Raw genomic sequence first — 54,909 nt, forward strand, 5'->3', positions numbered from 1 at the left:
GCTCATCGAGATGAACGACGCGCGACAGGGCATTGTGCACGTGATCGGACCGGAGCAAGGCTTCACGCTGCCGGGCACCACGGTCGTTTGCGGCGACAGCCACACGGCGACGCACGGCGCTTTTGGTGCGCTCGCTTTCGGGATTGGCACGTCGGAGATCGAGCATGTGTTCGCGACGCAGACGCTGCTGCTGCGCCGCGCGAAGACGATGGAGGTCCGCGTCGAGGGCAGTCTCGGCCACGGCGTGACGCCGAAGGACGTGACGCTCGCTGTCATCGGCCACACCGGCACGGGTGGCGGCACCGGGCATGTCATCGAATATCGGGGGCCGGTGATCGAGGCGATGTCCATCGAAGGCCGCATGACCGTGTGCAACATGGCGATCGAAGGCGGTGCGCGGGCGGGGCTCATTGCGCCCGATGAGAAAACGTTTGCGTACTTCAAGGACCGGCCGCGCAGCCCTAAGGGCGCTGACTGGGAAAAGGCCGTGGCGTATTGGCGCACGCTCGCCACCGATCGCGACGCGCGCTTCGACAAGAGCATCGTGATCGACGGCACCAAGATCGCGCCGCTCGTTACGTGGGGCACGAGCCCGGAGGATGTGGTACCGATCACCGGCGTGGTGCCGGAGCCGGCAAGCTTCGCCGACCCAACCAAGCAGGATGCCGCCCGCAAGAGCCTCGACTACATGGGCCTGATGCCGGGCACGCGGCTTGAGGACGTCGAGGTGCAGAATATCTTCATCGGGAGCTGCACCAACAGTCGCATCGAAGACCTGCGCGCGGCGGCAGCCGTCGCGAAGGGGCGCCATGTCGCGGGCCACATCAAGCAGGCGCTCGTCGTGCCGGGCTCGGGGCTCGTCAAGCGGCAGGCGGAGGCCGAGGGGCTCGACCGTATCTTCATCGAGGCTGGCTTCGACTGGCGCGAGCCGGGCTGCTCCATGTGCCTCGGCATGAACCCGGACAAGGTGCCTGCGGGCGAGCGCTGCGCCTCCACCTCCAATCGCAACTTCGTCGGACGGCAGGGGCCGGGCGCACGCACGCACCTGATGTCGCCTGCGATGGCGGCTGCCGCTGCCGTCACCGGCCGTCTCACCGACGTGCGCCAGCTGATGGGAGCCGCCTGATGGATGCCTTCAAGACCCTGACCGGCATCGCCGTGCCGTTCGGCGCGAAGAACGTCGACACAGACGTCATCATCCCGGCGCGCTTCCTGAAGACGATCCAGCGTGCTGGGCTCGGCAAGGGCGCCTTCGCGGTGATCCGCGAGAACCCCGACAACATCTTCGACCAGCCGCGCCACAAGGGCGCTCCCGTGCTGATCGCGGGCGACAATTTCGGCTGCGGTTCCAGCCGTGAGCACGCGCCGTGGGCGCTCACCGACATGGGCTTCCGCGCGGTGATCGCGCCGTCGTTCGCGGATATCTTCTCGGGCAATGCCTTCAAGAACGGGATGCTGCTCGTCGCCCTGCCGCAGGAACAGATCGACCGGTTGATGGAGGTTGCGCAGACCGACGAGATCACCGTCGACCTCGAAAACCAGGTGGTGACGACGCCCTATCAGGACAGGTTCGCCTTCGAGATCGATCCGTTCCGCAAGCACTGCCTGATGAACGGCCTCGACGAGATCGGACTGACAGAGGCGATGGACAAGGACATCGCCGCGTTCGAGGCGAAGCTTGCCGCCGATCAGCCGTGGATCGCAGGCGCCGCGCAGGCTGCCTGAAACCGCGTAACACCAAAAAAGGATCAAGCCCGATGACGAAATCCCTGCTCCTGCTTCCCGGCGACGGTATCGGCCCGGAGGTGATCGGGGAGGTGAAGCGGCTGCTTGCAGCGCTTGCGCTCGACATCGCCGTGGAAGAGGCGCTGTTCGGCGGCGCGGCGATCGACGCGACGGGACTTCCGATTACCGACGAGACGGTGGCGCGTGCGCTTGCTTCCGACGCGGCGCTGATGGGCGCGGTCGGCGGCCCGAAATGGGCGGGGGATGCGTTTAACAAGCGGCCCGAGGCTGGACTGCTGCGCCTGCGGTCTGAAATGGGCGTTTACGCAAACCTGCGCCCGGCGCGCTGCTTTTCGGCGCTTGCCGACGCGTCCAGCCTGAAGCGCGAGTTCGTCGAGGGGCTTGATATCCTGTTCGTGCGCGAACTGGTCGGCGGCGTTTATTTCGGCACCCCGCGCGGCATCGAAGACATTGGCGGCGGCGAGCGGCGCGGTATCAACACGCAGGTTTACACCTCCTCCGAAATCCGCCGCGTGGCGCGCACGGCCTTCGAGCTTGCGCGGAAGCGGTCGAACCGCGTGTGCTCGGCCGAAAAGTCGAATGTGATGGAATCGGGCCTGCTCTGGAAGGAAGAGGTGACGGCGCTGCACAAGGCCGAGTACGCAGACGTGGAGCTTTCACACATGCTCGCCGACAACATGGCGATGCAGCTCGTGAAGAACCCCAAGCAGTTCGACGTGATCCTCACCGACAATCTTTTCGGCGATATCCTTTCGGATGAAGCGGCGATGCTGACCGGTTCGCTCGGTATGCTGCCGTCCGCCGCGATCGGCGAAGCCGGGAAGCCGGGCCTTTACGAGCCGATCCACGGATCGGCACCGGATATCGCGGGCCAGGGTCTTGCGAACCCCTGCGCGGCGATCCTCAGCTTCGCCATGGCGCTGCGCTTCAGCCTCGGCGACGCCGCGTCGGCGGATCGCGTGGAGGCGGCGGTCGACAAGGCGCTGGCAGCGGGCGCGCGCACGCGCGACATCGGCGGCACGCTCTCGACTGCAGAGATGGGCGCAGCGATCATCGCGGCGCTTCCAAAATAGGAGCGGTTACGCCAAGCTGGCCCATATGGGGTTCGGTCCGTCGAACACGGAAAGTCACACTGTAATTTTTTGCGCTTTTGCACAAACTTTGTGACTTTTCGCCTCAGGCGCATTCGAATCGCGACGCTGCAATGCCCCGTGCGCGGGGATGGACCGGAGCCGTATGAGCCGTATCGAGGATCTTCCCGAACCGCCGCGCCCGCCGTGGCGCATCACGTTCGACAGGGCGGCGGGGCAGTTCCTCACCGGGCTCCTGTTCCTGCTGCCGTTCATCCTGACGCTGATGATCCTCGATTGGCTGGTGCGGCAGGTCGCGGGGCTGTTCGGAGAGGAAACGCTGCTCGGCTCCGCGCTCACGAGCGGCGGCGCGTTCATCTTCGGCGACGGCACGGTCGGCTTCTGGCTTCTGCTCATCTTTGTGGTGGTCGGCATCTGGGGCGTGGGGTTCGCTTTTCATGAACGCGCGCGCCGCAGCATAGAGCGCCGCCTCGATGCGATTATCGATCGGATACCGGTGCTGCGCGATGTCTATCGCCCGGTCTCCAAGCTCGTTCGGATGCTTGGCACGAAGAACGAGAGCGATCTTGCCGCGATGCGCGTGATCGCCTGCCGCTTCGGGGACCGCGGCGCGGATGTGCTGGCGCTGCTCGCCTCGTCCGACGTGATGATGGTGGGTGGCGAGGAACGGATGCTCGTCTATCTGCCTTCAGCTCCGCTGCCGATGACGGGCGGGCTGGTGCTGGTGCCGCCGGCCTCGATCGTGGAGGTCTCCGGCGTCACGGTCGACGATCTGCTGAAATGCTATATTTCGCTCGGGATGCTTTCGCCCGAAGCGCTGCGGAACGCGCCGGTCTCGCTCCCCGACAAATAGCAAACGCTTGCAAGCCCGGACGCGGGGGCGCAGAAGGCCGCGTCATTTTCAGGCAGGATAAGCAAGATGGGTTACAGGGTTGCCGTTGTGGGCGCGACCGGGAACGTCGGCCGCGAAATGCTGAACATCCTCGCCGAGCGCGAATTCCCGATCGACGAGATCGCTGCGCTCGCCAGTTCGCGCTCCACGGGCGACATGATCCCTTTCGGAGAGGATGGCCGGGAGCTCAAGGTTCGCAACGTCGAACATTTCGACTTTGCAGGCTGGGATATCGCGCTGTTCGCGGCAGGCTCCGGGCCGACGAAGATATACGCTCCGAAGGCTGCTGCTGCAGGCTGCGTCGTCATCGACAATTCGTCGCTCTACCGCATGGAGCCGGACGTGCCGCTCATCGTGCCGGAGGTGAACCCGGACGCGATCGACGGCTATAAGAAGCGCAATATCATCGCGAACCCGAACTGCTCGACCGCACAGATGGTCGTCGCGCTGAAGCCGCTGCACGACCTTGCGACGATCAAGCGTGTTGTCGTTTCCACCTACCAGTCCGTGTCGGGCGCGGGCAAGGAAGGCATGGACGAGCTTTTCGAGCAGACCCGTGCGATCTTCGTGGGCGACCCCAAGGAAACCCGCAAGTTCACCAAGCAGATCGCCTTCAACGTCATTCCGCACATCGACGTGTTCCTTGAGGACGGCTCCACCAAGGAAGAGTGGAAGATGGTCGCGGAGACGCACAAGATCCTCGATCCCGCCATCGGCGTGACGGCGACCTGCGTGCGCGTGCCGGTATTCGTCGGCCATTCGGAAGCGATCAACATCGAGTTCGAGAACCCGATTTCGGTGGAAGATGCGCAGGAAGCGCTGCGTACGGCGCCGGGCATCATGCTCATCGACAAGCGCGAGGACGGCGGCTACGTGACGCCGATCGAATGCGTCGGCGAATATGCGACCTACGTGAGCCGCGTCCGCAAGGATCCGACCGTCGCGAATGGCCTCAGCCTCTGGTGCGTCAGCGACAATCTCCGCAAGGGCGCGGCGCTGAATGCCGTTCAGATCGCCGAACTGCTCGGCCGGCGGCATCTCAAGAAGGCGTAAAGTTTCAGCGCCCCGTGCCGGGTGTGGGGGCAGGCCGTTTCAGCAGCAGCACCAGCGGGATCGAGAGCAGCGTCACGATCATCAGCAGGTAGAAATCGTTGATGTAGCCGATCATCGTCGCCTGCCGGGTGATCTCGTTGTCGATCATCGCGAACAGGCTGGCGCCGGTGCCGCCCGCGCCCTCGAGCAGGTGCGGGTTGATTGGCGAAAGCGTCGTTTCGGTGATGTTGCCTACCATCAGTTCATGGCTCGTCTGCACGGTGCGTGCGAGCTGTGCGGTGACGATGGAAATGCCTACTGACGCGCCGAGGTTGCGCATCAGATACAAGAGGCTCGCGGCATCGGTGCGGTACCGCGGCGGCAGCGTCGCGAACGCCGCGAGGTTGATCGACGAGAAGATGAAGCCGAGGCCAAGGCCCTGCACCACGCCGCTCCAGACCACGGGATGCCAATCCATATCGAGCGACCAGTGCGTCATCCACCACAGCGAGATCGCTGCGAGCGCCATGCCGCCGCCGATAAGTACGCGGGGATCGATGCGCCCCGCGAGCTGCCCGGCGATCGCCATACTGATGAGAATGCCGATACCGCGCGGGGCGAGCATCAGCCCGGTATCGAGTACGGGATAGCCGTAGACCGCCTGCAGCATCGGTGGCAGCAGCGCCATCGTCGCCATCAGGATCGCGCCGATGTTGAGCATGAAAATGAGGCCGATGAAGAGGTTCCGGTTCGCCAGCATTTCGCGTTCGAACATCGGCCGCCGTCCGGTCGCCATGTGGACGAGGAACAGCCAGATGCCGATGATCGCGATGCCGAGCTCGATACGGATTTCCCAGGACTGCAGCCAGTCTTCCTGCTGGCCGCGGTCGAGCATCAGCTGGAGCGCGGTGAGGCCGATGGCGAGCATCGAGAAGCCGAAAAGGTCGAAGGCGCGCCGCCGCACCGGGCGCGAGGGGAGCAGCGCAATCAGGATCGCCAGCGTGGCGACACCAATCGGCACGTTGATGTAGAAGATCCAACGCCAGTTGTAGTTCTCGGTGAGCCAGCCGCCGATGATCGGTCCAAGGATCGGCCCGACCATGATGCCCATGCCCCACACCGCCATCGCCTTGGGATGCTGCTCGCGCGGCGTGATATCGAGCATCACGGTTTGCGACAGCGGCCCCACGAAAGCGGCCGACGCGCCCTGCAGCGCACGGAACAGCACCATTTCGGGGAGATTCACTGCGATGCCGCAGAGCATCGAGGTGATGATGAACCCCGCCACGGAGACGATGAACAGTTTGCGCGATCCGAACCGGTCGGAGAGCCAGCCGGTGAGCGGCATCGCGATGGCGGTGGCGAGGATGTAGCTCGTCAGCACCCACGACACGCTGTCGAAGGTGGCGCCGAGCGAGGCCTGCATGTGCGGAAGTGCGACGTTGGCGATCGTCGAATCGAGCACTTGCATGATCATCGCCATCATGATGCCGATGATGAGCAGCGGCCGGTTGCTGACCTCAACGACCGGCTGGCCGTGCGCTCCTGCGGCGCTGGCGGACATCAGTTTGCGGCGGTGTCGCGCACGTCGACGCTCGCCTCGGCGCTGAGGCCGGCGATCAGCGGGCGATCGCTTTTCGAATCGATCGCGATGCGCACGGGTACGCGCTGCGTCACCTTCACCCAGTTGCCGTTGGCGTTCTGCGCCGGGAGCAGTGCGAATTCGCTGCCTGTGCCCGCGCCGATGCTTTCGACATGGCCGCTGAGCGCCCTGCCGTAGGCGTCGATCGTGACCGTCGCCTTCTGGCCGGGGTGCATCTTGCGGAGCTGAGTTTCCTTGAAGTTCGCCTCGACCCACGAATGGCCGTCGGCAACGAGACTCAGCGTGGGGAGCCCGGCCGGAAGCATCGCGCCGACCTGCAGCCGCTCGGTCTGGCTGATGATGCCGCTTGCGGGCGCGCGGATTTCCGTGCGCGAGAGGTTGAGCATCGCTTCCTCGCGGGCGGCGAGCGCGGCCTCAACCGCCGCGGGCCGGCTGGAGGCCGCAGCGCCGCTGCCGAGCGCAACGCGCGCCTTGCGGGCCTCGGAGGTGGCGGTGTTCATCTGCTCGCGCGCCTTGGCGAGCGCGAGCTGCGCTGCCTGATAGCGGGCGCGGGTGGTGAAGCCGCGGTCGAGGAGCTCGGCCTGCCGATCGAACTCGGCCTTCGCAAAGGCGATCTCGTCGCGTGCGGCGGCGATGTCGACGTCGGCGACCGTCACTTCGGCGTCGAGCTCATCGATCTCGACGTTCGCCTTGGCGAGTGCGGCTTCCGCCTGCCTCAGCGCGATGCGGAAGGGCTCGGGATCGATGCGGAACAGGAGTTGGCCTTCCTGCACGCGCATGTTTTCGCGCACCGCGACTTCGACGACGCGGCCGCTCACCTCCGGGGCGATCGAAACCTTGTCCTGCCGGACATAGGCGTTGTCCGTCGATTCATGCGCCTGCCCAGCGATGTAGAGCCACGTGCCGCCCACGATCAGCAGCAGCGGCACGGAGAGCATCAGCAGTGGGCGCAGCCACGCGGGGAAACGGCGGCGCGACAGGGCGGTGTCGTCGTTCACTTCGAAGCCGAGGTCAGCCATTGACGGCCTCCTGCCCTGTCTGGCGCAGCAGGTTGGCGCGCACGCGTTCAAGGTAGTTCACGAAAGTCTCTCGTTCGGTCGGGGTAAAGCCTTCGAGCGTGTCTTCGATCATGCGCTCGGAAACGGGACGCAATTCCTCAATGAGCGTGCGGGAGCGCTGACTCAGGAAAAGCCGCCATGCGCGCCGGTCGTTCGGATCGGCACGGCGCTCAACAAGACCGGCATCCTGCAGGCGATCGACCATGCGCCCGACTGTGATGGCCTCAACCTCCAGCGTATCCGCGAGTTCGCCCTGATTGATGCCTTCGCCGCGTTTCAACACGAGAAGCACGCGCCATTGTGGACGCGTGATACCGAGCGTTCGTACGCGCGCGTCGAATTCCCGCCGCAGCAGGCGCGCGCTGTCGGACAGTAGAAAACCGAGTGATTCGCTCATAAGTGTGAATATAATAGCTATGCTTACTATGTGCAATGACAGGATGGTGCGAGGCGCCGCGTGGTGTAATTTGTCGCACATGCCGACACTTTCCGCCGACGTCTTCTGGTCGTTCCGCTCGCCCTATTCGTATCTCGCGGCGCGGCGCTACCGTGCGCTGACGCAGGAATACGACCTTCGGATCAACCTCCGGCCCGTTTATCCGCTCGCGATCCGCCAGCCGGATTTCTTCGAGACGAACCACCCCAACTGGCTCGGCTACACGATGCGCGATTTCGTGCGCGTGGCGCAGTATCTGGAGATACCCGTGGCACCGCCGCGGCCGGACCCCATCGTCCAGAACATGTTCACGCGCGAGATTTCCGCCGAGCAGCCCTATATCTTCCGCCTGACGCGGCTCGGGCAGGCTGCCGCCCGGCGCGGGGCGAGCCTCGCGTTTGCCGATGAAGCCTCGCGGCTCATCTGGGGCGGCACGGAGAACTGGCACGAGGGCGATCATCTTGCCGGGGCGGCGGCGCGCGCCGGGCTCGATTTCGGGGAGATCGAGGCCGAAGCCGTAGCCGATGCGGAGGCGCTCGACGCCGAGATCGCCGCCAATCAGCAGGCACTCGAAAAGGGAGGACACTGGGGCGTGCCGACGCTGGTGTTCGACGGCGAGCCGTTTTTCGGGCAGGATCGCATCGACATTGCCGTCTGGCGCATGAAGCAGGCGGGATTGGAGGCGCGATGACGAAGGTGGCCGGCGGCTGCCAGTGCGGCCGTATCCGCTACGAGGCGGAAATCGAGAACTACGAGGCCTATCTCTGCCATTGCCGCTACTGCCAGCGCGCGACGGGCGGCGTTTCGATCGCGTTCAAGAACCTGCCCAAAGCGGCGGTGCATTGGAATCGGGAGCCGGACTGGTACGCCTCCTCGCCGATCGCGAAGCGGCCGTTCTGCTCAGCCTGCGGCACCCCGCTCGGCTTCGCATTCCCGGACAGCGACCACATGGACCTCACCGTCGGCACGTTCGACGACCCCGCGCCGTTTTTCCCGACCTCCAATTTCGGCATCGAGAGCCGCCACGATGCATGGAGCGATACGTCCGCTCTTCCCGGCCAGCGCTGCGATGAGTACGAGGCGCTGAACAAACGTTGGAAGGAAGCGGGTGTCTCTCCAGACGCGTGACAGGGATTTCGAATCGTTCGACGGCGTCTGCATCGCGTGGACGGAGGCAGGGCCGGAAGACGGACGTCCGCTCGTGCTGCTCCACGGCCTATTTTCGAATGCGCACGTCAACTGGCTGAAGTTCGGAACGGCGGCCCGCATCGCCGAAACCGGCCTGCGCCTGATCATGCCGGATTTCCGTGCACACGGGAAAAGCGCGGCGCCCACGGACGCTGCCGCCTATCCGCCGGACGTGCTCGCAAGCGACGTGCTCGCGCTCATCGATCATCTTGGGCTCACCGACTATGATCTCGGCGGCTATTCGCTCGGCGGGCGGCAGACGCTCCGCGCAGTGGTCCGCGGGGCGACGCCGCGTCGTATCGCCATTATCGGCATGGGGCTCGGCGCGGTCGTGAATGTTGCGCCCAGCACGAACTGGTTCATCGATACGGTGCGCAATGCTGATACGCACGCCCGCGGCAGCGAGGCCTATTTCGCGATCCAGTTCATGCGCACCAACAAGGTCGATCCGGAAGCCGCGATCCACCTTCTGAACGCACAGGTCGACTCGGCGCTTGCCGATGTCGAGGCGATCACGCTGCCTGCGCTCGTCCTGTGCGGCGCGGAGGATCACTATAATGCCGAGGCGCATGCGCTGTCTAAAGCGCTGCCGAACGCGACGTGGCGCGAAATTCCCGGCACGCACATGTCGAGTGTCACGCGCGCTGAACTCGGCTCGTCGCTCGCGGACTTCTTCGCTGCTTGACCCCCGGATGGGCTGTTCTACCCTGATGCCATAACGGTTCAGGGGAGATTTCGACCATGAAAAGCCTGACTTCCGCGCTTGCACTTGCCGCCATGCTGCTCGCGACCGGCGCGTCGCCCGCGCCGACCGCAGCCGAGGCGGACGCCTTCGTCGCAAAGGCGGAAAAGGATCTGGAGGAACTGGGCATCTTCGCGGCGCGCGCCGCGTGGGTGAACGCGACCTACATCACCGACGACACGGACATCCTCGCTGCGCGAACGGGCGCCGCTTACACGGAGGCCGCCGTGCGCTACGCGTCGGAAGCCGCGAAATATGCGCCGCTGCCGGGCCTCTCTTACGACACGAAGCGCAAGCTCGACATGTTGCGGCAGGGCCTCGTCGCGCCCGCGCCGAATACGCCGGGCGCGGCGGACACGCTATCCACGCTGCTTACCGGGCTGCAATCCTCGTACGGCAAGGGCAAGGGCACCTACAAAGGCGAGGCGAAGAGCGGCAACGACCTTGAAGAACTGATGGGCACCGAGCGCGATCCCGAGGTGCTGAAGGAGATGTGGGTTTCCTGGCACAAGGTCGGCGTGCCGATGCGGAATGATTACACGCAGTTCGTCTCCATCTCGAACGCGGGCTCGAAGGAACTCGGCTACGTCGATACCGGCGCGCAGTGGCGCGCGGGCTACGACATGGACCCGGACGCGTTCGCGAAGCTCACCGACGACACCTGGAATCAGGTGAAACCGCTTTACAACCAGCTGCACTGCTACACGCGCACAAAGCTCAACGAGAAATACGGTGACGCCGTGCAGCCGAAGACGGGACCGATCCGCGCTGACCTTCTCGGCAACATGTGGGCACAGGAGTGGGGCAACATCTACGACGTCGTCGCGCCGAAGGGTGCGGGCGACGTCGGCTACGATCTCACCGAATTGCTTGCCGCCAAGGGCTATACGCCGGAGCAGATCGTGAAGACGGGCGAGGCGTTCTTCTCGTCTGTCGGCTTCGCGCCGCTGCCGCAGAGCTTCTGGCAGCGCTCGATGATCACCGCGCCGCGCGACCGCGAGGTTGTGTGCCATGCGAGTGCGTGGGACGTCGACAACAAGGACGATATCCGCATCAAGATGTGCACCAAGGTGAACGGCGACGACTTTGTCACCGTCCATCACGAGCTTGGTCACAACTATTACCAGCGCGCCTACAATCAGCAGTCGTTTCTCTACATGAACAGCGCCAACGACGGCTTCCACGAAGCGGTCGGCGATTTCATCGCGCTTTCCGTGACGCCGGATTACCTCGTGAAGATCGGGCTGCTCGATCCCAAGGCGGTGCCGAGCGCGGACAAGGATATCGGGCTGCTTCTGAAGCAGGCGATGGACAAGGTGGCGTTCCTGCCCTTCGGTCTTCTCATCGACAAATGGCGCTGGGGCGTGTTCTCGGGCCAGATTACGCCGAACACCTACAACGCGGCGTGGAACGACCTTCGCCTCCAGTATCAGGGCATCGTGCCGCCGGTGCCGCGCAGCGAGGCGGATTTCGATCCCGGGGCGAAGTATCACATCCCCGGCAACACGCCCTACACGCGCTATTTCCTCGCGCGGCTGCTGCAATTCCAGTTTCATCAGGCGGCGTGCAAGCAGGCGGGCTGGAAGGGGCCGCTGCATCGCTGCTCGATCTACGGCGACAAGAAGGTCGGCGAGAAGCTGAACGCGATGCTGGCGATGGGCGCCTCGAAGCCGTGGCCGGATGCGCTGCAGGCGTTCACGGGTTCGCGGCAGATGGATGGCAAGGCGATGATCGCCTATTTCCAGCCGCTGATGACATGGCTCGAAAAGCAGAACAAGGGCAAGACCTGCGGCTGGTGACCGGACCGGCGGGGCTACCTGAACGCGGGTTCGTCGAAGGCGCGGAGCTTGCGGCTGTGGAGGCGTGAGCCAGCGGCGCGGAGCAGGTCGCAGGTGGCGATGCCGATGCGGATATGTTCGCGGATGGCGCGCTCGTAGAAGCGGTTCGCCTGCCCCGGCAGCTTGAGTTCGCCGTGCAGCGGCTTGTCTGAAACGCAGAGCAGCGTGCCGTAGGGGACGCGGAAGCGATATCCCTGCGCGGCGATCGTCGCCGATTCCATGTCGATCGCGACCGCGCGCGACTGCGAGAAGCGCAGCGCGGAGAGCGAATAGCGCAGCTCCCAGTTGCGGTCGTCGGTGGTGACGACGGTGCCGGTTCTGAGCCGTCGCTTCAGCGCGTCGGCGCTTTCGCCAGTCACATTGAGCGCGGCCTGCTGCAGTGCCTGCTGCACCTCGGCGATGGCGGGGATCGGGATCTCCGGCGGCAGCACGTCGTCGAGCACGTGGTCGTCGCGGAGGTAGGCGTGCGCGAGCACGTAGTCGCCGATCGTCTGCGTGGGGCGGAGGCCGCCGCAGTGGCCGATCATCAGCCACGCTTCGGGCCTGAGCACGGCGAGGTGATCGGTGATCGTCTTGGCGTTCGAGGGGCCGACGCCGATGTTGACGAGGCTGATGCCGGTGCCGTCTTCGGTCATCAGATGCCACGCGGGCATCTGATGCCGCCGCCATGCCGCGTCCGAAGCCATGCGCTCGGGATCGGCGTCGCCTGCAGTCATCACCACGCCGCCCGCACCCGAAAGCGCGATGTAGCGCCCGCCGGGCGTCAGCTGCTCGCAGGCCCAGCGCACGAACTCGTCAACGTAGCGGTGGTAATTGGTGAACAGCACGTAGCGCTGCACATGCTCGGGGGGTGTGCCCGTGTAATGGCGCAGGCGCGCGAGGCTGAAATCGGTACGCAGCGCATCGAACAGTGCGAGCGGCCGCGCCGGGCTGAGCGCCGGGTTCCAGAGGCCGTCCGCAACCTCGTCGCCGATAAAGGCAAGTTCGGTTGCGGGGAACCAGCGCGCCAGCTCTTCCGCCGTCACCTCGCCGAGATCGACGCCGCCGGCATCGAGCACGTAGGGGAAGGGAATTTCCTGGCGGCCGGGCGCGGCCTCGAACGTCACGCCGTAGTCGCGGATGAGAATATTGATCTGCTCGGCGAGATAGTCGCGGAACAGCGCGGGCCGCGTGATGCTGGTCGCGTAGGTGCCCGGTGCGGTGAGGCGGCCCCACGCGTGAGAGGCGGGCCGTGCGGCGCGTTCGCCGCCGTAAGTCAGACGGAGTTCGGGATAGGCAAAGGCACCCGCCTCGCGCGCTGCGGCGTCGGGGCGGGTGCCGTCTGCAATGTAGGCTTGCAGCGCAGTCCGCAGCCGTTCGCGGGACGCCTCGTAGAGGCGATCGAGTTCCGCGACGACGGCTGCGGCGTCCTGCATATGGGCTTAGGCCAGCTGGCCCAGCAGATGCTCGGCGCTGGAGACGCGGAAGGCGCCCGGCTCTTCGATGTTGAGTTCGCTGACGACGCCGTCCTTCACGAGCACCGAGAAACGCTGGCCGCGCTTGCCCATGCCGAACTTGGATGCGTCCATGGTGAGGCCGAGCGCTTCCGAGAAGCTGCCGTTGCCGTCGGCGAGCATCGTCACCTTGCCGTCAGCGCTGGCGCTCTTGCCCCACGCGCCCATCACAAAGGCGTCGTTCACGGCGATGCAGGCGATCTCGTCGACGCCCTTCGCCTTCAGCTCTTCGGCATGGTCGATGAAGCCCGGCAGGTGCTTCGCCGAGCAGGTCGGCGTGAAGGCGCCGGGCACGGAGAACAGCGCCACGGTACGGCCTGCGAAGAACTCGTCGGTGTGGACGGGCGCGGGGCCGCTGTCCGTCATCGTCATCAGCGTTGCGCTCGGGACCTTGTCGCCTACCGAAATCGTCATGACACTTGCTCCTTGGACGGGGGAATCTGGACGCGCTTCGTAGCCGGTCCCCCGCCGATCGCCAAGCGTCCGTTGGCATAAGCCAGTAGGATTGCCTATAGTTCCGCCATGGACGTCGCGCCCTATCTTTCGGGACAGCTACTGCTGTCGATGCCCGGCATGGCCGATCCGCGATTCGAGCGCGTGGTGATCGCGATGTGCGTTCACGATGCCGAATCGGCGCTGGGGCTGATCGTCAACAAGGTCCGCGACGATATCGACGTGCGCAGCCTGCTCGAACAGCTCGATGTCGACCCCGGCATTGCGCCCGCCGTGCCGGTGTTCGCGGGCGGTCCGGTGGAGCCGGGCCGGGGCTTCGTGCTGCACAGCCCGGAATACGAGGGCCAGTCGACGCTCTCCGTGGGCGGTCGCTGGGCGCTGACCGCGACGCTCGATATCCTGCGCGACATTGCCGCCGGAAAGGGGCCGAAACGCTGGCTCATCGCGCTCGGCTACGCGGGTTGGGGGCCAGGCCAGCTCGACGAGGAAATGACGCGCCACGGCTGGTTCGCGGTGCCGGGGACCCCCGAACTGCTGTTCGATGCGCCGATGGAAAGCCGCTGGCCTTCCGCTTTCGCAGGCGCGGGCATCGACGTTGGCCTCCTCAGCGCGAGCGCCGGGCACGCATAGACATTCACGCTTAATCGTTTGCCAACCGTTCCGTTTAAGGCCTGATTTACACCCGAGTCGCACTCTTCGCCTGCCGCCGGGAGACGAGGGTCCCTCCCAGCGTGTCAGCTGGGGGTCACGTCATGAAAAGAGTTTCGAAAATGCTGGTCAGCAGCGCCACCGCGCTGCTGACCCTGTCGCTTGCCACGCCGGCGGCCGCGCAGAACTGCTGGAACGGCGCAGCGGTGAAAGCCGCCAAGGTGCGCGACCTGCAGACGCTGCTGATGGTCGGCGCGCTGCAATGCCGCTCCACGCAGTACGATGTGCTCGGCCACTACAACCGCTTCGTGAAGGCGCACCGCACGACGATTTCCGCGCACAACGACGTGCTGAAAACGCACTTCGTCCGCGCCGGCAAAGCGCGCGATTACGATCGCTTCACGACCGCGATGGCGAACGGCCATTCGGCGGGCGCCGCCAATCCGGAATTCTGCAGGGAAACCGCTGCGCTCGCTGAACAGGTCGCCGGACTCGGCCGCGCAGAGGTTGAGGCGATCGCCGACCGGATGTTCGTTTCGCCCAAGGGCGTCGGCCGCACCTGCTCCTGAGCCGGAGCGCCTGAAGCCTTTCAGTTTCGTCGCGTCGCTTACCGTTTTCCCAGTCCCCCTGACCCGTCGCCGCTGTTTTTCCTCCCCTTTTGCGGCGGTGGCGGGCGGTTTCTTGCGGCTGCGCGGGTTCATGCCCGCGTGGCCGCCTTTCTTTATGGACATAAAGAGTTCTTTATATTCTCTCTTGCCTTGAGCCGAGCCCTCTCGTAATCCCGCCTCTGATATCCGCGCGGCCGCACGCGCGCACAGAGACAGGAAAAGATTCATGGCGCAGGATTATATCGTCCGGGACATCACGCTCGCCGATTGGGGCCGCAAGGAACTGGCCATCGCGGAAACCGAAATGCCGGGCCTGATGTCGCTCCGCGCCGAATATGGTGCGTCGAAGCCCCTCGCAGGCGCGCGCATCACCGGCTCGCTGCACATGACGATCCAGACCGCGGCGCTGATCGAGACGCTGACCGCGCTCGGCGCCGAGGTGCGCTGGGCCTCGTGCAACATCTATTCGACGCAGGATCACGCCGCCGCCGCCATCGCCGCGCAGGGCATCCCCGTGTTCGCCGTGAAGGGCGAAACGCTCGCCGAATACTGGGACTACATCGACCTCACCTTCCAGTGGCCGGGCGAGCCCGCCAACATGATCCTCGACGACGGCGGCGACGCCACGATGTTCATCCTCTGGGGCGCGCGGCTGGAGGCAGGGGAGAGCTTCCCCGCGCCGACCAACGAGGAGGAAGAGGAATTCCAGCGCGTCGTGAAGGCGCGCGCGGCCGCCTCGCCGGGCTTCTTCACGAAGACGCTGAACAGCATTCGCGGCGTCTCGGAAGAGACGACCACCGGCGTGCACCGCCTCTATGAACTGGCGAAGGCGGGCAAGCTGCCCTTCCCGGCGATCAACGTAAACGACAGCGTCACCAAGTCGAAGTTCGACAACAAGTACGGCTGCAAGGAAAGCCTCGTCGACGGCATCCGCCGCGGCACCGACGTGATGATGGCCGGCAAGGTCGCGGTCGTCGCCGGCTACGGCGACGTCGGCAAGGGCTCGGCCGCCTCGCTGCGCGGCGCGGGCGCGCGCGTGATGGTCACCGAGATCGACCCGATCTGCGCATTGCAGGCGGCAATGGACGGCTTCCAGGTCGTGACGATGGAGACGGCGGCACCGCTCGCCGACATTTTCGTCACCGCGACGGGCAACAAGGACGTCATCACGCTCGATCACATGCGCGCGATGAAGGACATGGCGATCGTCGGCAACATCGGCCACTTCGACAACGAGATCCAGGTCGGCGCGCTCAAGAACTACAAGTGGACCGAGGTGAAGCCGCAGGTCGACATGATCGAATTCGCGGACGGCAAGCGCATCCTGCTGCTCTCGCAGGGGCGCCTGCTCAACCTCGGCAATGCTACCGGTCACCCGAGCTTCGTGATGTCGGCGAGCTTTTCCAACCAGGTGCTCGCGCAGATCGAACTGTTCACGCGCGGCGGCGATTACAAGAACGAGGTCTACGTGCTGCCGAAGCACCTCGACGAGAAGGTGGCGGCGCTGCACCTCGAAAAGCTCGGCGTGGAACTCACGAAGCTTTCCGGCGAGCAGTCCGCTTACCTCGGCATCGATGCCGCCGGTCCCTTCAAGACCGACCAATACCGCTACTGACGCGTTCAACAGGGATTCAAACCGGCGGCGACTGCGTCTAAGGTCGCTGCCGTGATCCTTCGTCTCGCTCCTCTTGCTGCGCTTCTGATGCTGCCCGCGGCGCCGGCATCGGCTGCCGTGTCGCTGATGCAGCGCGGCTGGCCGGTGACGGCGACGGCAATTATCGGCGCGGCGTGGCTGGCGTTCGCCGTGTGGGCGGTGATCCGCTCGGCGCGTGCACGCGTGCAGGCGGAAACGGCGAAGGAATGGGGCCTACGGCTGCGCGGGCTCCTGACCACCACGCCCGGCGCCTATCTCGTCGTTGGCGAAGACGGTGCGGCCTCGTGTTCGGACACCCTCCGCTCGTGGCTGGGGCTCGACCGCAAGGTGGCACGGCTCGACGACCTGCTCGGCACCGGCGAAAGCGGCCTTTCCCCGGATGACTATTCGGCGCTCGGCGCGGCGATCCAGGCGCTCGCCATTTCAGGCGCGCCGTTCCGCATTTCCGTTTCAGCGGCCGGAGATCGCGTGCTGACAGCGGAGGGCAAGACCGCTCCGCCGCAGCTTGCGGGCGATCGCGGCACTGTCGTGTGGTTCTCGGATTCGAGCGGCGCACACCGCAGGACGGAGGCGCTGGAGGCGGACCGCGACGGTCTTCGCGCCACACTCGGCGCATCGACGGCGGTGATCGATGCCGCGCCGATTCCGATCTGGCGGCGCGGTGCCGATCAGCGCCTCGTTCAGGTGAACCGCGCCTATGCCGATGCGGTGGAGGCGGAAAGCCCCGCCGCCGCCGTCCGCCTCGGCATCGAGCTCGTCTCCAATCCGCTTTCGGCAACGCCGCAATCGGCGGCGCGCATGGCGCTTGCGACCGGCGTGCCGCAGGTGCGCGAGGAGCCGGCGATCGTCGGCGGCGAGCGCCGCATGATGCGGATCATCGACAAGTCGCTCGAAAACGGCGAGGTGGCAGGCTACGCGATCGACATCAGCGAGCGCGACGAGGCTGTTGGGGGGCTGGAACGCTTCGTCGCCGCGCAGACCGCGACATTCGATCGCCTCTCCGCCGGGGTCGCCCGCTTCGGCGCGGACCGGGCGCTCGTGTTCTGGAACACCGCGTTCGCGGCGCTGTTCCGTCTCGACGCCTCGTTCCTCGATGAAGGCCCGGAGTTCGACCGGCTGTTCGAGCGGATGCAGGAACAGCACCGCCTTCCCGAGCAACGCGATTTCCCAAGTTGGCGACGCGCCCGCCGCGCGTGGTTCACCAGCCAGATGGACAATGCCGAGGAGACGTGGGTTCTCCCCGACACGACCGTGCTCCGTGTCATCGCGCAGCCGAGCCCCGACGGCGGGCTGCTGCTGATCTTCGAGGATCGTTCCGAGCAGCTTCGCCTCGCGAGTTCGCGGGACACGCTGCTGCGCGTGCAGGAAGCGACGCTCAACAACCTCCACGAAGCCGTTGCCGTGTTCGCCGCCGACGGGCGCGTGCAGCTCTACAACAGCGTGTTCGCCGATCTCTGGAACATTGACGAGGCGCACCTCGCGATGAAACCGCACGTCGACGAGCTCGCCGACCCCGCCGCGCCGCCGCGCGAGGAGCACGCCTATCTTGGCCTGCTGCGCGATCTCATCCAGGCCTCCACGGTAGGGCGGCAGGCGAAGGCGGGCCGCGTGGACTTCACAGGTGCGCGCGTGCTCCAGTATTCAGCGGTGCCGCTGCCGGACGGCAACGCGCTCATCACCTTCCTCGACATCACCGATTCGACGCGCATCGAGAATGCGCTGCGCGAACGCAATGAGGCGCTGGAGGCGGCGGACCGGCAGAAATCGGCGTTCGTCGAGAACATGTCCTATGAACTGCGCACGCCACTCACCGCGATCAGCGGTTTCGCCGAGATGCTGGCGCAGGGCTATGTCGGCGGGCTCTCGCCGAAGCAGGAAGACTATATCCGATCGATCCTGATCTCGTCGGACCGGCTGCAGCTTCTCATCAACGACATCCTCGACCTCGCCGTCACCGAAGCGGGCGCGCTCGCGCTCGATATCCGTGCGGTGGCGGTGGGCGAACTCGTTGAAAGCGTGGCAACGATGACGCGCGGGTTCGCCGAGGATCGCGGCCTTGCGTTCGAGACGAACGTTCCGGCCGATATCGGCGCTATCGACGGCGATCCGGTGCGTCTGAAGCAGGCGCTGTTCAACCTCGTCAACAATGCGATCCGCTTCACGCCCTCCGGAGGCCGCGTCGTCATCTATGTCGAAAGCCTCTCCGACAGCGTCGTGATCCGCGTGAGCGACAATGGCATCGGGATCCCGGACGACGAGCAGGAACTGGTGTTCGATCGCTTCCGCAAGGGCTCCAACGCCACCGCGAGCCAAGGCGTCGGGCTCGGTCTCTCGCTGGTGCGCGATGTCATCGATCTGCACGGCGGCCGCGTGGTGCTCGACTCGCGGCTCGGCGAGGGCACGACGGTCAGCCTCCACATTCCGCGCCGCCATGGGGACAAGGCGTGACGGTGCTTGCCGACGAAGCTGCGACGGACACGTTCGGACGCCGCCTTGCGGCGCGCCTCGCGCCGGGCGACATCGTGCTGCTGTCGGGCGATCTCGGGGCGGGGAAAACGGCGCTCGCGCGTGGTATTCTCGCCGGGTTGGGGCACGCAGGCGAGGTGCCGAGTCCGACCTTCACGCTGGTGCAGAGCTACGAGGTGCCGGGTGTGCGCCTCCCCGTGTGGCATGTCGATCTCTATCGGCTCGAAGATCCGGACGAGGTGGAAGAACTCGGGCTGGATGAAATTCTGGCGGACGGCGCGCTCATCATCGAATGGCCGGAGCGTGCGGGCGGACGCTGGCCGGAAGCGCTGCATCTCACGCTTGCCGACACAGGTGAAGGCAGCCGCCGCTTGACAGCGCGCGTGCCGCCCGCTTGGGAAGCGCGATGGCCGATCTGAACCTGCCCGAAGGGGCGAGTGCTCTCCTCGAAGCAAACGGATGGGGCGGTGCGGAGATCGCGCCGCTCGCCGGGGATGCTTCGTTCCGCCGCTACTTCCGTGTACGCGATGGCGACCGCCGCGCGGTGCTGATGGATGCGCCGGCACCCAATGAGAACTGCGCGGCGTTCGTCGCGATCGATACGTATCTCGCCGCGCGTGGTATCAGTGTGCCATGCGTGTTCGCTTCGGCGCCCGAACAGGGCCTCGCGCTTCTTGAAGACCTCGGCGATTCGATGTTCGTGCGCGCCATCGAAAGCGGCGCCGACGAGGCCGCGCTGTACCGCGCGGCGACGGACGTGCTCGCGCATCTTCATGCCGAGCCGATGGCGGAAGCGGTCGACGGCCATGCGGTCGGCCCGTATGCCGAGGACCGCATGGCACGCGAGGTCGGGCTGGTGCTTGACTGGCACTGGCCGGAGTTGATGGGCGCAGCAGCGGATGATGCCCTGCGCGTATCTTACGCTGCGGCGTGGGCAGAGGTTTGGCCGCTCGCTCGTGCGCACGACGACCGCCTCGTCCAGCTCGATTACCACTCGCCGAACCTGATGTGGCTGCCGGAGCGCGAGGGCCTCGCCCGCGTTGGCGTGCTCGATTTCCAGGACGCGATGCGCGGTCCCGCCGCCTACGATCTCGTGTCGCTGATCCAGGATCCGCGCCGCGACGTGCCGCCCGCGCTGGAGCCGGAACTCGTCGCGCGCTATCTCGGCGCGCGGCCGGAATTCGACCGCGAGGCGTTCGCGGCGAGCTACGCCGTGCTCGGCGCGCAGCGCGCAGCGCGCATCCTCGGCGTGTTCGTGCGGTTGTGGCGGCGCGACGGTAAACCCGGCTATCTGAAGCACGTCCCGCGCGTGTGGTCGCTGCTCGACCGCAATCTCGCGCACCCGGCGCTCGCGCCCGTCGCGCGCTGGTTCGAGGCAAACCTGCCGCTGTCGGCGCGGCGCGATTTCACGGGGGCGGCATGAAAAAGCACCGCGCGCCGCTGTCGCTCCGCCCCAATCCCGAAGGGCCGCTGCCCGCCGCCGCGATGGTGCTCGCCGCCGGGCTTGGCAAGCGGATGCGGCCGCTCACCGCGACGCGCCCGAAGCCGCTCGTGCGCGTGCATGGCAAGACGCTGCTCGACCACGCGCTCGATAACCTGCGCGGTTCGGACGTGCGGCGGGTGGTCGTCAACGTCCACTATCTCGCCGGGCAGGTGGAGGCGCACCTCGCGCGCAATGCCGCCGATCTCGACATCGCAATTTCCGACGAACGCGAGGCGCTGCTCGAAACCGGCGGCGGTGTCGCGAAGGCGCTGCCGTTGATCGGCGCCGACCCGTTCTTCGTCGTGAACAGCGACAACATGTGGGTGGACGGGCCGATCGATACGCTGCGGCAGATGGCGCGGCGCTGGTATCCTGAAATCATGGATGCGCTGCTGCTCGTCGTGCCGCTCGCCCGCGCGTACGGCTATGAAGGGCGCGGCGATTTCCATATGACGCCCGAAGGCCTGCTCGCGCGCAGGCGCGGGGCGCGCGTGGCGCCGTTCGTGTTTTCGGGCGTGCAGCTTCTTAAGGCTTCGCTGTTCGAGGATGTGCCTGAGGGCGCGTTCTCGCTCAATCTGATCTACGACCGGCTGATCGAAAGCGGGCGCCTGTATGGTATCGCGCATACGGGCCAATGGTTCCACGTCGGCACGCCCGAGGCCGTGAAGGAGACGGAGGCGCTGCTCGGCAATGGCTGAGCGGAAGGCCGTCTTCACGATTCCGGCGCACCGCGCCTTCGCCGATGCGCTCGCGGCAGGGATGCTGAGCCGCATCGGCAGCGATAATCTGCCGCGCGCGCTGCTGCTGCTTCCCAACCGCCGCGCCGTGCGCGCCGTGTCGGAGGCGTTCGTGCGCGCCTCGGGTGGCGCGCTGCTGTTGCCCCGGATGCTCCCCATCGGCGACGTCGGCGAGAACGAGGCGCTTGGCCTTTTCGACGAGGCGATGACGCTCGAAGCCGAGGTGCAGCCGGCGATTGCGGCGTTCGAGCGGCGGATGCTGCTGATGCCGCTCGTCCACCGCTGGCAGACCTTGAATGGCCGCGCGCGCAGCAGTGTCGAGACACTGCGCCTTGCCGATGCGCTCGCGCGCACGCTCGATCAGCTCCAGCTCGAAGGCATCGAACCCGAGCGACTGCACGAGACGATGGCGGAGCTTGGCGCGCATTGGGAAGCGACGCTGAAGTTCGTGGAAGTGGTCGTCGAGGCATGGCCGCCGCAGCTTGCCGCGCGCGGCCTCATGGATCGCGTGGCGCGGCGCCAGATTCTGCTCGCCGCCATCGCCTGCCGCTGGCGCGCAGCGCCACCCGCGCGGCCGATCGTGGCGGCGGGCATGGCGAGCGCCGATCCGGCGGTGGCCGAGGTACTCGCGGTCATCGCGGACCTGCCGCAGGGGGCGGTCGTGTTGCCTGGCCTCGACCTCGAAACCGCCGACTGGGACGAGATCGGCGGCTTCCCGGCGCATCCGCAGTGCGGACTCAAACACCTGCTCGACCGGATGAACGTTGCGCGCGAGGAAGTGCGCGGGTGGGAAGCTGAAAGCAGCCTCGATGGCCCGGCGTCGCGTGCCGATGCGATCGGCGCGGCGCTGTCGCTCGCAGGCAGCACGGCGCACTGGCCGCCTGCGGGTCCGCTCTCTGACCTTCGCTTTGCAGAGGCGGCAAACCCGGCCGAGGAGGCGGGTGTCATCGCGCTCGCGATGCGCCGCCAACTGGATACGCCGGGTGCGACCGCCGCGCTTGTCACGCCCGACCGGGGCCTCGCCCGCCGCGTCGCCGCGCAGCTTCGGCGCTGGGAGATCGAGGTCGACGATTCGGCGGGCACGCCGCTGGCGCGCGCACCTTCGGGCACGCTGCTGCTCGCCGCGCTGGAGGCCGGGGCGCAGCGCTTTTCGCCCGGCGCATTGCTCGCGCTGCTCAAGCACCCGCTGGCGGGGCCGGGCGAGGGCAGGGCGCGCCTCAACTGGCTCGATGACGTCCGCCGTCTCGATCTTGCCTTGCGCGGCGTGCGCCCCGCCGCGGGCCTGAAAGGCATTGCCGCGCGCGTCAAGGTTCCGCCGCAAGGCGCGCTCCCCGATAGCGAGCGCGCACAGCTTGCTGCGTGGTGGAAGGCGCTCCGTCCGCGGCTCGATGCGCTCGAAGCGCTGATGGCGAAGCCGCGCGCGCCTGGCGATTTCGCTGATGGCCTCCGCACCTTTGCGGAAGACATCTCCGAAGCCCGCGTTTGGGAAGGCGCCGCCGGGCGCGCCGCTGCCGAGACGATCGCGGAGATGGTGCAGCACGGCGATATCGGGCTGCTGATTCCGCCCGCCGACCTTCCCGCGCTGTTCGGTGCGATGCTGGAGGACGTCGCCGTGCGCCCACCGTTCGGCAAGCACCCCCGCCTTGCCATCTACGGCCTTCTCGAAGCGCGGTTGCAGCGCGCTGACCTTATGATTCTCGGCGGCCTCAACGAGGGTGTCTGGCCCGGCGGCGATCCGTTCGATCCGTGGATTCCGCCCGCGATCCGCCGCCGCCTTGGGCTTCCGGAAACCGAGCGGGCGATCGGCCTCGCCGCGCACGATTTCGTACTCGCCGCCGCAGCACCCCAGGTGCTGCTCACGCGTGCGCGTCGCGATGCGTCCGCGCCCACTGTCACCTCGCGCTTCTGGCTGCGGCTGCTCGCCTTCGCGGGCGATCATGTCGCGTGGGAAACGGACCTGCCCGCGCTTGCCGCCGCGCTCGATGCACGCGAGACGGTGCCCCCCGCCGAGCGCCCGCGTCCCTCGCCGCCCACGGCGGAGCGGCCGAAGCAGATCAGCGTCACGCAGGTCGATCGCCTGCTCATCGACCCCTACAGCTTCTATGCCGAGAAGATGCTGCGGCTGCGGCCGCTTGATCCGCTCGACGCCGATCTCTCGGCGGCGGAGCGCGGCACCATCGTCCACGCTGTCATCGAAGCGTTGCTCGGCGCGGGCACGCTCCATGACACCGCCGCGCGCGAAGCCGCGATCGATGCGGCCATCGCGGTGCACGCCGACCAGCCGCTGGTCGCGGCGCTGTGGAAACCGCGCATCGTGCGGATGCTCGATTGGGTTTTAGAGCTTATGGCCGCGCGTGCCGCCGGGGGTTGGGGCGAGGTCCGCTCGGAAGTCGAAGGGGACTTCGAGGTCTCCGGTGTCAAACTCAAAGGCAAGGCGGACATCGTGCAAGTCGGGCCGGGGGGCCTGCTGATCGCCGACTTCAAGACCGGCGCCGTTCCCCGGCAGGCGCGGCTTTCGGATGGGCTCGCATCGCAGCTTGGCCTCCTGGCGTGGCTCGCAGAGGAGGGCGCGCTGGACGGCCCGGCCTCGCGCGTCGTCGAGGTCGCCTACTGGAAACTCTCGGGCGGCAAGGAGGCGGGCAAGGAGACGACGAGCGCGCGCCACTACAAGGACGCATGGGCTGATCTCCCCGCCTTCATCGAAACCTGCCGCGCAGCGTTCCGTGAGGCGGTGGGCGAATATCTCGCGGGCAGCCGGCCGTTCGAGGCGAAGGTGAAGCCGGAATACGCCGTCCACTTGCAGGACTACGACCACCTCGCGCGGCTCGCCGAATGGTGGGGGCGCAAATGAGCATCCGGCCCCTGCTCCCCGAACAGAAGCGCGCTGCCGATCCCGAGCTCAGCGCGTGGGTCTCCGCCTCGGCGGGGACGGGCAAGACGCAGGTGCTGACCGCGCGCGTGCTGCGGCTGCTGCTCGCGGGCGCGCGGCCGGACGGGCTGCTCGCGCTCACCTTCACGAAGGCGGCGGCGGCGGAGATGCAGACGCGCATCTTCGAGACGCTGTCGCGCTGGGTGCGCGCGGATGATGAAACGCTTGCCGCCGAGCTTGCCGCCATCGGTGCGCCGTCCGATGAAGGCACCTGCCGCCGCGCCCGTGCGCTGTTCGCTGAAGCGCTGGAGACGCGCGGCGGTCTCAAGGTGCAGACGCTGCACAGTTTCGCGAGCGCGCTGCTCGCCGCCTTCCCGCTCGAAGCCGGGATCGCGCCCGGCTACGAAACGCTCGACGACAGGAGCGCGCTGCGCATCCACGCCGAAACGCTCGCCGAACGGATCGGCAGCGGCGACGCGGCGCTGCTCGCCGATCTCGCGGACCTTTCCGTGCGGGGCGGCGAAGCGCGCGTGCAGGAGGTGATCGCGAAGCTGCTCGCAGGGCGGGCCGTGTTCGAGGATGTCTACGGCAAGGCGGTCGACTGGCGCGGCCTCGTAAGGCGCGGGCTTGGCCTTCCGGGCGCTGGCAGCCGCGACGAGGTGCTCGCCGCCGCGCTCGCCGACGATGCCTTCGACTGGGAAACCGTGCGCGAATATGCGGCGGCGATGGCGGCATGGGGCACGAAGACAGGTCTTGAGGCTGCCGATGCGCTGGCGCGCGTATTGGGTGCGGCGCCGGAGGTGCGGCCTGATTTCCTCGAAGATCTCGTCGGCGCCGGTTTCCGCAAGGATGGCGAGCGCCGCGCCGCGCCCAAGGGGCTCGGCGATCTGCATGAACGTTTCTGCACGGTCGTCGGCGCTGTGCGCGATCTCGCCGCCGGGCTCGACCTTGCCGAGACGGCGGCGCTGCACCTGCGCGTCGGGCATGCGCTCGCCGCCGCTTACGAGACGCGCAAGGAAGCGGCGGGCGCGCTCGACTACGCCGATCTCATCGTCAAGGCCGCGCGGCTGCTCTCGACGCTCGCCGCGCCGTTCGTGCTCTACAAGCTCGACCAGCGTATCGATCACATCCTCGTCGACGAGGGGCAGGATACGAACGCCGCGCAGTGGGCGATCGTGGAGGCGATCGCGGACGAGTTCTTCGCAGGGACGGGCACGCGCGACGAGGCGGAGACAGGTGCGCGTACCCAGTTCGCGGTCGGCGACTACAAGCAGGCGATCTTCGGCTTTCAGGGCACTGACCCCCGCGCGTTCGAGGCGGCGCGCGCCGCTGCCGAGCGCCGGGCGCTAGGTGCGGACAAGCCCTTCGAAACGATCGACCTCGCGCTCAGCTTCCGCTCCGCGCCCGCCGTGCTCGATGTCGTCGATACGGTGGTGGAGACGGTTGGTCCGGCCGCGTTCGGGATCGATGGCGAGATTCCGCGCCACATCGCGCACCGCGCTGGTGCGGCCGGAGAAGTGGTGTTGTGGGCGCCCGTGACTGGTGTGCTCGAAGAGGATGAGGCGGAGGATGCCGTCCCTGAGGACGCCGAGCGCACGCTTGCTGCCAGCATCGCGCGGCAAGTCTCCGGCTGGCTTGAGCGCGGCGAGATGCTGGCCTCGAAGGGCCGGCCGATCGCGGCGGGCGACATCATGCTGCTCGTGCGCTCGCGCGGCAGCCTCGTGCCCACGCTCGTCTCGGCACTGATGGCGGCGCGCGTGCCGGTGGCGGGCGCGGACCGGCTGCGCCTCACGCAGCCGCTCGCGGTGCAGGATCTGCTCGCACTTGTCCGCTTCGCGCTCCAGCCGGGCGACGATCTTTCGCTTGCCGCGCTGCTCGTCTCGCCGTTCCTCGGCTGGTCGCAGGACGATCTCTATGGCCTCGCTCACAAGCGGCGTGGCACGCTCTGGCGCACGCTCCGCGATCGTATGGATAACAAGGCCCGCGCCGCCGAGGACTGGCTAGGCAAGGTGCTGGCCCGCGCCGACTACATGGCGCCTTACGAGTTTCTCGAATACGTGCTCTCGGGCGAACCGCAGGGCCGCCTGCGCCTCATTGCGCGGCTTGGCGAGGAGGCGCGCGATCCGATCGAGGAACTGCTCAATCAGGCGCTCGCCTATGAGGGCGCGAACACGCCGTCCCTGCAAGGCTTCCTTTCGTGGATCGAGGCGGATGACGTGGAGGTGAAGCGCGACGCGGAGGCCGCGCACGATGCCGTCCGCATCATGACGGTGCACGGCTCGAAGGGACTGCAGGCACCGATCGTCATCCTCGCCGACGCGGCTTCCGCGGTGCCGAAGGGCGCGAAACCGCCGCTGCCGCTCGATCTGCCCGGCCTTGGCCCCGCGCCGCTGTTCTTCGGCTCGTCCAAGGCGCTCGTCGGCCCCGCGCGCGATGCCTACGAGGCCGCGACCCGCGCCGAGGGTGAGGAGCACATGCGCCTGCTCTATGTCGCGCTCACCCGTGCCGAAGACCGGCTCTATGTCGGCGGCGCGCTCGGCAAGCGGCCGTCGAAGGCGAAGAGCTGGCACGGTCACGTCGCCGATGCGCTCGCCGCGCTGGGGGCGGAGAGTGTCGAGGATCCCGTTTGGGGCGGCGTTCTGCGCCATGCGAGCGGTACGCCCGTGCCCGCTCTGGCGCCCGCCAAAGCGGAGCCGCGCGCCGCGATCTCGATACCCGCATGGGCGCTCGCCATGCCGCCGGAGGAGGAGCGCCCTCCGCGCCCGCTTGCGCCCTCCGCGCCGCAGGATGACGATCCGGCAGAGCCGCCGCCGGGCCCGGCGCTGCGCGCCGCCGCGCGGCGGGGGCAGGTGCTGCATCAGCTCTTCGAGCGGGTTGGCGGTGTTTCGCCTGAGAACCGTGATGCGGCGATGCGCGCGTGGCTTCGCCGCAATGCGCCCGATCTGGATACGGACGCGATCACGCTCGAAGTTGCGGGGGCGCTTGCCGATCCGGCGCTCGGCCCATGGTTCGCGGCGGATGCCTATGCGGAGGCGCCGCTATCGGCCGTTGTGGAGGACGTCGTGATCACCGGCACGATCGACCGTCTGATCGTGGGCGAAGACGTTGTGCGTGCGCTCGATTTCAAGACCGGCCGCAATCCGCCTTCCGATCTTGCGGGCGTACCCGCCCAGCATCTGCGCCAGATGCGCGCCTACCGCGATGCGCTCGCGCGCATTTTCCCCGGCCGGCGCATCGAAACCGCTCTCTTCTACACCGCGGCGCTCCGCCTGATCCGCGTCGATTGATCTGAAAGCCCGGCTTTCCGCCCTGTCAGAAAAGCCTCGGGATATTTGGCCTTGAAGCGCTGCGGTTCAGTCTCCAGATTGCGGCGGAATAAGTCGTTCATGGAGACGTATCATGGGTTCCACCGCCATCACCCCGGAAAATTTCGAGGCCGAGGTCGCAAACGCCGGAAAGCCGGTTCTCGTTGATTTCTGGGCGCCGTGGTGCGGGCCGTGCCGTCAGATCGCCCCGGCACTCGAGGAGCTTTCGGAGGAACTCGGCGACCAGGTGACGATCGCCAAGCTCAACACCGACGATCACCCCGAGCTTGCCTCGCAGTTCGGCATCCGCGGCATCCCGACGATGATCCTGTTCAAGGACGGCAAGCCCGCCGCCACCAAAGTGGGCGCGCAGCCGAAATCGATGATCAAGGACTGGCTGGTCGGCGAACTCGCTGGAGATGTGCGGCAGCAGGGCTAAGCAGGGGTCTGCGTTTTCGCTCCCGTTGCGGTTTCCGCTAGTGCTGCGCGGCGGCTGACGAACGCCGCCAGCACTGCGCCTGCCGCGAGGATGCCCGCCGCGATCAGGAAGCTGACGCCCGGCGCATCGCCCACGGTCATTTCGTACATCCAGCCGAAGAACAGCGGCGAGGCGATGCCTGCGATGCTGCCGACGCTCATGTTTGCACCCTGAAGCTGGCCTTGCTCGCTTTCGGAAACGCGGCGTGTCATCAGCGATTGCAGCGTCGGCATGGCGAGCGCCCAGAGTGCGTTCGGGAACAGCGCCAGCGTGAAGAGGAAGCCGGTGGGCGCAAGGCCCATGCTCGCAAGGCCGAGGCTTCCCATCACCAGCCCCGTCACCATCGTCCGCCGGTCACCCCAGCGCTTCACCGCCGGGCCCACCAGCCCCGCCTGCACGATCATTTCGAGGATGCCCGCGAGCGCGAGCGCAAAGCCGAGGTACATCGGGGTCCAGCCGTGCTTGTGGGCGGCGTAGAGCACGAACACCACGGAGAACACGTGGTGCGCGAAGTAGAGCAGGAAGTTCACCACCGCGAGGCCGGAGAGTTCCGGGTGCGAGCGCAGTAGCTTCAGCGCTCCGAAGGGATTCGCGCGCGTCCACGAAAACGCCATGCGCCGCTCCTGCGGCAGCGATTCCGGCAGGATGAACAGGCCATAGAGGAAGGTGATGCCGGAGAGCACCGCCGCTGCCCAGAAGGGCGCGCGGGGGCTGATCTCGCCGAGCACGCCGCCGACGAGCGGCCCGGCGATGAACCCCGCGCTGAATGCCGCGCCGACGAGCCCGTAGCCTCGCGCGCGCTGATCGGGCTCGGTGATGTCGGCCATGTAGGCGAAGACGGCGGTGAAGCTCGATGAGGTGATGCCGCCGATCATGCGGCCGACGGCGAGCCACCAGAGATCCGGCGCCAGCGCCATCAGGATCCAGTCGAGCGTCAGTCCAGCAGTGGAGATCAGGATCGTCGGCCGCCGCCCGAAGCGGTCGGAGATCGAGCCGATGATCGGTGAGCAGAGGAACTGCATCCCCGCCCAGATCGCGACCATGATGCCGTTCCAGTAGCCGGCCGCAGCCTCCGACCCCACGAAGCCTTCGATGAGGGCGGGCAGAACGGGAATCACGATCCCCATCGCCATCACGTCGAGCACGGCGACGGCGAGGATGAAAGCGATTGCGGGACGTGATGACGCGGACGACATGGCCGGGCGCTCATAGCCGCGCGCGGGCGCGGCGTCACGCGGGAGATTAGGGACGAGGTCTAGACGTCGTCGCTGCCGTAGGCGCCGCCTTCATTCTCCATGCGGTCTATGGCGCGCACGTCCTTCGTCGTGAACTTCAGGCGGACGCCTATGCCGCCATCACGGTTCTCCGGCAGGAACACGGCGCCGCCCGCTTCCAGCGCCAACCGCAGGCGGTGCCGCGCATCGGGATCAAGGTCGGTGCCGCCCGTCTCGAACGCGAGCAGGACTTCTTCGTCCAACCCGGCGGCCCTGGCGACATGATCGCGAGGCCAGCGCACCAGCGCCCTTGCTGCCCGTGCCTGCGGTCCGCTGATCGTCACGGCGGGCCTCCTCAGCTCCGATAGTCGGCGTTGATCGAGATGTAGCCGTGCGTCAGGTCGCAGGTCCACACTGTGGCCCGGCCTTCTCCGAGGCCGAGGTCCACGCCGATCTCGATCTCCTGGCCCTTGAGGTGCGCGGCGACCGGCGCTTCGTCGTAGCCGTCGACGACCATGCCCTCCTTCGCGACGACCGTGTTGCCGAAGCGCACCGAGAGCTTGTCGCGGTCGGCGGGTTCGCCGGCCTTGCCGACCGCCATCACGACGCGGCCCCAGTTGGCGTCCTCGCCCGCAACCGCCGTCTTCACCAGCGGCGAGTTGGCGATCGCGAGTGCGATGCGTTTGGCGGAGGCGTCGTCCACCGCGCCTTCGACCTCCACGGCGATCAGCTTCTGCGCGCCTTCGCCGTCGCGCACGACCTGCTGCGCGAGGTCGCGGCAGACTTGCGTGAGCGCGGCCTGGAAGGCGTCGGCGCCGGGGGAGTCGGGTCCGGTGATCTCGGCGTTCTTTGCGGCGCCGGTTGCGAAAGCGAGCAGGGTGTCGCTGGTCGAGGTGTCGCTATCGACGGTGATCGCGTGGAAGCTGAGGTCGGTTGCGGCTGCGAGCATCGTCTTGAGGTAGGCGGGGGAGACGGCAGCGTCGGTAAAGACGAACGCGAGCATCGTTGCCATGTCGGGCGCGATCATGCCCGATCCCTTGGCAATGCCGACGACCGCGACGGTGCGGTCGCCGATAACGGCGGTGGCGCCGGCACCCTTCGCAAACGTATCGGTCGTCATGATCGTGGAGGCGGCGTGCAGCCAGCTTGCGTCGGAGCCCACGGAGAGCTTGCTGAACGCCTGCCGGAGGCCGTCCTTCGCCTTGTCTTCGGGGAGGGGCACGCCGATCACGCCTGTCGAGGCGAGAAAGATCGTTTCGCGCGCGACGCCGAGCTCCCCGGCGACGGTTTCGAGTATCGTGTCGCACGCGGCCTGGCCGCGGCGCCCGGTGAAGGCGTTCGAGTTGCCTGCGTTCACGACGAGCGCCCGGGCCTTTCCGCCGGAAAGCGCGCCGCGGCACCATTCGACCTCGGGCGAGGGGCACTTCGATGTCGTGGTCAGCCCCGCCACCACAGTGCCTTCGGCGAATTCGCCAAGCAGCAGGTCGGCCCGGTCCCAGCTCTTGTATCCCGCGCGCGCGGTTGCAAGGCGTACGCCCTCGATGTCGGGCAGCTTGGGGAATTTCTCGGGGGCCAGCGGCGAACGGTCGTGCATCATCGTCCTCGTGAATGGAACTGATCCTGCGTTTAGGCCACTGCGGCGTTTTGGTCGAGCCGCAAGAGGGGACTCGCCAACCCGATTCGGGCGCGTTAGGCTCATGTCCAACGATAAGGATCAAACGGCGAGCAGAGACGAAGGAGCGCAGGTTTTAAGGGGGAAACGCATTTCGACGTTCAACGAAATGTACGACGGGGAAACGGTTCGCGGACCCTATCTCGACCTTTCGGGTTGGGTGACGGACATGCCGCCCGACCTCCTCGATCTGAAGCGTGCCGAGGCTGACGCCCTGTTCCGTCGCATCGGTATCACCTTCGCGGTTTACGGCGAGGGCGGCGATCCCGAACGGCTCATCCCTTTCGACATCTTCCCGCGCGTGTTCACCGCGCACGAATGGCGGCGGCTGGAGCGCGGCGTGAAGCAGCGCGCGCAGGCGCTGAATGCCTTCCTCCGCGACGTTTACGACCGCGCCGAGATCGTCCGTGCCGGGCGCATCCCGGCCGAGCGCATTTTCCAGAACGCCGCCTATGAACCGGCGGTCGTGGGCATCCAGCCGCCGCGCGGCATCTACAGCCACATCGTGGGCGTCGATCTCGTGCGTACCGGCCCGAGCGATTTCTTCGTGCTTGAAGACAATTGCCGCACGCCGTCGGGCGTTTCGTACATGCTAGAAAACCGGGAAATCATGATGCGCATGTTCCCGGACCTCTTCCAGCGGAACCGCGTCGAGCCGGTGGAGGACTATCCGAACCAGCTCCGGCGCACGCTGATGAGCGTCGCGCCGGGAAGCTGCAAAGGGGAGCCGACCGTGGTGCTGCTGACGCCCGGCTCGCTCAACAGCGCCTATTACGAGCACTCGTTCCTCGCCGATCAGATGGGCGTCGAGCTTGTCGAGGGGCAGGATCTCTTCGTGGACGGCGACCATGTCTACATGCGCACCACGATGGGGCCGAAGCGCGTGGACGTGATCTACCGCCGCATCGACGACGATTTCCTTGATCCGCTCTGCTTCCGCCCCGATTCGATGCTCGGCGTGCCGGGGCTGATGAACGTGTACCGCGCGGGCAATGTCGCCATCGCCTCGGCGCCCGGCGCGGGTGTCGCGGACGACAAGGCGATCTACACCTACGTGCCCGAGATGATCCGCTTCTATCTCGGCGAGGAGCCGGTGCTTTCCAACGTGCCGACGTGGCAGTGCGGAAAGCCGGATGAACTCACCTATGTGCTCGAACATCTGCCCGAGCTGGTGGTGAAAGAGGTGCACGGCTCGGGCGGTTACGGGATGCTCGTCGGCCCCGCCTCGACGAAGGACGAGATCGAGGCCTACGCCCGTCGCATCAAGGCCAATCCCGGCGAGTTCATCGCGCAGCCGACGCTCGCGCTGTCGACGAGCCCGACCTTCGTCGACAGCGGCCTTGCGCCGCGCCACGTCGATCTTCGGCCTTACTGCCTCGTTGGCGAACGCATCCACCTGTGCGCGGGCGGCCTCACGCGCGTCGCGCTTCGCGAGGGCTCGCTCGTCGTCAACTCTTCGCAGGGCGGCGGCGTGAAAGATACGTGGGTGCTGGCGGACTGACATGACCATGCTGAGCCGCACCGCCGAGAACCTCTTCTGGATGACGCGCTACATGGAGCGGGCCGAAACGATGGCGCGGCTGCTGGAGGTCGGCTACCGGATCGCGCTAATGCCCTCCGTGGGCGCAGGCCACCAGAACGACTGGGCCTCGATCCTTTCCGCCTCGGGCGGGGCGGCGGATTTTGCCTCGCGCTACGACGGCGAGACGACGCCTGCCACGGTCGAATCGTTCCTGTTCTTCGACCGCGAGAATAGCTCGTCGGTGGCGAATTGCATCGCCCGCGCGCGCGACAACGCGCGGGTCGTTCGCACTGCCGTCACCAGCGAGGTGTGGGACGCGTTGAACGGCGCCTTCCAGGACCTGAAGAGCTTCGAGCGTCGCGGGCCGGGCCGCACCGACCTGATGACGCTGTGTGACTGGACCAAGCGGCAGACGGCGCTGCTGCGCGGCGCGATCGAAAGCACGCAGCTGCAGCAGGACGGCTACGACTTCATGAACCTCGGCTATTATATCGAGCGCGCCGACAACACCGCGCGGATGCTCGATGTGAAATACTACGTGCTGCTGCCGGTGACGGACCGTGTGGGCGGCGGCGTCGACAACTACCAGTGGACGACGCTGCTGCGCGCCATGTCGGTGTTCCGCGCGTTCCACTGGGCTTACGGTGGGGACTATACGCCGGGGAAGATCGCGCACTTCCTGATCCTCAACAAATCCTGCCCGCGCTCGCTCATCCACTGCGCCGAGCAGACCAACTACCACCTCGCGCGCCTCTCCCGCGCCTATGGCCAGCGCACGAAGCCGCACCAGACGGCGCGCACGATCCTTTCCGAGCTTGCCGACACGGACATAGACGACATCGTCTTTTCCGGCCTCCACGAGTTCCTCACGGGGCACATCCGCCGCACCGCCGCGCTCGGCAGCGAGATCGCGGATACCTATCTGTTCGGGGGACGATGATGCGTCTCTCCGTCTCGCACGTCACGCGCTACCGCTACGCCGCGCCGATCCGGCAGGTGGTGCAGAGCCACCGGCTCACCCCGTCGCGCTTTGCCGGCCAGCGCACGCTCGACTGGAAGGTTGAGGTGGAGGGCGGCCGCTTCTCGCAGCCGTTCACCGACGGGGCGGGGGACAGCATCCGCACCATGTCGCTGCACGGTCCGGTCGAGGCGATCGACATCCACGTGACGGGCACGGTGGAAACCATCGATCTCGCGGGCGTGCTCAAGAACCACCGCGAGCGCATCTCGCCGCTCGTCTACCTGCGCACCACGCGCGCGACGCGGCCCGACGCGGCACTCAGGAAACTCGCCGCGAAGGCGGTTTCGGGCATCCCTGAAACCGCGCGTCTAGATCGCGCGCACGCCATGTCCGCCGCCGTTTCGGATGGCATCGTGTATGCGCCGGGTGAAACGCACGCGAATACGACCGCCGCCGAAGCGCTCGAACTCGCGCTCGGCGTCTGCCAGGATCACGCGCACGCGCTCATTGCCTGCGCGGTGTCGGTGGGCATCCCGGCGCGCTACGTTTCGGGCTATCTCTTCGCCAGCGCCGATGGTGTGCCGCACGAGGCGAGCCATGCCTGGGCGGAGCTTCATATCGAAGGGCTCGGCTGGGTCGGTTTCGATCCCGCCAACCGCTGCTCGCCGGACGAACGCTATATCCGCCTCGGCTCGGGCGTCGATTCCGTGGCGGCGGCGCCGATAAGGGGCGTTTCGTTCGGCCTTGCAAACGAAGATCTCGACGTGACCGTTGCGGTTACCGCGGTGCAGCAATAAAGGTTGCAGCACCATGACATACTGCGTCGGCGTTCTCCTCAATGATGGCATCGTGCTCCTTTCGGACACGCGCACCAATGCCGGTTTCGACAACATCGCCAGCTACAAGAAGATGTTCGTGTTCGAGGCGCCCGGCGAGCGCGTGATCGCGCTGATGACGGCGGGCAGCCTTTCGGTGACGCAAACGGTGATCGCGCGCCTGCGCGACGCCATCGACGACCCGGACCAGACCGAAACGCCGTCGATCATGAAGGCCGCGACGATGCTGGAGGTCGCGCAGATCGTGGGCGACACGCTTTCGCGTGTTACGGCGGAGGTTTCGGAAAAGCTCGAACGCATGAAGCAGGGCGCGACCGCTTCGATGATCCTTGCCGGGCAGCGCAAGGGCGGCGGCCCGCGCATGTTCCTGATCTACCCCGAGGGCAATTTCATCGAGGCCACCGAAGACACGCCGTTCCTGCAGATCGGCGAGCACAAATACGGCAAGCCGATCCTCGACCGCGTGGTGCGGAAGGACATGCCGATCGACGACGCGCGCAAGGCGCTGCTGCTCTCGATGGATTCGACGCTGCGTTCGAACCTGTCGGTCGGGATGCCGCTCGATCTCACCGTGCTGCGCAAGGACGAGCTGAAGGTTTCCGAAACGCACCGCTTCGAGCCCGGCGATCCCGGATTTTCGGCCATGTCCGATGCATGGAGCCGCACACTCCGTGAAGGCTTCTCGCGGATCGAAATCTGACCAGTCAGGGTTTTCCGAAGAAGCGGTCGATCACGTTTTGCGCGAGGCGCGCGGGGCGCAGCGTTTCGGCGTCCACGCAGCACCAGCTCGATTTCACCTCGGCGAGCACTTCCTCGCCGCGCTTGATGATCGTTTCGTAGAACGCCCGCGCGCCGTGCACCTTTTCGAGGAGCACGGTGGCGATCACCTCGTCGTCGAGGAAGGTCGGCCGCCGGTAGGTGATCTCGTGCTTGAGCGCCACCCACAGGTGCGCGGCGACGGCCTCGGCGGGCGCGAAGCGCTGCCAGTGGCTGAGCACGGCGTCCTGCACCCATTTCAGGTAGCTCGCGTTGTTCACATGCCCCATGAAATCGATATCGGCGGGGCTGATCTCGATCGCGTAGCTGAAGGGGGCGGGGCTGCTCATACTGCGGAGGATAGCAGGCGCGCGGCGGTTTTGCGAGCGGCGCGCGGGTTCGGACAGAATGCCGCAGGCGCAAACGAAAAGTGCCGCCGGAGAGGACTCCGGCGGCACTCTTGCGTGACGAAGCGGTCGGTTACGCGGCCTTGCGGCGGCGCGCGGCGCCAAGGCCGATGAGACCAAGACCAAAGAGCGCAAGCGTAGCCGGCTCCGGCACCTCGACGGGCGCCACGACCTTCACGGCCTTGACCGTTGCCTTCACGCCGATCGGCGCGAAGAAATCGATGCCGGCGAGGTCGTGGAAATCGACGGTGAACTCGGAACCGTCCGCAGTGACGATCGTGGGAATGTCGTCCCAGACCAGCCAGCCGCCGGTGATGATGCCGCCGGCGGTTACGTAATAGGCTTCACCGCCCGAAGAGGCCGAACCGGCGATCGGCTCGAAGAAGGCGAGCGTCGCGGTGAACGTGGCGTGACCCGCGCCGATGCCGCTCGGCGTGATCTGGCCGAAGGTGAACGTGTAGCCTTCGCCTTCCTCAAGCGAGAACGAGAAGTCGTTGGCAAACGCGAGACCGCCGGAAACACCGCACCAGCCGAGGCAGCCGCTCGTATCGACGGTGAGGCTGGAGCCGCCGTGATCGACGTCGAAAACGAGACCAGCGTTGGCGGGAGCGGCGAAAGCGGAAATGCCCAGCAGGGCGGTCGCAGTGGCGACTTTCAGAATGTTCAAATTTTTTCTCCAAGCAAAGCAACAGTTTGATGGAATTAACCATGCAATGCATATGCCATGCTCGGAAACTTACGCTGTTCCGGGCGATACGGAGTCGCGCTTCGTAACGCCTCCGTAAAAAGTGTTAAGAATTTCGACGTTCTGGGATTCAGAACCAGGTGCGCACGCCAACGAGCCAGCGCACCGCGTCCACGTCTTCGCCCGCCGCGCGCGCGAAATCAGCCGTGTCGCCGATCTTGCGGTGCCATTCGACGCCCGCATAGGGCCGGAACTGCGGCACGAATTCATAGCCGAGCCGCGCGCCCGCTTCGATCGCGGAGAGGCCTGCGCCGATGCGGTATTCGGGGATGTCCTGCGCGGAGAGCTCCACCTCGATGCGCGGCTGCAGGATCAGCTTCTGCGTCAGGCGCTGGTCGTATTCGGCTTCGATGCGCGCGGTCACGTCGCCCTTCGTGGAGACGAATGCGGCCGCATCGACCTCGAACTTGTAGGGGGCGAGGCCCTGGATGCCGATCACCGCGTGCGCGCGGTCCGGCTCCGGGCGGATGTCGTAACGGACGCCCGCCTGCACATCGAAGAACGGGGCGATCGCGTGGCTCCACAGCGCCTGCACCTCGGCGGATTCGAGCGGGCCACCGAACGCGCCTTCGCCTTCGGTCTTCCACCAGAACTTGTCGATGTCGCGGCCGATCCAGCCCTGCACATCCCACAGGTATGTCTCGTGGCCTTGCCCAAAGCCGGCCTCCAGCCGATCGACGATGGTCTTCGCCACCGTCATGCCGCCCGTTTCCGTGTAGAGCGCGGCGCGCGCGGCGGCCATGGTGTCGTCGCCGAACACGGCATCGGCGGCGTGGGTCGCGCCGCTGGTTGCGGCGGCGGGTGGTGGGTTTTTCGGAATGGCCGGGCCGGAGGGCGCAGCGCCGTGTCCCGCATGGGGGTCGTCGGCCTGCGGCATCATGTGTCCGGCGTGCGGGTCCGCGGCGGGGGCGGCGGGCATGACGTGACCCGCGTGCGGATCGGCCGCTTCCGGCATCACGTGCCCCGCATGGGGGTCGGGGTCGGTCGCTGCCGGGGCTGCCTGATGCGCGGCATGATCCTGCTGCGCCTGCGCGAGCGCCGGGTTTGCGGCACCGATCAGCAGGAGCGTGAGAAGCCGCTTCATGCCGCGCCTCCTTCGCCATCAAGGGGCCGCACCGTCACCACGTTGAACATGCCGAGGTGCATGTGCATCAGCAGGTGGCAGTGGAACGCCCAGTCGCCGGGCGCGTCGGCGGTGAGGACGAAGGAGACCTTGCCGCCGGGCAGCACGTTCACCGTGTGCTTACGCGGATGGTGGCCGTCGTGGCCGTTCACCACCTCGAAGAAGTGGCCGTGCAGGTGGATGGGATGCGCCATCATCGTGTCGTTGACCAGCGTCACGCGAACCCGCTCGTTGCGTTCGAAGCGGAATGGCTCGGTCACCGGGCTGAACTGCTCGCCGTTGAACGACCACATGTAGCGTTCCATGTTGCTCGTCAGGTGGATTTCGAGCGTGCGCGAGGGTGGCCGTGTGTCCGGGTTCGGCGCCAGCGCGACGAGATCGGTGTAGACGAGCACGCGGTGCGTTTCGTCCTCAAGGCCAAGGCCCCGATCGCCGACGCGATCGACCGCCATCGGCGCGATCATGTCGACCCCGGGGCTGAGCTTCACGCCCGCGCGCGCGGCGTTTTCGGGATCGCGCATCTTCATCGAATGGCCCATCGCGGCATGGTCGCCGCCGCCGTGGCCCATGTCCTTCATCGAAAGCGTGGGGCGCTCGCGCAGCTTCGGTACCCGCGCGCTCATGCCCATGCGGGGCGCGAGCGTCGCGTGGGCCATGCCGGAGCGGTCGACGCTTTCGGCGGCGAGCGTGTAGGGGGCGTCACCAGGCGTCACGATCACGTCGTAGGTCTCGGCGACGCTGATCTGGAGTTCGTCCGTCTCCACCGGCCGCACGTTCTCCCCGTCCGCGTTCACAACGGTCATGGGCAGGCCGGGAATGCGCACGTTGAAGATGGTCATGGCCGACGCGTTGATGATGCGCAGCCGCACGCGCTCGCCCGGATTGAAGAGCCCGGTCCAGTTCTCGGCCGGGCCGTGCCCGTTCACGAGATAGGTGTAGGTCGCGCCCGTTACGTCCGAGATGTCGGCGGGGCTCATGCGCATGGCACCCCACTCCAGCCGCTCTTTCAGGGTCTGGCCCTTGCCCGCGGCAAGCTCGGCGAAGTTGGGGTTGTCGCGGCGGAAGAACTCGGCGTCCTGCTTCAGTTTCTTCATGATCGCGTGCGGATGCATGAAGCTCCAGTCCGAGAGCACGATGACATGCTCGCGGTCGTAGGCGACCGGATCGGCGTCCGCCGGGTCGATGACGATGGGGCCGTAGTGGCCCATCGCCTCCTGAAGGTTCGAATGGCTGTGATACCAGTAGGTGCCCGCCTGGATGACCGGGAATTCGTAGGTGAAGCTCGAATGCGGCGCGATGCCGGGGAAGCTGATGCCGGGCACGCCGTCCATCTGGAAGGGCAGCAGCAGCCCATGCCAGTGGATCGAGGTGTCTTCATCGAGATGATTGGTGACGATCAGCCGCGCTCGCTCGCCCTCTTTCAGACGGATGAGCGGCGCGGGGAGCGTGCCGTTCACGGTCACGGCATGGCCGGTGCGGCCACCGACGGTGAACGGCGTATGGCCGACATTCAGCCGAATCTCCGGCCCTGAAAGTGCCGCGCCAATGCCGGGGGTGCCGCTGCGCGCCCATGCGGGGAAAAGTGCGGAAGCGCCGATGCCGCCGATCAGTGCGCGGCGCGAGAGGGGAAGTCCGGTCATGGCGAGGCTTCTGCACCTTGACACTGTGATAAGGTCAAGGGGTCTTGACCCTTACATGGTGTAAGGGTTCAATCTGTGCAGCAATAGGAGAAACACCGTGTCCGATTGCTGCAAGCACGATCACCATCACGGCCACCACGCCGCCCCGCCGGTCGATCCCGCGAACGTCGCGGCCGGCACCATGTGGACCTGCCCCATGCACCCGCAGATCCGGCAGGTGGGGCCGGGTACGTGCCCGATCTGCGGTATGGCGCTGGAGCCGGAGGCGCCGTCGCTGGACGATGCGCCGAACCCGGAGCTGATCGACTTCACGCGGCGCCTGTGGGTCGCTGCCGCGCTTGCGCTGCCGCTGTTCGTGCTGGCGATGGGCACCGACATGCTCGGTTGGCACCTGATGCCGATGCGAACGCTGGTGTTCGTGCAGCTTGCGCTGGCGACTCCGGTGGTGCTGTGGGCTGGCCTGCCGTTCTTCGAGCGGGCCATCGCTTCGGTCCGCACGCGCAACCTCAACATGTTCACGCTCATCGGCCTCGGCGTCGGTGTCGCTTACGCCTACAGCGTCGTCGCGACGCTCGCGCCGGGCCTGTTCCCCGAAAGCCTCCACACGATGCACGGGCAGGTGCCCGTGTATTTCGAAGCGGCGGCGGTGATCGTCGCGCTCGTGCTGCTCGGGCAGGTGTTGGAGCTGCGCGCCCGCGCCGCGACCGGCAAGGCGATCAAGGCGCTGCTCGGCCTCGCGCCGAAGCACGCGCGGCGGATCGCGGCGGACGGCAGCGAGGCGGATGTGGACATCGGCCACATTACCGTCGGCGACCGGCTGCGCGTGCGCCCCGGCGAGAAGATCCCGGTGGACGGCATCGTGGAGGACGGCCGCTCGTCGGTCGACGAATCAATGCTGACGGGCGAACCGGTGCCGGCCGAAAAGGCGCCCGGCGACGCGGTGACGGGTGCGACGGTGAACGGCACCGGGATGCTCGTCGTCCGCGCCGCGCGCGTCGGCAGCGACACGATGCTCGCGCAGATCGTTCGCATGGTGGCGGAGGCGCAGCGTTCGCGCGCGCCGATCCAGAGCCTCGCCGACACGGTTTCCGGCTGGTTCGTGCCCGCCGTGGTGCTGGTCGCGGTGCTCGCCTTCGCCGTGTGGCTGTTCGTGGGGCCGGAGCCGCGCCTCGCCCATGCGCTGGTCGCGGGCGTTTCGGTCCTCATCATCGCCTGCCCCTGTGCGCTCGGTCTTGCGACGCCGATGTCGATCATGGTCGGCACCGGGCGCGGCGCGGCGGCGGGCGTCCTCGTCCGCAATGCCGAGGCGCTAGAGCGCATGGAAAAGGTCGACACGCTCGTCGTCGACAAGACCGGCACGCTGACGCTCGGCAAACCGCGCCTTGTCGGCATCGAGGGCGACGACCCGGATACGATGCTGCGCCTGGCTGCTGCCGTTGAGCGCGGCAGCGAGCACCCGCTCGCCGCAGCCATTGTCGACGGCGCGGAGGAACGCGGCCTCGCGTCCGCGACTGTTAGTGATTTCGCGTCCGAAACCGGCAAGGGCGTCTCGGGTGTCGTCGACGGTCGCCGCGTCCTTCTCGGCAACCGCGCGATGATGGCGGGGCTCGACACCTCGGCGTTCGACGCGAAGGCGGATGCCCGGCGCGCAGCGGGCGAGGGCGTCATGTACCTTGCCGTGGACGGCGTGTTCGCCGGCTTCCTTGCCGTTGCCGACCCGGTGAAGGAGAGCGCGGTGGAGGCCATCGCAGACCTCAAGCGTGAGGGGTTGCACGTCGTCATGCTCACCGGTGACAGCCGCGCCACGGCAGAAGCCGTCGCAAAGAAGATCGGCGGCATCGATGCGGTGATTGCGGAGGTGCTGCCTGCCGACAAGCAGAAGGCCGTCGAGCGCCTGCGCGCCGAGGGCCGTGTCGTCGCCATGGCGGGGGATGGCATCAACGATGCGCCCGCGCTCGCCGCCGCGAACGTCGGCATCGCGATGGGCACGGGGACGGACGTTGCCATGGAAAGCGCCGCCGTCACGCTCGTGAAGGGCGATCTTCGCGGGATCGTTCGTGCCCGCCGCCTCAGCCGCGCGGTGATGCGCAACATCCGCCAGAACCTGTTCTTCTCGTTCGTGTTCAACGCGGCGGGCGTGCCGATCGCAGCGGGTGTGCTCTATCCGGTGTTCGGGCTGCTTTTGAGCCCGATGATCGCGGGTGCGGCCATGTCCCTCAGTTCCGTCACGGTGATCGGCAATGCGCTGCGGCTGAGGGGGGCGAAGCTGTGAACATCGGGGGTGCATCGAAGAAAAGCGGCGTCAGCCAGCGCATGATCCGCCACTACGAGGGGATCGGCCTCATCCCCGTGCCGCCCCGGCGCGAGTCCGGCTACCGCGACTACAGCGAGGACGATGTGCATCGGCTGCGCTTCATCGCCAATGCGCGCGATCTCGGCTTCGGCATCGAGGAAATCCGCACGCTCCTTGCGCTCTGGTCCGATCGCGAGCGCAGCAGCGCCGACGTGAAGCGCCTCGCGCTTCAGCAGGCCGAGGCGCTCGGCGAGAAGATGAAGGCGATCGAGGCGATGCGCAGCACGCTCGTCCACCTCGCGAAGGGCTGCCACGGCGACTCCCGTCCCGATTGCCCGATCATCGATGCGCTGGCGGCGAAGGTTAACTGAACGGCGACGTGCCGTGACGTATCGGTGACATTTCGGACCGGAGCGACCTTCGATGCGCTATCTCATCCTGCTTGGCGTGTTCTTTCTGCCTCAAGGGGCGGTGGCGGCCGACGGCGTGGTGGACGTCAGCCTGCGGATCAACACCTATGGCCGGGTCTCGGAATGCCGGGTGCTTCGCTCCAGCGGTTACGCGAAGCTGGATGCCAGAACATGCTCCTTGCTGCGCCGGACGAAGCGCTACGAGGTGAGGCATTACGGCGGCAAGGCCGTTTCCTACGAGCGGGTAGAGACGTATCGCTGGCAGGTGCCGCCGGTGCGGGAAGTGGCCCCGCCACAGATTCCCGAGACCCGCATTCATTGACTATAAAGCGCACCGTTCCTATGTCGGCGGCGATGTTGGGGCCCGCCTGTGCGGCCCCGCCCTTTGCGCACAAGGTCCTCCATGCTGGGTTTTAACGCGCTCGCGAAGCGTATCTTCGGCTCCTCCAACGATCGCTACGTCCGGTCGCTCTCTCCCATCGTCCGCAAGGTCAACGATCTTGAAGCCGCGTTCGAGGCGCTCTCCGACGAGCAGCTCAAGGCGAAGACGGACGAATTCCGCCAGCGCATTGCCGCAGGCGAGACGCTGGATGCGCTGCTCCCCGAAGCCTTCGCCACGGTGCGCGAAGCTTCGAAGCGCGTGCTCGGGATGCGGCATTTCGACGTGCAGCTCATCGGCGGCATCGTGCTGCACCGGGGCGAGATCGCCGAGATGCGCACGGGCGAGGGCAAGACGCTGGTGGCGACGCTTGCCACGTACCTCAACGCCATCGAGGGCAAGGGCGTCCACGTCGTCACCGTGAACGACTATCTCGCCCGCCGCGACTCCGGCTGGATGGGCAAGATCCACAATTTCCTCGGGCTGTCCGTGGGCGTCATCGTCCCGAACATCGACGAGGCGACCCGCCGCGCCGCTTATGGCGCGGACATCACCTACGGCACCAACAACGAGTTCGGCTTCGATTACCTGCGCGACAACATGAAGTATTCGCGCGAGTCGATGGTGCAGCGGCCGTTCAACTTCGCGATCGTCGACGAGGTCGACTCGATCCTCGTGGACGAGGCGCGCACGCCGCTCATCATCTCCGGCCCCACCGAGGACAAGACCGACCTGTACGTCTCCGTCGACGCCGTAGTGAAGCAGCTTCCCAAGGAGGCCTATGAGGTCGACGAGAAGCAGAAATCGATCACGCTCACCGAAGACGGCACGGAGGCCGCCGAGCGCGCGCTCGAAGCGGCGGGGCTGCTCGTGGGCGAGAACCTCTACGATTTCGAGAACACGCAGGTGGTCCACCACCTTAATCAGGCGCTGAAAGCCAACATCATCTTCCGCCGCGATACCGACTATATCGTGAAGGGCGGCAAGATCGTCATCATCGACGAGTTCACCGGCCGCATGATGGACGGGCGCCGCTGGTCCGACGGGCTCCACCAGGCCGTCGAGGCCAAGGAAGGCGTCGAGATCCAGCCGGAGAACCAGACGCTCGCCTCGATCACCTTCCAGAACTATTTCCGCATGTACCCCAAGCTTGGCGGCATGACCGGCACGGCGGCGACCGAAGCGGCGGAATTCTATGACATCTATAAGCTGAACACGGTCGAGATCCCGACGAACGTGCCCGTGAAGCGCATCGACGTGGACGACGAGTTCTACAAGAACGCGCAGGACAAGTACGGCGCGATCGTGAAGGCGATCCGCGAGGCGAGCCTCAAGGGCCAGCCCGTGCTCGTCGGCACCGTTTCCATCGAGAAGTCGGAAATGCTCTCCGAGTACCTGACGAAGGAAGGCGTCGAGCACAACGTGCTGAACGCGCGCTTCCACGAGCAGGAGGCGCATATCGTGGCGCAGGCGGGCCGTCTTGGCGCCGTCACCATCGCCACCAACATGGCGGGCCGCGGCACCGACATCCAGCTCGGCGGTAACGTCGAGTTCCGTGTCGACGACGAGCTGAAGACGATGTCCGAAGGCCCCGAGAAGGAACAGGAGGTCGAGCGCATCCGGCAGGAGGTCGCCGCCGAACGCGAGGCGGTGAAGGCCGCGGGCGGCCTGTTCGTGCTCGGCACCGAGCGCCACGAGAGCCGCCGCATCGACAACCAGCTGCGCGGCCGTTCGGGCCGTCAGGGCGATCCGGGCTTCTCGCGCTTCTACCTCAGCCTCGACGATGATCTGCTGCGCATCTTCGGCCAGCAATCGATGCTGAACCGCATGATGCAGTCCGGCCTCGAAGAAGGTGAGGCGATCGTCCACCCGTGGATCTCGAAGGCCATTCAGACCGCGCAGAGGAAGGTCGAGGCCCGCAACTACGACGTCCGCAAGCAGCTCCTCCAGTACGACGACGTGATGAACGACCAGCGCAAGGTCGTTTACGAGCAGCGCGCCGACGTGATGGATTCCGAAACGCTCGGCGATGTCGTGTCCGATATGCGCTCCGAGACCGCCAACGACCTCGTGGCGCTGCACTGCCCGGCCGGAAGCTACCCCGAGCAGTGGAACGTCGAAGGGCTGAGGGCCGATCTTGGGCGCCTGTTCTCGCTCGATTTGCCGATCGAGGACTGGATCGGCGAGCAGGCGGTCGATCAGGAAATCTTCATCGAGCGTATCGAGGCGGCCGCGAAGGACGCGCTTGAGGCGAAGACGGCGAACATCCCAGCGGAAACGTGGACGCAGATCGAGAAGAGCTTCCTCCTCCAGGCGATCGACCACCACTGGAAAGAGCATCTCGCGACGCTCGACGCGCTGCGCGCCGTCATCCACCTGCGCGCCTATGCGCAGAAGCAGCCGATCAACGAATACAAGCAGGAAGCCTTCGCGCTCTTCGAGCGGATGCTCGTCGCCATCCGCGAGGAAGTGACGCGGATGCTCAGCCACGCGCAGTTCGAAATGGCCCCGCCGCCGCTGCCGCGCACGCCGCCGGAGTTCCTGACCACGCACATCGATCCGTTCACGGGCGAGAACGATTCGCTCGCCGCCGATCCTGATCTGCTCGCGGAAACGGGCGCCGCCGTCGGTCGCAATCAGCCCTGTCCCTGCGGCTCCGGCAAGAAGTATAAGCACTGCCACGGCGCGAAGGACTGAGCCTTCGCTTCTCTGGGGGGGTGAAATGCTGAAACTGGCACTTGCCGCCGCCGCGCTGCTTTCAGGCGCGGCGCGGGCGGAAACCGTCGTCGTCACTGCGGACCGCATGGTCGATGTCGTTGCCGGGAGGATGGTGTCGAACCCGGTGGTGGTGATCACCGATGGCCGGATTGTCTCGGTCTCCGGCGGCGCGGGCGTCCCGGCGGACGCGAAACGCGTCGACCTGCCCGGCATGACGCTCGTGCCCGGCCTTATCGACATGCACGTCCATCTCGACAGCGCGCCCGTCTACGGCGGCTACAACAGCCTCGTCTTCACCGACAGCTTCTGGACGGTCGTTGGCGCGGCGAACGCGCGAGACATGCTGGAGGCGGGGTTCACAACCGTCCGCAACGTCGGCTCGGCGGGCTATTCGGACGTCGGCATCAAGCAGGCGATAGAGGAGGGCTTCGCGACGGGGCCGCGAATCGTTCCCGCCGCCTATGCACTCGGCGCCACGGGCGGCCACTGCGACGAAACCTATTTCCCGCCGTCGTTCCACCGCAAGGGTGAGGCCGTGGGCGATTCGCCCGATGAGCTTCGCGTACGTGTGCGCGAGCAGAGGAAGTATGGCGCCGAGGTCATCAAGGTGTGCGCCACGGGCGGCGTCTTCTCGCGCAACACCGAGCCCGGCCAGCAGCAGCTCTCGGAGACCGAACTGCGCGCCATCGCCGACGAGGCGCACATGTGGGGCCTGAAGGTCGCCGCGCACGCGCACGGCACCTCCGGCATCAAGGCGGCGATTCGCGCCGGCATCGACACGATCGAGCACGCGAGCCTCATCGACGCCGAGGGCATCCGCCTCGCCAAGGAGCGCGGCACGGTGCTGGCGATGGATATCTACAACACCGAGTATACGCAGGCCGAGGGGCGCAAGAACGGCGTGCTGGAGGACAATCTGCGGAAAGATCGCGAGATCGCCCAGATTCAGCGCGACGGCTTCCGCGCCGCGCACAAGGCAGGCGTGAAGATGGTGTTCGCGTCCGATGCGGGCGTGATGCCGCATGGCGAGGTCGGCAAGCAGTTCCGCGTGATGGTGGAGTACGGCATGACGCCCATGGACGCGATCCGCGCGGCGACGCGCAGCGCGGCCGAGGCGCTGGGCCGCGAATCGGACGTCGGCGCGATCGCGCCAGGCCGCTACGGAGACCTCATCGCGGTCGCCGGCGACCCGACGGCGGACGTGACGTTGCTCGCGAATGTTCCTTTCGTGATGAAGGGCGGCGACATCGTGAAAGATGCGCGCTGAGCGCATCGTCGAAGACCCGCGGAGAACCGTCACAAAAGCCGTTGACCTTGGGGGGAGGCGCGCATATAAGCCGCGCCCGTACTCGCGGGCTGGTGGTAGGCGTTCGTCCTAGACGCTGTCCTGGAACGGGTTTTTAGAGCTGATAGGCCGAAAGGCCGCGAAATAAGGGTCCGGGTGGGGCCGTTAAGGTGCCCGCCGGGACCGTTTGCATTTGTCCGCGAATCGATCGCGGATGCTTTGCGCGCGGCTGGCCCTGAGGCTTGCATGGATTTGGAAACAAGAGGCTGAAGCGTTAATGCCGACGATCAACCAGCTGGTCCGCAAGGGTCGGAATCCGCAGAAGGCGCGCAACAAGGTGCCGGCGCTCGAAGCGAATCCGCAGAAGCGCGGCGTGTGCACGCGCGTCTACACGACGACCCCGAAGAAGCCGAACTCGGCGCTCCGCAAGGTGGCCAAGATTCGCCTGACCAACGGTTTCGAGGTGATCGGCTACATCCCGGGTGAAGGCCACAACCTTCAGGAGCACTCGGTGGTGCTCATCCGCGGCGGCCGCGTGAAGGATTTGCCGGGCGTGCGTTATCACGTGCTGCGCGGTGTTCTTGACACCCAGGGCGTCAAGGATCGCAAGCAGAGCCGTTCGAAGTACGGCGCCAAGCGGCCTAAGTAAGGAACTAGAGAAATGGCTCGTCGTCGCCGTCCGGAGAAGCGCGAAATTCTCCCCGATCCCCGCTTCGGGGATGTCACGCTCACGAAGTTCATGAACCTCGTGATGTATCAGGGCAAGAAGTCGGTCGCCGAAACGATCGTCTACAGCGCTCTCGACAACGTTGAAGCGAAGATGAAGAAGGACCCGATCGGGGTCTTCCACGACGCGCTCAACAACGTGAAGCCGGGCATCGAAGTCCGCAGCCGCCGCGTCGGCGGTGCGACCTATCAGGTGCCCGTGGAGGTGCGTCCGGACCGTTCGCAGGCGCTGGCGATTCGCTGGCTGATCTCGGCGGCGCGCAACCGCAGCGAGAACACCATGTCGGCGCGCCTTTCGGGCGAACTGATGGACGCCTCGCAGAACCGCGGTACCGCCGTGAAGAAGCGCGAAGACACGCACCGTATGGCCGAGGCGAACCGCGCCTTCGCGCACTACCGCTGGTAAAGATTAAGGACTGATCGCAATGGCCCGCAGCCATCCGCTCGATAAATATCGCAACATCGGCATCATGGCGCACATTGATGCCGGCAAGACGACGACGACCGAGCGAATCCTCTATTACACCGGCAAGTCCTACAAGATCGGCGAAGTGCACGAAGGCACGGCGACGATGGACTGGATGGAGCAGGAGCAAGAGCGCGGCATCACGATCACGTCTGCCGCGACGACCTGTTTCTGGAACGATCACCGCATCAACATCATCGACACGCCCGGCCACGTCGACTTCACCATCGAAGTCGAGCGCAGCCTTCGCGTGCTCGACGGTGCCGTTGCGTGCTTCGACGGTGTTGCCGGCGTGGAGCCGCAGTCGGAGACGGTGTGGCGTCAGGCCGACAAGTACCGCGTTCCGCGCATGTGCTTCGTCAACAAGCTCGATCGCACCGGCGCCAACTTCGAACGCTGCGTCCAGATGATCAAGGACCGCCTCGGTGCGCGTCCGCTGGTGCTTTACCTCCCGATCGGCATCGAGAGCTCGTTCAAGGGTCTCGTCGACCTCGTCGAGGACCGCGCGATCATCTGGCTCGAGGAGTCGCTGGGCGCGAAGTTCGAGTATCAGGACATTCCGGCCGAGCTCAAGGACGCCGCAGAGCTTGCCCGCCAGGAACTCATCGAGATGGCCGTCGAGCAGGACGATGCCGTCATGGAAGCCTACCTCGAAGGCAACGTTCCCGATCCCGCGACGCTGAAGGCGCTGATCCGCAAGGGTACGCTGAACTTCGCGTTCGTGCCGGTGCTGTGCGGCTCGGCGTTCAAGAACAAGGGCGTGCAGCCGCTGCTCGACGCCGTCGTCGACTATCTGCCGAGCCCGCTCGACGTGCCGGCCGTGCAGGGCGTCAAGCTCGACGGCGAGACGGTCGATACCCGCAAGGCGGATGACAGCGAGCCGTTCTCGGCGCTGGCGTTCAAGATCATGACCGACCCGTTCGTCGGCACACTCACCTTCGCGCGCATCTACTCGGGCAAGCTCGAGGGCTCCTCCACCGTGCTCAATTCGGTGAAGGACAAGAAGGAAAAGATCGGCCGTATGCTCCTGATGCATGCGAACGAGCGTGAAGACATCAAGGAAGCCTACGCGGGCGACATCGTCGCGCTCGTCGGTCTCAAGGAAGTCACCACGGGCGAAACGCTCTGCGCGCCGAATGCGCCGATCATCCTGGAGCGCATGGAGTTCCCGGATCCGGTCATCGAGGTCGCGGTCGAACCGAAGACCAAGGCCGACCAGGAGAAGATGGGCATCGCGCTCAATCGTCTGGCGCAGGAAGACCCGAGCTTCCGCGTGTCGTCGGACATGGAAAGCGGCCAGACCATCATCAAGGGCATGGGCGAACTTCACCTCGAAATCCTCGTCGATCGCATGAAGCGTGAGTTCAAGGTCGAGGCGAACGTTGGCGCGCCGCAGGTGGCGTACCGCGAATCGCTCGCGCGCAAGGTCGATATCGACTACACGCACAAGAAGCAGTCAGGCGGTTCGGGTCAGTTCGGCCGCGTGAAGATGACGGTCGAGCCGGGCGAACGCGGCCAGGGCGTGCTTTTCGTCGACGAGGTCAAGGGCGGCAACGTTCCGCGCGAATACATCCCTTCGGTCGAGAAGGGCATTCGCGAGGTTGCGGCTTCGGGTTCGCTGATCGGCTTCCCGATCATCGACTTCACCGCGACGCTGACGGACGGCGCCTACCACGACGTTGACTCGTCGGCGATGGCATTCGAAATCACCGGTCGTGGTGCGATGCGCGAAGCGGCCCAGAAGGCCGGCATCAAGCTGCTCGAGCCGGTGATGAAGGTCGAAGTGGTGACGCCCGAGGAGTTCATGGGCGACGTCATCGGCGATCTCAATTCGCGGCGCGGCCAGATCCAGGGGACCGACAGCCGCGGCAACGCGCAGGTGGTCGAGGCGATCGTGCCGCTGGCGAACATGTTCGGGTACGTCAACCAGCTCCGTTCTTTCTCGCAGGGCCGGGCGCAGTACACGATGCAGTTCAGTCATTACGAGGAAGTTCCGGCGAACGTCGCCGAGGAAGTCAAGGCGAAGCTCGCCTGAGAATTTGGTTGGCAATCGGAATTGGCCGCGAGGCCAGAGACAGCAGAAGACAAGAGGGTTAGAGACATGGCGAAAGCGAAGTTTGAGCGCAACAAGCCGCACTGCAACATCGGCACCATCGGTCACGTCGACCATGGCAAGACGACGCTGACGGCGGCGATCACGAAGGTTCTGTCGGAGTTCGGCGGCGCCACGTTTACGGACTACGCCAACATCGACAAGGCACCGGAAGAGCGTGAGCGCGGCATCACGATCTCGACGGCGCACGTCGAGTACGAGACCGAAAACCGCCACTACGCCCACGTCGATTGCCCGGGCCACGCCGACTATGTGAAGAACATGATCACCGGCGCTGCGCAGATGGACGGCGCGATCCTCGTCGTGAACGCCGCTGACGGCCCGATGCCGCAGACCCGCGAGCACATCCTGCTCGCGCGTCAGGTCGGCGTGCCGGCGCTCGTCGTCTACATGAACAAAGTCGATCAGGTCGACGATCCCGAGCTTCTCGAACTCGTCGAGCTCGAAGTCCGCGAGCTTCTCTCGAAGTACGACTTCCCGGGCGACGACATTCCGATCATCAAGGGTTCGGCTCTCGCCGCCCTCGAAGGTCGCGATGACGCCATCGGCAAGAACTCGATCCTCGAGCTGATGAAGGCCGTTGACGAATTCATCCCGCAGCCGGCGCGTCCGCTCGACAAGGCGTTCCTGATGCCGATCGAAGACGTGTTCTCGATCTCGGGCCGCGGCACCGTTGTCACGGGCCGTGTCGAAACGGGCATCGTCAAGGTTGGTGAGGAAGTCGAGATCGTCGGCATCCGTCCGACGACGAAGACGACCGTCACGGGCGTCGAAATGTTCCGCAAGCTGCTCGATCAGGGCCAGGCTGGCGACAACATCGGCGCGCTGCTCCGCGGCACGAAGCGTGAAGACGTGGAGCGTGGCCAGGTTCTCTGCAAGCCGGGCACGATCACGCCGCACACGGATTTCAAGGCGAACGTCTACGTTCTGTCGAAGGATGAAGGCGGCCGTCACACGCCGTTCTTCGCGAACTATCGTCCGCAGTTCTACTTCCGCACGACCGACGTGACGGGTGAAGTTGTTCTCCCCGAGGGCACCGAGATGGTGATGCCGGGCGACAACATCGAACTCGGTGTGAAGCTGATTGCGCCGATCGCCATGGACCAGGGTCTCCGCTTCGCCATTCGCGAAGGCGGCCGCACCGTGGGTTCGGGCGTCGTGGCGGAAATCACGAAGTAAGCGAAAGCATATCGCCGGTCCGGCACGAAAACGTGCCGGACCGGTTTGCTTTTGCCGGTTGATTGTCAGGGTCGAAATTGGTCGGCCAAATAAAGGTTTGAACGGGTACCCGCATGGAAACGCAGAATATTCGCATCCGCCTCAAGGCCTTCGATCACCGCGTGCTCGATCAGGCGACGGGCGAAATCGCCGACACGGCGAAGCGGACGGGCGCGATGGTGCGCGGACCCATCCCGATGCCGACGCGCATCGAGAAGTTCACCGTGAACCGCTCGCCGCACGTCGACAAGAAGTCGCGCGAGCAGTTCGAGGTTCGCACCTACAAGCGCCTGCTGGACATTGTTCAGCCGACGCCGCAGACGGTGGACGCGCTGATGAAGCTCGACCTCGCCGCGGGTGTGGATGTCGAGATCAAGTTGCAGGCCTAGCCTGACGTTTTAACTCAAGCCCGCTCCGCGGAGTGGGCCTCTGAAGAGGAAGGAACAGGATCATGCGCACTGGCGTGATCGCAAAGAAGGTGGGAATGACCCGGCTGTTCAAGGATGACGGCCGGCACGTTCCTGTGACGGTCCTCAGCCTTGAAGGCTGCCAGGTCGTTGCACAGCGTACCGAGGACCGCGACGGTTATGTCGCGCTCCAGCTCGGTGCCGGCACCGCGAAGGTTAAGAACGTCGCCAAGCCGCAGCGCGGCCACTTCGGCAAGGCCGAAGTCGAGCCGAAGGCGCAGGTTGTCGAATTCCGCGTTACGGAAGATGCGCTCGTCGACGTGGGTGCCGAACTTTCGGCCGACCATTTCGTCGCGGGTCAGTACGTCGACATCACCGGCTCCACGCAGGGCAAGGGCTTCGCCGGCGCCATCAAGCGTTGGGGCTTCGGCGGTCTGCGCGCGACGCACGGCGTGTCCGTCTCGCACCGTTCGCACGGTTCGACGGGTAACCGCCAGGATCCCGGCAAGGTCTTCAAGAACAAGAAGATGGCCGGCCACATGGGCGCCCGCAACCGCACGCAGCAGAACCTCGAGATCGTCGGCACCGACGTCGCGCGCGGTCTGATCTTCGTCAAGGGTTCGGTCCCCGGTCACAAGGGTGGTTGGCTCGAAGTTCGCGACGCCGTGAAGGTGGCGCGTCCTGGCGAGGCTCCGTATCCGGCCGGCATTCGCAGCGCGAACAACAACGAAGCGGCCCCCGCCGAGGCCCCGGCTGAAACGCCGGCTGCCGAGACGGTCGAAACCGCCACCGACGGCCAGGAGGGCTGAACATGAAGATCAAGGTACAGACCCTCGACGCGAAGGCTGCTGGCGATGTCGAACTGAACGACGAGATCTTCGGTCTCGAACTTCGCACCGACATCCTGCACCGCGTCGTCAACTGGCAGCTCGCCAACCGTCGCGGCTACGCCCGTGCCGCGCGCGAGCGTTCGGATGTTGCACGCACCGGCAAGAAGTTCGGTCGCCAGAAGGGCGGCGGTACGGCTCGTCACGGCAACCGCCGCGCTCCGATCTTCATCGGCGGCGGCAAGGCCCACGGTCCGCGCGCCCGCTCGTTCGAGCAGAGCCTGAACAAGAAGATCCGCGTCCTCGGCCTCAAGACCGCGCTGTCGGCGAAGGCGAAGGAAGGCAAGCTCATCGTCCTCAAGGACCTCGAGCTGAAGGATGCCAAGACGAAGGCGCTGCGCGAGCAGCTCGGCAAGCTCGGCATCACCAGCGGCCTCTTCATCGACGGCGACACGCCCGCGAACTTCCGTCTGGCCTGCGCGAACCTCTACAAGGTTGACGTGCTGCCGGTCATCGGCGCGAACGTGTACGACATCCTCAATCACGACACGCTCGTCCTCACGACGTCGGCGGTCGAAAAGCTGGAGGCGCGCTTCAATGGCTAAAGCTGCGAAGAAGGCCGAGATCGCGCTGGAGCACTACGACGTGATCCTGTCGCCGGTCATCACCGAGAAGTCGACGCAGGTGTCGGAATACAACCAGGTTGTGTTCCACGTCGCGAAGACCGCGACCAAGCCCGCCATCAAGGCGGCGGTCGAAGCGCTGTTCGATGTCAAGGTGAAGGGCGTGAACACGCTCATCGCCAAGGGCAAGACGAAGCGCTGGAAGGGTCAGCGCTACATCCGCTCCGACGCGAAGAAAGCCGTCGTGACGCTCGCCGAAGGCGAGTCGATCGACGTGACCACGGGAATCTAAGCCATGGCGCTCAAATCCTATAACCCCACCAGCGCAGCGCGCCGCGGCCTCGTCCTCGTCGACAAGTCGCAGCTCTTCAAGGGCAAGCCCGTCAAGGCGTTGACCGAGGGTCTCCACAAGTCCGGCGGCCGCAACAACCAGGGCCATGCCACCGCGCGCGGCATTGGCGGCGGTCACAAGCGTCGTTATCGCATCGTCGATTTCAAGCGTCGCAAGTGGGACATGGCGGCCGTTGTCGAGCGGATCGAGTATGACCCGAACCGCACGGCGTTCATCGCCCTCGTGAAGTACGAGGACGGCGAGCTGAACTACATCCTCGCACCGCAGCGTCTTGCTGTCGGCGACACGGTCGTCGCGGGCAAGAAGACCGACGTGAAGCCGGGCAACGCGATGGAAATCGGTCAGATGCCGGTCGGCACGATCGTCCACAACGTCGAGATGAAGCCCCGCAAGGGCGGCCAGATCGCACGTTCGGCAGGCACCTATGTGCAGGTCGTCGGCCGTGACCGCGGCATGGCGATCGTCCGCCTCGGTTCGGGCGAGCAGCGCTACGTCCCCGCCGATTGCATGGCGACGGTCGGCGCGGTGTCGAACCCCGACAACTCGAACCAGAACCTTGCGAAGGCCGGCCGCAACCGCTGGCTCGGCAAGCGTCCGCTGACGCGCGGTGTCGCCAAGAACCCGGTCGACCACCCGCACGGCGGTGGTGAAGGCCGCACCTCGGGTGGCCGTCATCCGGTGACCCCGTGGGGCAAGCCGACGAAGGGTGCCAAGACCCGGAACAAGAAGAAGGCGTCGAGCGCGATGATCATCCGTTCGCGTCACGCGAAGAAGAAGAGGTAAGCCATGGCGCGTTCCGTCTGGAAGGGTCCGTTTGTCGACCTGCACCTTCTGAAGAAGGCCGAGACCGCCCAGGATTCCGGTGCGCGTGCGCCGATCAAGACCTGGTCGCGCCGCTCGACGATCCTGCCGCAGTTCGTTGGCCTCACCTTCAACGTCTACAACGGCAAGAAGTTCGTGCCGGTGACCGTCAACGAGGACATGGTGGGCATGAAGCTCGGCGAGTTCGCGCCGACGCGCACCTATTTCGGCCACACCGCCGACAAGAAGGCGAAGAGGTAAGCGATGAGCAAGGCTGCAAACCCCCGTCGTGTCGGCGAGCGCGAAGCGCTCGCGGTGGCGACGACCGTGCGCGGTTCGGCATACAAGCTGAACCTCGTTGCCGGTCTCATTCGCGGCAAGAAGGCCGGCGAAGCGCTCAACATCCTCACCTTCTCCACGAAGGCGATGGCCGTTGACGTTCGCAAGGTTCTCGCCTCGGCGATCGCGAACGCGGAAAACAACCACAACCTCGACGTCGATGCGCTCGTGGTGAAGGAAGCCAGCGTCGGCAAGTCGATCACGATGAAGCGCTGGACGCCGCGTGCGCGTGGTCGTTCGGCGAAGATCATGAAGCCGATCAGCCGCATTCGCATCGTGGTGCGTGAAGCGGACGAAGAGGCAGGAGCGTAATATGGGTCACAAGACTTCCCCCATCGGCCTCCGGTTGCAGATCAACCGCACCTGGGATTCGCGTTGGTTCGCGGACGGCGACGACTACGGTCGTCTGCTGCTCGAGGATCTCAAGATCCGCAACTTCGTGATGAAGACGCTGCCGCAGGCCGCCATTTCGAAGGTGGTGATCGAGCGTCCTGCAAAGCTGTGCCGCGTGTCGGTGTATGCTGCGCGTCCGGGCGTGATCATCGGCAAGAAGGGTGCGGACATCGACAAGCTCCGCCGCCAGCTCGCCGCGATGACGTCGAGCGAGGTGTCGCTGAACATCGTCGAGATCCGCAAGCCTGAGGTTGACGCGAAGCTCGTCGCACAGTCGGTTGCAGATCAGCTCGTGCGCCGTGTTGCGTTCCGCCGCGCCATGAAGCGCGCCGTGCAGTCGGCGCTGCGTCTTGGCGCCGAGGGTATCAGGATCACCTGCTCGGGCCGTCTTGGCGGTGCCGAGATTGCGCGGACCGAATGGTACCGTGAAGGCCGCGTTCCGCTGCACACGCTGCGCGCGAACGTGGACTACGCGGAAGGCCAGGCACACACCGCTTACGGCGTCTGCGGCGTCAAGGTTTGGATCTTCAAGGGTGAGATCCTCGACCACGACCCGCTCGCGCAGGACCGGATCATGATGGATGCACAGACGTCGGGAGTCCGGCCGGCGCGTTAAGGTCGAAAGACCATAACTGCGTCGCCTGATCGAGGACCGATTCCTGTCAGAAGGCGATAAGAGATGCTGCAACCAAAACGCACCAAGTTCCGCAAGGCCCACAAGGGTCGCATTCACGGCAACGCCAAAGGCGGCACCGAACTCAACTTCGGCGCCTATGGCCTGAAGGCGCTCGAGCCGGAGCGCGTCACTGCGCGCCAGATCGAATCTGCGCGTCGTGCCATCACGCGCCACATCAAGCGCCAGG

Annotated in this window: 53 protein-coding genes (2 of these 53 only partly in view); 41 read left to right on the plus strand and 12 right to left on the minus strand. The window is 66.2% G+C overall.

The window, feature by feature from the left end; translation table 11 throughout:
• From leuC to ACE3TJ_RS13305, 5 genes are all read left to right on the plus strand, one after another.
• Positions 1-1,126 carry the 3' portion of a 3-isopropylmalate dehydratase large subunit gene (gene leuC, locus ACE3TJ_RS13285; protein ID WP_374596893.1) on the plus strand. 296 nt of this gene lie to the left of the window's left edge, so the window shows 1,126 of its 1,422 coding nt (coding positions 297-1,422); the start codon falls outside the window, past its left edge; it ends in the stop codon at positions 1,124-1,126.
• The gene (gene leuD / locus ACE3TJ_RS13290) at positions 1,126-1,725 is read left to right on the plus strand and encodes a 3-isopropylmalate dehydratase small subunit (protein ID WP_374596895.1); all 600 of its coding nucleotides are present in this window, start codon (positions 1,126-1,128) and stop codon (positions 1,723-1,725) included. Before leuC ends, leuD begins: the two co-directional genes overlap by 1 nt.
• A gap of 32 nt (positions 1,726-1,757) precedes the next feature.
• The gene (leuB, locus tag ACE3TJ_RS13295) at positions 1,758-2,819 is read left to right on the plus strand and encodes a 3-isopropylmalate dehydrogenase (RefSeq protein WP_374596897.1); all 1,062 of its coding nucleotides are present in this window, start codon (positions 1,758-1,760) and stop codon (positions 2,817-2,819) included.
• A gap of 163 nt (positions 2,820-2,982) precedes the next feature.
• Positions 2,983-3,690, plus strand: a complete 708-nt coding sequence (locus ACE3TJ_RS13300) for a DUF502 domain-containing protein (RefSeq protein ID WP_374596899.1) — start codon at positions 2,983-2,985, stop codon at positions 3,688-3,690.
• A gap of 66 nt (positions 3,691-3,756) precedes the next feature.
• Positions 3,757-4,782 (plus strand): aspartate-semialdehyde dehydrogenase, encoded by a 1,026-nt coding sequence (locus ACE3TJ_RS13305; protein ID WP_374596901.1) that lies wholly within the window; start codon positions 3,757-3,759, stop codon positions 4,780-4,782.
• Positions 4,783-4,786: 4 nt separating this feature from the next.
• Here the strand turns inward: ACE3TJ_RS13305 and ACE3TJ_RS13310 are convergent, their stop codons facing one another.
• Genes ACE3TJ_RS13310 through ACE3TJ_RS13320 form a run of 3 tightly spaced genes read right to left on the minus strand, consistent with a single transcriptional unit; the run spans position 4,787 to position 7,819 of the window.
• On the minus strand, positions 4,787-6,325 hold the full coding sequence (locus ACE3TJ_RS13310) for a DHA2 family efflux MFS transporter permease subunit (protein WP_374596903.1): 1,539 nt from the start codon (positions 6,323-6,325) through the stop codon (positions 4,787-4,789).
• Positions 6,325-7,383, minus strand: a complete 1,059-nt coding sequence (locus ACE3TJ_RS13315) for an HlyD family efflux transporter periplasmic adaptor subunit (protein ID WP_374596905.1) — start codon at positions 7,381-7,383, stop codon at positions 6,325-6,327. The genes ACE3TJ_RS13310 and ACE3TJ_RS13315 overlap by 1 nt, the downstream gene beginning before the upstream one ends.
• Positions 7,376-7,819, minus strand: coding sequence for a MarR family winged helix-turn-helix transcriptional regulator (locus ACE3TJ_RS13320; protein WP_374596907.1), 444 nt, complete (start codon positions 7,817-7,819; stop codon positions 7,376-7,378). Before ACE3TJ_RS13320 ends, ACE3TJ_RS13315 begins: the two co-directional genes overlap by 8 nt.
• Positions 7,820-7,898: 79 nt before the next feature.
• Between ACE3TJ_RS13320 and ACE3TJ_RS13325 the strand changes: the two genes are divergently transcribed.
• Genes ACE3TJ_RS13325 through ACE3TJ_RS13340 form a run of 4 tightly spaced genes read left to right on the plus strand, consistent with a single transcriptional unit; the run spans position 7,899 to position 11,587 of the window.
• Positions 7,899-8,549: a 2-hydroxychromene-2-carboxylate isomerase gene (locus ACE3TJ_RS13325; protein ID WP_374596909.1), complete on the plus strand. Its 651-nt coding sequence runs from the start codon at positions 7,899-7,901 to the stop codon at positions 8,547-8,549.
• A complete protein-coding gene (locus tag ACE3TJ_RS13330; protein WP_374596911.1) occupies positions 8,546-8,986 on the plus strand; it encodes a GFA family protein in 441 nt (146 codons plus the stop codon). The genes ACE3TJ_RS13325 and ACE3TJ_RS13330 overlap by 4 nt, the downstream gene beginning before the upstream one ends.
• Positions 8,967-9,731 (plus strand): alpha/beta fold hydrolase, encoded by a 765-nt coding sequence (locus ACE3TJ_RS13335; protein WP_374596913.1) that lies wholly within the window; start codon positions 8,967-8,969, stop codon positions 9,729-9,731. The genes ACE3TJ_RS13330 and ACE3TJ_RS13335 overlap by 20 nt, the downstream gene beginning before the upstream one ends.
• Before the next feature lie 56 nt (positions 9,732-9,787).
• Complete coding sequence (locus ACE3TJ_RS13340) at positions 9,788-11,587, plus strand: M2 family metallopeptidase (RefSeq protein WP_374596915.1); 1,800 nt, start codon at positions 9,788-9,790, stop codon at positions 11,585-11,587.
• A gap of 14 nt (positions 11,588-11,601) precedes the next feature.
• Here the strand turns inward: ACE3TJ_RS13340 and ACE3TJ_RS13345 are convergent, their stop codons facing one another.
• Positions 11,602-13,041, minus strand: coding sequence for an AMP nucleosidase (locus ACE3TJ_RS13345; RefSeq protein ID WP_374596917.1), 1,440 nt, complete (start codon positions 13,039-13,041; stop codon positions 11,602-11,604).
• A gap of 6 nt (positions 13,042-13,047) precedes the next feature.
• A complete protein-coding gene (locus ACE3TJ_RS13350; protein WP_374596919.1) occupies positions 13,048-13,533 on the minus strand; it encodes a peroxiredoxin in 486 nt (161 codons plus the stop codon).
• Between the two features lie 108 nt (positions 13,534-13,641).
• On the opposite strand from ACE3TJ_RS13350, the gene ACE3TJ_RS13355 reads away from it, so the two are divergent.
• From ACE3TJ_RS13355 to trxA, 10 genes are all read left to right on the plus strand, one after another.
• Positions 13,642-14,202, plus strand: a complete 561-nt coding sequence (locus tag ACE3TJ_RS13355; RefSeq protein ID WP_374596920.1) for a YqgE/AlgH family protein — start codon at positions 13,642-13,644, stop codon at positions 14,200-14,202.
• Positions 14,203-14,342: 140 nt separating this feature from the next.
• On the plus strand, positions 14,343-14,789 hold the full coding sequence (locus tag ACE3TJ_RS13360) for a hypothetical protein (protein WP_374596922.1): 447 nt from the start codon (positions 14,343-14,345) through the stop codon (positions 14,787-14,789).
• Positions 14,790-15,054: 265 nt separating this feature from the next.
• Positions 15,055-16,443: an adenosylhomocysteinase gene (gene ahcY, locus ACE3TJ_RS13365; RefSeq protein WP_374596924.1), complete on the plus strand. Its 1,389-nt coding sequence runs from the start codon at positions 15,055-15,057 to the stop codon at positions 16,441-16,443.
• Between the two features lie 51 nt (positions 16,444-16,494).
• Complete coding sequence (locus ACE3TJ_RS13370) at positions 16,495-18,930, plus strand: ATP-binding protein (protein WP_374596926.1); 2,436 nt, start codon at positions 16,495-16,497, stop codon at positions 18,928-18,930.
• A complete protein-coding gene (tsaE, locus tag ACE3TJ_RS13375; RefSeq protein WP_374596928.1) occupies positions 18,927-19,367 on the plus strand; it encodes a tRNA (adenosine(37)-N6)-threonylcarbamoyltransferase complex ATPase subunit type 1 TsaE in 441 nt (146 codons plus the stop codon). The genes ACE3TJ_RS13370 and tsaE overlap by 4 nt, the downstream gene beginning before the upstream one ends.
• Complete coding sequence (locus ACE3TJ_RS13380) at positions 19,355-20,371, plus strand: aminoglycoside phosphotransferase family protein (RefSeq protein ID WP_374596930.1); 1,017 nt, start codon at positions 19,355-19,357, stop codon at positions 20,369-20,371. Before tsaE ends, ACE3TJ_RS13380 begins: the two co-directional genes overlap by 13 nt.
• On the plus strand, positions 20,368-21,129 hold the full coding sequence (locus ACE3TJ_RS13385) for a nucleotidyltransferase family protein (protein WP_374596932.1): 762 nt from the start codon (positions 20,368-20,370) through the stop codon (positions 21,127-21,129). Before ACE3TJ_RS13380 ends, ACE3TJ_RS13385 begins: the two co-directional genes overlap by 4 nt.
• On the plus strand, positions 21,122-24,019 hold the full coding sequence (gene addB, locus ACE3TJ_RS13390; RefSeq protein WP_374596934.1) for a double-strand break repair protein AddB: 2,898 nt from the start codon (positions 21,122-21,124) through the stop codon (positions 24,017-24,019). Before ACE3TJ_RS13385 ends, addB begins: the two co-directional genes overlap by 8 nt.
• Complete coding sequence (addA, locus tag ACE3TJ_RS13395) at positions 24,016-27,324, plus strand: double-strand break repair helicase AddA (protein ID WP_374596936.1); 3,309 nt, start codon at positions 24,016-24,018, stop codon at positions 27,322-27,324. Before addB ends, addA begins: the two co-directional genes overlap by 4 nt.
• A 109-nt stretch (positions 27,325-27,433) precedes the next feature.
• Positions 27,434-27,781: a thioredoxin gene (trxA, locus tag ACE3TJ_RS13400; RefSeq protein ID WP_374599407.1), complete on the plus strand. Its 348-nt coding sequence runs from the start codon at positions 27,434-27,436 to the stop codon at positions 27,779-27,781.
• Here trxA and ACE3TJ_RS13405 read toward each other — a convergent pair.
• Genes ACE3TJ_RS13405 through argJ form a run of 3 tightly spaced genes read right to left on the minus strand, consistent with a single transcriptional unit; the run spans position 27,778 to position 30,628 of the window.
• Positions 27,778-29,016: a TCR/Tet family MFS transporter gene (locus tag ACE3TJ_RS13405; protein ID WP_374596938.1), complete on the minus strand. Its 1,239-nt coding sequence runs from the start codon at positions 29,014-29,016 to the stop codon at positions 27,778-27,780. The two genes, trxA and ACE3TJ_RS13405, sit on opposite strands and share 4 nt — an antisense overlap.
• Positions 29,017-29,075: 59 nt before the next feature.
• Positions 29,076-29,378, minus strand: coding sequence for a DNA-binding protein (locus ACE3TJ_RS13410; protein ID WP_374596940.1), 303 nt, complete (start codon positions 29,376-29,378; stop codon positions 29,076-29,078).
• 11 nt (positions 29,379-29,389) lie between these two features.
• Positions 29,390-30,628 carry a bifunctional glutamate N-acetyltransferase/amino-acid acetyltransferase ArgJ gene (gene argJ / locus ACE3TJ_RS13415; protein WP_374596942.1) on the minus strand — a complete coding sequence of 413 codons (1,239 nt, stop codon included), beginning with the start codon at positions 30,626-30,628 and terminating at the stop codon, positions 29,390-29,392.
• Between the two features lie 187 nt (positions 30,629-30,815).
• On the opposite strand from argJ, the gene ACE3TJ_RS13420 reads away from it, so the two are divergent.
• Genes ACE3TJ_RS13420 through ACE3TJ_RS13435 form a run of 4 tightly spaced genes read left to right on the plus strand, consistent with a single transcriptional unit; the run spans position 30,816 to position 34,725 of the window.
• The gene (locus ACE3TJ_RS13420; protein WP_374596944.1) at positions 30,816-32,207 is read left to right on the plus strand and encodes a circularly permuted type 2 ATP-grasp protein; all 1,392 of its coding nucleotides are present in this window, start codon (positions 30,816-30,818) and stop codon (positions 32,205-32,207) included.
• A gap of 1 nt (position 32,208) precedes the next feature.
• Positions 32,209-33,168 carry an alpha-E domain-containing protein gene (locus ACE3TJ_RS13425; protein ID WP_374596946.1) on the plus strand — a complete coding sequence of 320 codons (960 nt, stop codon included), beginning with the start codon at positions 32,209-32,211 and terminating at the stop codon, positions 33,166-33,168.
• The gene (locus tag ACE3TJ_RS13430) at positions 33,168-33,986 is read left to right on the plus strand and encodes a transglutaminase domain-containing protein (RefSeq protein WP_374596948.1); all 819 of its coding nucleotides are present in this window, start codon (positions 33,168-33,170) and stop codon (positions 33,984-33,986) included. Before ACE3TJ_RS13425 ends, ACE3TJ_RS13430 begins: the two co-directional genes overlap by 1 nt.
• A gap of 13 nt (positions 33,987-33,999) precedes the next feature.
• Entirely contained in the window at positions 34,000-34,725 is a 726-nt protein-coding gene (locus ACE3TJ_RS13435; RefSeq protein WP_374596950.1) for a peptidase, read from the plus strand.
• Between the two features lie 4 nt (positions 34,726-34,729).
• Here the strand turns inward: ACE3TJ_RS13435 and ACE3TJ_RS13440 are convergent, their stop codons facing one another.
• From ACE3TJ_RS13440 to ACE3TJ_RS13455, 4 genes are all read right to left on the minus strand, one after another.
• Complete coding sequence (locus ACE3TJ_RS13440; RefSeq protein WP_374596952.1) at positions 34,730-35,131, minus strand: acyl-CoA thioesterase; 402 nt, start codon at positions 35,129-35,131, stop codon at positions 34,730-34,732.
• 130 nt (positions 35,132-35,261) lie between these two features.
• The gene (locus ACE3TJ_RS13445) at positions 35,262-35,855 is read right to left on the minus strand and encodes a PEP-CTERM sorting domain-containing protein (RefSeq protein WP_374596954.1); all 594 of its coding nucleotides are present in this window, start codon (positions 35,853-35,855) and stop codon (positions 35,262-35,264) included.
• A gap of 148 nt (positions 35,856-36,003) precedes the next feature.
• Entirely contained in the window at positions 36,004-37,017 is a 1,014-nt protein-coding gene (locus ACE3TJ_RS13450) for a copper resistance protein B (protein WP_374596957.1), read from the minus strand.
• Positions 37,014-38,696 carry a copper resistance system multicopper oxidase gene (locus ACE3TJ_RS13455; protein ID WP_374596959.1) on the minus strand — a complete coding sequence of 561 codons (1,683 nt, stop codon included), beginning with the start codon at positions 38,694-38,696 and terminating at the stop codon, positions 37,014-37,016. Before ACE3TJ_RS13455 ends, ACE3TJ_RS13450 begins: the two co-directional genes overlap by 4 nt.
• Before the next feature lie 97 nt (positions 38,697-38,793).
• Between ACE3TJ_RS13455 and ACE3TJ_RS13460 the strand changes: the two genes are divergently transcribed.
• The 18 genes from ACE3TJ_RS13460 to rplP form a co-directional block, all read left to right on the plus strand.
• The gene (locus tag ACE3TJ_RS13460) at positions 38,794-40,968 is read left to right on the plus strand and encodes a copper-translocating P-type ATPase (RefSeq protein WP_374596961.1); all 2,175 of its coding nucleotides are present in this window, start codon (positions 38,794-38,796) and stop codon (positions 40,966-40,968) included.
• Complete coding sequence (gene cueR, locus ACE3TJ_RS13465; RefSeq protein WP_374596963.1) at positions 40,965-41,360, plus strand: Cu(I)-responsive transcriptional regulator; 396 nt, start codon at positions 40,965-40,967, stop codon at positions 41,358-41,360. The genes ACE3TJ_RS13460 and cueR overlap by 4 nt, the downstream gene beginning before the upstream one ends.
• Positions 41,361-41,412: 52 nt before the next feature.
• Positions 41,413-41,721, plus strand: a complete 309-nt coding sequence (locus ACE3TJ_RS13470; protein WP_374596965.1) for an energy transducer TonB — start codon at positions 41,413-41,415, stop codon at positions 41,719-41,721.
• An 81-nt stretch (positions 41,722-41,802) separates the two neighbouring features.
• Positions 41,803-44,475 carry a preprotein translocase subunit SecA gene (gene secA, locus ACE3TJ_RS13475; RefSeq protein WP_374596967.1) on the plus strand — a complete coding sequence of 891 codons (2,673 nt, stop codon included), beginning with the start codon at positions 41,803-41,805 and terminating at the stop codon, positions 44,473-44,475.
• Between the two features lie 25 nt (positions 44,476-44,500).
• Positions 44,501-45,763: an amidohydrolase family protein gene (locus tag ACE3TJ_RS13480; RefSeq protein ID WP_374596970.1), complete on the plus strand. Its 1,263-nt coding sequence runs from the start codon at positions 44,501-44,503 to the stop codon at positions 45,761-45,763.
• 295 nt (positions 45,764-46,058) lie between these two features.
• Entirely contained in the window at positions 46,059-46,430 is a 372-nt protein-coding gene (rpsL, locus tag ACE3TJ_RS13485; protein ID WP_121047240.1) for a 30S ribosomal protein S12, read from the plus strand.
• Positions 46,431-46,442: 12 nt separating this feature from the next.
• A complete protein-coding gene (gene rpsG, locus ACE3TJ_RS13490) occupies positions 46,443-46,913 on the plus strand; it encodes a 30S ribosomal protein S7 (RefSeq protein ID WP_374596973.1) in 471 nt (156 codons plus the stop codon).
• A gap of 19 nt (positions 46,914-46,932) precedes the next feature.
• A complete protein-coding gene (fusA, locus tag ACE3TJ_RS13495; RefSeq protein WP_374596976.1) occupies positions 46,933-49,008 on the plus strand; it encodes an elongation factor G in 2,076 nt (691 codons plus the stop codon).
• Positions 49,009-49,074: 66 nt separating this feature from the next.
• Positions 49,075-50,265 carry an elongation factor Tu gene (tuf, locus tag ACE3TJ_RS13500; protein ID WP_374596978.1) on the plus strand — a complete coding sequence of 397 codons (1,191 nt, stop codon included), beginning with the start codon at positions 49,075-49,077 and terminating at the stop codon, positions 50,263-50,265.
• A 113-nt stretch (positions 50,266-50,378) separates the two neighbouring features.
• Positions 50,379-50,693, plus strand: coding sequence for a 30S ribosomal protein S10 (gene rpsJ, locus ACE3TJ_RS13505; RefSeq protein WP_121047244.1), 315 nt, complete (start codon positions 50,379-50,381; stop codon positions 50,691-50,693).
• 62 nt (positions 50,694-50,755) lie between these two features.
• The gene (gene rplC / locus ACE3TJ_RS13510; protein ID WP_374596981.1) at positions 50,756-51,520 is read left to right on the plus strand and encodes a 50S ribosomal protein L3; all 765 of its coding nucleotides are present in this window, start codon (positions 50,756-50,758) and stop codon (positions 51,518-51,520) included.
• Between the two features lie 2 nt (positions 51,521-51,522).
• A complete protein-coding gene (gene rplD, locus ACE3TJ_RS13515) occupies positions 51,523-52,143 on the plus strand; it encodes a 50S ribosomal protein L4 (protein ID WP_374596983.1) in 621 nt (206 codons plus the stop codon).
• Positions 52,136-52,453, plus strand: coding sequence for a 50S ribosomal protein L23 (locus ACE3TJ_RS13520; protein ID WP_293780884.1), 318 nt, complete (start codon positions 52,136-52,138; stop codon positions 52,451-52,453). Before rplD ends, ACE3TJ_RS13520 begins: the two co-directional genes overlap by 8 nt.
• 3 nt (positions 52,454-52,456) lie before the next feature.
• On the plus strand, positions 52,457-53,296 hold the full coding sequence (rplB, locus tag ACE3TJ_RS13525; protein WP_374596985.1) for a 50S ribosomal protein L2: 840 nt from the start codon (positions 52,457-52,459) through the stop codon (positions 53,294-53,296).
• A 3-nt stretch (positions 53,297-53,299) separates the two neighbouring features.
• Positions 53,300-53,575, plus strand: coding sequence for a 30S ribosomal protein S19 (gene rpsS / locus ACE3TJ_RS13530; protein ID WP_293780878.1), 276 nt, complete (start codon positions 53,300-53,302; stop codon positions 53,573-53,575).
• Positions 53,576-53,578: 3 nt separating this feature from the next.
• Positions 53,579-53,965 (plus strand): 50S ribosomal protein L22, encoded by a 387-nt coding sequence (gene rplV / locus ACE3TJ_RS13535; RefSeq protein ID WP_121047250.1) that lies wholly within the window; start codon positions 53,579-53,581, stop codon positions 53,963-53,965.
• 1 nt (position 53,966) lies between these two features.
• Positions 53,967-54,662 carry a 30S ribosomal protein S3 gene (gene rpsC, locus ACE3TJ_RS13540; protein ID WP_121047251.1) on the plus strand — a complete coding sequence of 232 codons (696 nt, stop codon included), beginning with the start codon at positions 53,967-53,969 and terminating at the stop codon, positions 54,660-54,662.
• 63 nt (positions 54,663-54,725) lie between these two features.
• Positions 54,726-54,909: the 5' end (the start) of a 50S ribosomal protein L16 gene (gene rplP / locus ACE3TJ_RS13545; protein WP_121047252.1), read on the plus strand. 236 nt of this gene lie beyond the right edge of the window; the window shows 184 of its 420 coding nt (coding positions 1-184); it begins with the start codon at positions 54,726-54,728; its stop codon lies beyond the right edge, outside the window.

This window comes from Sphingosinicella sp. (assembly GCF_041916975.1).
Taxonomy (GTDB): domain Bacteria; phylum Pseudomonadota; class Alphaproteobacteria; order Sphingomonadales; family Sphingomonadaceae; genus Sphingosinicella.

What these genes read in the sequence shown, in the direction of transcription:
- ACE3TJ_RS13450 (WP_374596957.1), bottom strand. Translation starts at nt 37,017, where the DNA reads ATGAAGCGGCTTCTCACGCTCCTGCTGATCGGTGCCGCAAACCCGGCG.
- rplB (WP_374596985.1), top strand. Translation starts at nt 52,457, where the DNA reads ATGGCGCTCAAATCCTATAACCCCACCAGCGCAGCGCGCCGCGGCCTC.
- ACE3TJ_RS13360 (WP_374596922.1), top strand. Translation starts at nt 14,343, where the DNA reads ATGCTGGTCAGCAGCGCCACCGCGCTGCTGACCCTGTCGCTTGCCACG.
- ahcY (WP_374596924.1), top strand. Translation starts at nt 15,055, where the DNA reads ATGGCGCAGGATTATATCGTCCGGGACATCACGCTCGCCGATTGGGGC.
- ACE3TJ_RS13440 (WP_374596952.1), bottom strand. Translation starts at nt 35,131, where the DNA reads ATGAGCAGCCCCGCCCCCTTCAGCTACGCGATCGAGATCAGCCCCGCC.
- fusA (WP_374596976.1), top strand. Translation starts at nt 46,933, where the DNA reads ATGGCCCGCAGCCATCCGCTCGATAAATATCGCAACATCGGCATCATG.
- rpsJ (WP_121047244.1), top strand. Translation starts at nt 50,379, where the DNA reads ATGGAAACGCAGAATATTCGCATCCGCCTCAAGGCCTTCGATCACCGC.
- ACE3TJ_RS13355 (WP_374596920.1), top strand. Translation starts at nt 13,642, where the DNA reads ATGGACGTCGCGCCCTATCTTTCGGGACAGCTACTGCTGTCGATGCCC.
- rplC (WP_374596981.1), top strand. Translation starts at nt 50,756, where the DNA reads ATGCGCACTGGCGTGATCGCAAAGAAGGTGGGAATGACCCGGCTGTTC.
- ACE3TJ_RS13300 (WP_374596899.1), top strand. Translation starts at nt 2,983, where the DNA reads ATGAGCCGTATCGAGGATCTTCCCGAACCGCCGCGCCCGCCGTGGCGC.
- ACE3TJ_RS13430 (WP_374596948.1), top strand. Translation starts at nt 33,168, where the DNA reads ATGCGTCTCTCCGTCTCGCACGTCACGCGCTACCGCTACGCCGCGCCG.
- rplD (WP_374596983.1), top strand. Translation starts at nt 51,523, where the DNA reads ATGAAGATCAAGGTACAGACCCTCGACGCGAAGGCTGCTGGCGATGTC.
- rpsL (WP_121047240.1), top strand. Translation starts at nt 46,059, where the DNA reads ATGCCGACGATCAACCAGCTGGTCCGCAAGGGTCGGAATCCGCAGAAG.
- tuf (WP_374596978.1), top strand. Translation starts at nt 49,075, where the DNA reads ATGGCGAAAGCGAAGTTTGAGCGCAACAAGCCGCACTGCAACATCGGC.
- ACE3TJ_RS13320 (WP_374596907.1), bottom strand. Translation starts at nt 7,819, where the DNA reads ATGAGCGAATCACTCGGTTTTCTACTGTCCGACAGCGCGCGCCTGCTG.
- ACE3TJ_RS13345 (WP_374596917.1), bottom strand. Translation starts at nt 13,041, where the DNA reads ATGCAGGACGCCGCAGCCGTCGTCGCGGAACTCGATCGCCTCTACGAG.
- ACE3TJ_RS13330 (WP_374596911.1), top strand. Translation starts at nt 8,546, where the DNA reads ATGACGAAGGTGGCCGGCGGCTGCCAGTGCGGCCGTATCCGCTACGAG.
- secA (WP_374596967.1), top strand. Translation starts at nt 41,803, where the DNA reads ATGCTGGGTTTTAACGCGCTCGCGAAGCGTATCTTCGGCTCCTCCAAC.
- ACE3TJ_RS13425 (WP_374596946.1), top strand. Translation starts at nt 32,209, where the DNA reads ATGACCATGCTGAGCCGCACCGCCGAGAACCTCTTCTGGATGACGCGC.
- ACE3TJ_RS13340 (WP_374596915.1), top strand. Translation starts at nt 9,788, where the DNA reads ATGAAAAGCCTGACTTCCGCGCTTGCACTTGCCGCCATGCTGCTCGCG.
- rplV (WP_121047250.1), top strand. Translation starts at nt 53,579, where the DNA reads ATGAGCAAGGCTGCAAACCCCCGTCGTGTCGGCGAGCGCGAAGCGCTC.
- ACE3TJ_RS13325 (WP_374596909.1), top strand. Translation starts at nt 7,899, where the DNA reads ATGCCGACACTTTCCGCCGACGTCTTCTGGTCGTTCCGCTCGCCCTAT.
- addA (WP_374596936.1), top strand. Translation starts at nt 24,016, where the DNA reads ATGAGCATCCGGCCCCTGCTCCCCGAACAGAAGCGCGCTGCCGATCCC.
- leuB (WP_374596897.1), top strand. Translation starts at nt 1,758, where the DNA reads ATGACGAAATCCCTGCTCCTGCTTCCCGGCGACGGTATCGGCCCGGAG.
- ACE3TJ_RS13350 (WP_374596919.1), bottom strand. Translation starts at nt 13,533, where the DNA reads ATGACGATTTCGGTAGGCGACAAGGTCCCGAGCGCAACGCTGATGACG.
- ACE3TJ_RS13520 (WP_293780884.1), top strand. Translation starts at nt 52,136, where the DNA reads ATGGCTAAAGCTGCGAAGAAGGCCGAGATCGCGCTGGAGCACTACGAC.
- rpsG (WP_374596973.1), top strand. Translation starts at nt 46,443, where the DNA reads ATGGCTCGTCGTCGCCGTCCGGAGAAGCGCGAAATTCTCCCCGATCCC.
- ACE3TJ_RS13480 (WP_374596970.1), top strand. Translation starts at nt 44,501, where the DNA reads ATGCTGAAACTGGCACTTGCCGCCGCCGCGCTGCTTTCAGGCGCGGCG.
- ACE3TJ_RS13405 (WP_374596938.1), bottom strand. Translation starts at nt 29,016, where the DNA reads ATGTCGTCCGCGTCATCACGTCCCGCAATCGCTTTCATCCTCGCCGTC.
- ACE3TJ_RS13455 (WP_374596959.1), bottom strand. Translation starts at nt 38,696, where the DNA reads ATGACCGGACTTCCCCTCTCGCGCCGCGCACTGATCGGCGGCATCGGC.
- ACE3TJ_RS13385 (WP_374596932.1), top strand. Translation starts at nt 20,368, where the DNA reads ATGAAAAAGCACCGCGCGCCGCTGTCGCTCCGCCCCAATCCCGAAGGG.
- ACE3TJ_RS13470 (WP_374596965.1), top strand. Translation starts at nt 41,413, where the DNA reads ATGCGCTATCTCATCCTGCTTGGCGTGTTCTTTCTGCCTCAAGGGGCG.
- ACE3TJ_RS13305 (WP_374596901.1), top strand. Translation starts at nt 3,757, where the DNA reads ATGGGTTACAGGGTTGCCGTTGTGGGCGCGACCGGGAACGTCGGCCGC.
- ACE3TJ_RS13435 (WP_374596950.1), top strand. Translation starts at nt 34,000, where the DNA reads ATGACATACTGCGTCGGCGTTCTCCTCAATGATGGCATCGTGCTCCTT.
- argJ (WP_374596942.1), bottom strand. Translation starts at nt 30,628, where the DNA reads ATGCACGACCGTTCGCCGCTGGCCCCCGAGAAATTCCCCAAGCTGCCC.
- addB (WP_374596934.1), top strand. Translation starts at nt 21,122, where the DNA reads ATGGCTGAGCGGAAGGCCGTCTTCACGATTCCGGCGCACCGCGCCTTC.
- ACE3TJ_RS13420 (WP_374596944.1), top strand. Translation starts at nt 30,816, where the DNA reads ATGTACGACGGGGAAACGGTTCGCGGACCCTATCTCGACCTTTCGGGT.
- ACE3TJ_RS13315 (WP_374596905.1), bottom strand. Translation starts at nt 7,383, where the DNA reads ATGGCTGACCTCGGCTTCGAAGTGAACGACGACACCGCCCTGTCGCGC.
- ACE3TJ_RS13310 (WP_374596903.1), bottom strand. Translation starts at nt 6,325, where the DNA reads ATGTCCGCCAGCGCCGCAGGAGCGCACGGCCAGCCGGTCGTTGAGGTC.
- ACE3TJ_RS13380 (WP_374596930.1), top strand. Translation starts at nt 19,355, where the DNA reads ATGGCCGATCTGAACCTGCCCGAAGGGGCGAGTGCTCTCCTCGAAGCA.
- leuD (WP_374596895.1), top strand. Translation starts at nt 1,126, where the DNA reads ATGGATGCCTTCAAGACCCTGACCGGCATCGCCGTGCCGTTCGGCGCG.
- rpsC (WP_121047251.1), top strand. Translation starts at nt 53,967, where the DNA reads ATGGGTCACAAGACTTCCCCCATCGGCCTCCGGTTGCAGATCAACCGC.
- rpsS (WP_293780878.1), top strand. Translation starts at nt 53,300, where the DNA reads ATGGCGCGTTCCGTCTGGAAGGGTCCGTTTGTCGACCTGCACCTTCTG.